Origin of the sequence: Pseudomonas eutrophicaquae, from assembly GCF_023544715.1 — a bacterium.
Lineage (GTDB): Bacteria > Pseudomonadota > Gammaproteobacteria > Pseudomonadales > Pseudomonadaceae > Geopseudomonas.
The window spans coordinates 1-55,345 of the sequence record NZ_JAMJEZ010000008.1; the positions used below are offsets into that span (position 1 = coordinate 1).

The window sequence follows — 55,345 nt, forward strand, 5'->3', positions numbered from 1 at the left end:
CGGGGAGTACTTGGTGGATTTCTTCATGGCTCCATCCTCTCAAAGGTTGGAGCCTCCGGGAAACTCGGGGCGGTTCAGGTGGCACAGCACCGTGCATTCAGTGCGTACGAAAGCAGGGTCCAATCGCTGCCAGGCATTGAACTGGGGCGCCTGAACGAAGGCGAAGACGAGATATGGTTGCGGCTAGAACGGCTCCACGAGTCCCGCCCACCGAGTGTGGAAGAGCCTCTTTTGAGTCTGTGGATCAGCTTGAGTGCCTCTCCGGACATTTCGCCCCGTCTGCTTGATCAGGTTCTGCGCGAAGACCTGATCGCAATAGTGATGCTGACAACCGAGGTTGAGCCTAATACGTCTGTTCCGGTCGAAACTGCCACCCAGGAAACTCCAGTCCCTGCGCAAATCGCGCTGAAAGAATATGAGCTGGCGGACATAGTGAATCGACAGCTGGAGACCTACCTCCGGGAGCAGTGGACGCCGTGGGCTGAGCAGGAGCGGCTGCGGCGCAAGAGCATTGCGCTGTACTCGGAGCTGTTCCTGCTTGCGCAGGAAGTGCAGGGGAATTTGGGGGATACCAAGCTCGAACTCGTGTGGGGCCTAGCGGTCGCTACCTGGCAGAATCCACAGGTTGGCAGAATCGAATATCCGCTGATCACAGTGGGTGTTGAGTTGAGTGTGAATGAAAAGACCATGGCCATTGAGATTCGGCCACGCACCAACGAACCACGCCTTGAAGTCGATGCGTACATGGCGGCCGATGTGTCTACAGTAGGGGCATGGAATACCAAGGCCAAGGAGTTCTTTAAATCGAGCGAACTGCCGATTAGTCCGTTCGAACCATCCACATTCGAGCCTGTCACCAGGATGGCGTCCACGCTGCTTGATGCAGAAGGCGTCTATGTGCCCGCCATGGCAAATCTGGAGGACCGGAGCGTACCCAAGGCCAGCGAACATCTTGCCGTGACTGACACTTGGGTGCTGTTCGCTCGCCCGCGCGACAGCAGTCTCTTTGTGAAAGACCTTGAGCGGTTCGAAGCGCGTATGCAGGACAGTCCGGAGCTGCCACCGGCGTTGAGCGCCATCCTCCATGAGCCGGCGGATGCCGTTGATGAAACGCCACTGCCAGCCTATCGCGGGCTGTCACCGGTTCCGAGCGGTAATGAGACTGGGCTGGTTAAGGAGTTGTACTTCCCGAAGCCTTACAATGACGAGCAGGTGCAGATTATCCAGCGACTGGAAGCCAGCGACGGTGTTGTTGTTCAGGGTCCCCCCGGGACTGGCAAGACTCATACGATTGCCAACGTGATCTGCCATTACTTGGCCAATGGCAAGCGTGTGCTTGTCACCTCTATGAAAGATCCGGCGCTGGCGGTGCTGCGCGACAAAATACCGGAAGACATCCGCCCGTTGGCGATCAGTCTGCTGAGTAGCGAAGCTGACGGCATGAGGCAGTTCCAGTTCTCGATCGAGCGTATCGCGGCCGAGGTGCAGCGCATCGACCGGGCGGCCTACACCCTAGAGATCGGGCAGATTGATGGTGACATAGACCAGCATCACGCCCAGTTGGCGGCCATCGACTATCAGATTCGAGACTGGGCGGCAAAGAACCTGTCGGATATCCGGTTGGAAGAGGAAGTCATTCGCCCCATAGAGGCGGCCCAGGCCGTGGCCGGTCAGCAGGAGGCCCTGCAGTTGATTCCAGACCGCCTCGGTATCGAAGCGGCGTTTCGCCCGCAATTCGATGCCCAGGATCTGCTGGCCCTGCGCGAAGCTCGCCAGCAAGTCGGTGAGGCTATCGCCTATGTCGGTCAAAGGTTACCCACGCTGGAAACCTTTCCGGAAGTCCAGCATGTTCTGCAATCCCACCTGGATTTGGCAGACGAAGCGCAGCTGCGGCAGAAAGAGTCGGCCGGTGAAGTGCCGCGCCTGAATGGGGAGGGCACGGCCGTCCTTGAGCGCCTTAACAATGTGCTGGCGCGAGTCGCACAGTTGCGTGACATGCAGTCGAAGCTGGCGGACGAGGCGCACTCTTGGATTCCTAAGATGCAGGCTTGCCTGCGAACCGGCGAGACTGCAGATATCTTGGGCATGTTGCGCGAGCTGCTGCCCGCGTTCGAGGAGCTTTCCGGCGAGCGCAAGGATTTTGTCGCTCGGCCGGTAGAGGTGCCTTTCGAGTGCGTGGACGGCGACGAGATTGGGCGGGCCATCGTGAATCTGGCTGAAGGCCGACGGCCGTTCGGGATCGCTGGATGGCTCGGTAAATCGGCGCAGAAAGACAGGCTCGACAGTATTCGCATTCTGGGATCCAAGCCGCAGTCGGCCGATGAGTGGGGCTTCGTGCTGCGCTTCCTGCGTTTCCAGGCGCGCTGCATTGTGCTGATCAAGCGCTGGAATGCCTTGGCGAGCGAATTGCCACTGCCGTCGTTTGCGATCCAGCCGCAGGCTTTGGTAGAGGCCGTGCGTGTGATCGATCTGTTCACGTTGCTTGAAGAGGCGATCATCTTGGCCAGGGAACTGGCCAGCGATCTGCAGGCGCTATTGCCGGGCTGGGCTGAAGCATGTCAGTTCGAGTCCGATCCGGTCGTCCAGGCACAGGCTGAACAGTACATTCGCCATCATCTGACCCGCTCACGCCTGGCCAACGCCTGGGCAATTAAAGAAAAACTGCATCACCAGCTCGAAGGGTGCGAGGGTGAGATTTCGGCGCGCCTGCGTGCCTTCATCAGTGAGTCCTTGGGCAATCCGGGCCTCACCAGACCCTCGTTCCAAGAGCGATGGACGCAGCTGCTCGACCAACTCCATCAGGTTCTGGCGCATCGCGATGCCTTGGGCACCATCGAGCGTGTCACCACGCAGATCAAGTCCTCGGGAGCCCCGCAGTGGGCCGCGCAATTGCGCCAAACGCCGAGCGCAGTGCATGTCGATCCGCTTGTGCCGGGTAATGCACTGCAGCTTTGGCGGTTGCAGCGCTTGGCCTGCCACCTTGATGCCATCGACGGCCGTCACGAGCTGAAACGTCTATATGCTTTGCGCCAAGAGCATGAGCGCGATCTGGCGCGGCTATATCAGGACGCGGTGGTGAAACGCACCTGGCTGCGTCTTGCCGAGAATGCCACGCCTAAGGTCAAGGCGGCGCTCGAATCCTATCGCGCTGCCATTCGCCGGATCGGCAAGGGAACCGGCGTGAGGGCTGGGCGCTACCGCAAGGATGCACAGGAAGCTGCTGAAACCGCCAACACTGCCATTCCCTGTTGGATCATGCCGCATCACCGCGTTTCGGAAAGCCTGCCGGTCGAGTTCGGCCTTTTCGATCTGGTCATCATCGATGAGGCCTCTCAGTCGGATCTGACAGCTTTACCATCCCTGCTGCGGGCGAAGAAGGTGCTGATTGTCGGCGACGACAAACAGGTTTCCCCGGATGGGATCGGTTTGGAAGAAGAGCGGATGAAGGGGATGATCAACCTGTACTTAGGCAACCAGGTCGCCCTGTACCGCCCGCAGATGACACCGGATCGCTCGATATACGATCTATTCAAGGTGGCCTTTGCCGAGAGCGCCGTCATGCTACGTGAGCATTTCCGATGTGTGGCCCCGATCATCGAGTATTCGCGACAGCAGTTCTACAAGGGCGAACTTAAGCCCCTGCGCCTGCCAACGTTATCCGAGCGGCTGGACCCACCACTGATCGATCTGCGTGTGCTTGATGGCGTGAAGCAGGGCAAGGTGAACAAACCAGAAGCCCATGCAATCGTCGATGAAGTCCGCCGGATCGTCGAGGCACCGGAGATGGCCGGTCGCACCATCGGCGTGGTGTCGCTGCTAGGTGCGGAGCAGGCGCGGCTAATCATGGAGTTGCTGTCCTTGGAGCTGGGGGAAGAGATCATTGCTCGCTTCCAGATCAATTGCGGCGATGCCCGCACCTTTCAGGGCAAGGAGCGGGACATCATGTTCCTGTCGATGGTCTCCTCCCGGGGAGATGTGCATGCGCAGACCCGGGAGAACATGCAGCAACGCTTCAACGTGGCAGCCTCGCGTGCCCGGGATCGCATGTACTTGGTGCGCAGTGTGGATCTTGACGACCTCAGTCAGGCTGACTCGCTACGGCGCGGTCTGATCCAGCATTTCGAAACGCCTTTCGCCCGTGACGAGGTGGAGGTGGCCGATCTTCGCGGACGCTGCGAGTCTGGCTTCGAGCGAGATCTATACGATGTGCTGACCGAACGCGGCTACCGGGTGACGCCGCAGGTGGTCGTCGGCGCCTACCGCATCGACCTAGTGGTTGAAGGCGACAACGATGGGCGATTGGCGATCGAATGCGACGGCGACCGTTATCATGGGCCGGATGTCTGGGATGCTGACATGCGTCGTCAGCGTATTCTGGAGCGAGCCGGCTGGCGGTTCTGGCGCTGCTTCGCCTCGGCCTATACCTTGCGACGACAGGCAGTGCTCCAAGACCTCTTCGACACACTGGAGTCTATGGGCATCGGCCCATCGCAAGGGCAGGATGCTGCACCTAGCATGCACGTCGAGCGCCGGAGCGTCTTCGGCTTTCCTTCCGCTAGGGAGCCCTACGATCTCATTGGCATGGCTGAAACTCAGACGTAGTTGTTGGAGGACAGTCCCGTGGAAGCTCATTCCGGCGCCGTCTGAGCGGCAATAGTGGCGTGCTGTGCCTGCAGTCCTATTGAGCAGGTGTTACAGCATCAACCCCATGTAGTGGTCAAGCCATCCCGGACAGTGGGTTAAGCTTTTTCTCGGCAACGGCAGGCGGCAGCCCCTCATTGGCCTGATGCGGTCTGAGCCAGTTGTATCGATGCATCAGATAATGGCTGATGTCCCGCTGCGCCTCTCTGGCAGTTATGTAGCCTGTCGACGGTATCCATTCTGTTTTCAGGCTGCGAAACAGCCGCTCCATTGGGGCGTTGTCCCAGCAGTTGCCGCGTCTACTCATGCTCTGCTGCATCCGGTAGCGCCACAGCCGCTGCCGGAACAGGCGGCTGGCGTATTGGCTGCCCTGATCCGAGTGGAACATCACCTGCTGCGGTCTGCCACGCTGTTCGTAGGCCATATCGAGCGCACGGACAGCCAGCTCTGCATCCGGCCTGTCGGAGAACGCCCAGCCGATAACGCGGCGAACGTGAAGATCCAGTACCACGGCTAGGTAATGCCAGCGGCCCTGGGCCCAGACGTAGGTGATGTCACCGCACCAGACCTGGTTGGGGTGTTCGACAGAGAACTCGCGGTTCAGCAGGTTCGGAATGTCGGGGCGCTCGACCGTCGCGTGCTTGTAGGCATGAGAGCCAGGCTGCTTGCTGACGAGCCCCAGCTCACGCATCAGGCTGCGCACCTGGAAACGTCCGATCACCACGCCATCCTCGCGCATCATGCCCAGGATGCTGCGGCTGCCCGCAGCCCCACGGCTCTCGCTGAACAGCTGGTAGACCTGGCTACGCAGCGCCACACGTCGCGCATCGACGCGGTGCCGTCGGGCACGATGGGCGTAGTAGCAGGAGCGTGCTACATCAAAAGCTGAACAGACCATTTCTACCGGCTCCTGCTCACTCAACTGGTCTATCAGCGCGTACGTTCGAACTCGTCTGACATCAAGAGAGCAGTAGCCTTTTTTAGAATCGCTTTCTCCCGCTCCAGCCGGTTGATCCGGGCTTCCAGCTCCTGGATCTTTTGCTGCTCGGGTGTGAGCGCTTTGCTCTGCGGGGTGATGCCGTTGCGCTCCTGCTGGAGCTGCTTGATCCACCGGCGCAGGGCGGAGTCCACCAGTCCCAATGATTGGCTGGCCTCGGCCACGGTGTAACCCTGATCCAGAACCAGGGTCGCGGCCTCGCGCTTGAACTCGGCGGAAAATGTACGTCGCTGCTTGCTCATCAGACACCTCTCTAACGGCGAGGATTTTCGCCTAAATCGGTGTCCGGGATCAGTAGACCACTACATCCCGAGTCTGCCGGTGTGGCGACAGGGCTGCATTGCTGTGTCTGCCAAGTGCTTGTCTGCCTGTGCCATGCGGTGGGTGATTGCCTCGGGGCCGGCTGTAGCTTTTGCCGCGATCCCCTAGGTATAGTCGCGTTTTTCCGGCGATATCCCTTCCCGTCATGACTTCCCTGACTCCCCTGGCCAACCTGATCGAGCGCTTTCAGGCGCAGACGCCCATCCGCGCCAGTTCGCTGATCGTTACCGTGTATGGTGACGCCATCGAGCCGCATGGCGGTGCGGTGTGGCTGGGCAGCCTGATCCAGCTGTTCGAGCCGATGGGCATCAACCAGCGGCTGATCCGCACCTCGGTGTTCCGTCTGACCAAGGACGGCTGGCTGAAGGCCGACAAGGTCGGCCGGCGCAGCTACTACAGCCTGACCGGCCCCGGCCGGCGGCGTTTCGAGAAGGCCTTCAAGCGCATCTACAGCAGCGCGATGCCGGCCTGGGACGGCACTTGGTGTCTGGCGGTGCTGTCCCAGCTGGAGGCCGACAAGCGCAAGCAGGTGCGCGAGGAGCTGGAGTGGCAGGGTTTTGCCGCCCTGGCGCCGACCGTGCTGGCCAGCCCGCGCTGTGACCGGGTCGATGTGACGGCCACCTTGCAGGAGCTGGAGGCGCTGGACGACACCATCCTGTTCGAGACCACCGCCCAGGAGGTGCTGGCCTCGCGGGCGCTGCGCCTGCAGGTGCGCGAGAGCTGGAAGATCGACGGCCTGGGCGCCCATTACCACGAGTTCATCCAGCTGTTTCGCCCGCTCTGGCAGGCGTTGCGCGAGCAGGCGTCGCTCGATCCGCAGGACTGCTTCCTCGCCCGCACCCTGCTGATCCACGAGTACCGCAAGCTGCTGCTGCGCGATCCACAGCTGCCCGACGAGCTGCTGCCCGGCGACTGGGAGGGCCGTGCGGCGCGCCAGCTGTGTCGCAACATCTACCGGCTGATCTACGCACCGGCCGAGCAGTGGCTTAATCAGGTGCTGGAAACCGCCGACGGACCGCTGCCGGAGGCGGGCGAGAGCTTCTACCAGCGCTTTGGCGGGCTGCGCTGATACGAATCGCCGGGTCCTAGCGGCTCACCCAGCGCTGGCGCAGTACGCCGCTCAGGGCATCCACGCCCAGCACCAGCAGCAGCATGGCGAGGATCACCGTGGCGGCCTGGGCTTCCTGGAACAGGCTCAGGCTCATGTAGAGCATCTGCCCAAGGCCTCCCGCGCCGACGAAGCCGAGCACGCTGGCCATGCGGATGTTGTTTTCCCAGCGATACAGCGAATAGGCCATCAGCTGCGGCCAGACGCCCGGCAGGGTGCCGTAGCAGAACGCCGCGATGCGCCCGCCCCCGGCCAGCCGGATCGCTTCGGCCGGTTCGGCCGGGGTGTTCTCCAGCGCCTCGGCAAACAACCGGCCGAGTACCCCGGCGGTGTGCAGGGCCAGCGCCAGGGTGCCGGCATTCGGGCCGAGCCCGGCAGCCAGCACCATCAAGGCCGCCCAGACCAGTTCGGGAATCGCCCGCAGCGCGTTGAGCAGCAGGCTCGCCGCCTGGCGGGCCAGTGCGCCGCAGCGCCCGCTGCCAGGCAGCGCGAGCAGCAGGCCGAGCAGCGCCGCCAGCAGGGTGCCGAGCGCCGACATGGCGAGGGTTTCCAGCGCGCCACGGCCGATGGCGCGCAGGTGCGCGGTGGAGAAGTCTGGACTCAGGAAGCGCCCGGCGTACTCGCCCATCAGCGCCAGGCCCTCGGCTCCGAACAGCCCGGCAAAATCCAGCTCCAAAAAGGCGAAGGACGCCACCACCGCCACGCCGATGAGCAGTAGCAGGAGCAGGCTGGCGGCGCGCTGGCGCAGCGACGGGGCAGGCATCAGGTAAGCCTCGCGCGCAGCAGGCGACTGAGCTGGTCAGCGAGCAGCACCAAGAGCAGGAAGGTCAGCAGCATGCTGGCCACCTCGCCACCGGCGAACATGCGCATCGACAGGTCGATCTGCTGGCCAAGACCACCGGCGCCAACAAAGCCCATCACCACCGAGGCGCGGATCGCGCACTCCCAGCGGTACACGCTGTAGGAGAGCATCTCGGCGCTGGCGTTGGGCAGGATGCCGTAGGCGAAGGCCGCCAGCCGGCCGCTGCCGGCACCGAGCAGGGCGCGCGCCGGGCGTTGATCGACCGATTCGAAGATTTCGGCATAGACCTTACCGAGCATGCCGCTATAGGTGATGGCGATCGCCAGCACCCCGGCGCTCGGGCCAAGGCCGACAGCGCGCACGAACAGCAGCGCCCAGACGATCTCCGGCACGCTGCGCAGGATGATCAGCAGGCCGCGCACCGGCCAGCGCAGCAGCCGTGCCCAAGGGGCTGGCACGCCGCCGCGGTGCAGCGCCGAGAGCGACAGGGCGCGGCTGGCCAGCAGCGCGGTAGGCACGGCGAGCAGCAGCGCCAGCGCCATGCCGGCGGTGGCGATGGCCAGGGTTTCCAGGGTGGCGCGAAGCAGCAGGGCGAGGAACTCGCCGTCGTGGGCGGGGGGCCAGAAGTCGGCGAGGAAGCCACCCATGGTCTGCAGGTTGCTGCGATCGAGCAGCACACCGGGGTTCAGCTCGCTGAGGGCAAGGCCGGGCCAGAGCAGCAGCACGGCGAGCATGCTCAGCAGCAGGCGCGGCAGGGCGGCGGGGTCACGGATTGGGGTATTCATCAGCAGCGCGGGATCTGCAGCATGGGCGCGGCCGGCGCCACGGCGGGCGCTGGCGTCTGCAGCTGTTCGTTGGTGTAGAGGGCATCCAGCTCGGCGCGGCCGACTTCGCTGGCCGGGCGGTCGAAGGCGATGCGCCCGTCGCGCACGCCGATGATGCGCTGGAAGTGGCCGAGGGCCAGCTCCACCGCATGCAGGCTGGCCAGCAGGGTGATGCCGCCCTCGGCCGCCTCGCGGTTGAGCAGCGCCAGGGTATGCCCGGCGAGTACCGGGTCCATCGCCGAGACCGGCTCGTCGGCGAGGATCAGCGCCGGCTCCTGGTAGAGCACCCGGGCGATGCCGACCCGTTGCAGCTGGCCGCCGGAGAGCTGGTCGCAGCGCGCAAACAGCTTGTCGGCCAGATCGAGGCGGGCCAGCGCATCGCGGGTGCCGTGGCGGTCCAGCGGGCAGACGAGGTTGAGCAGCGCCCGGCCCAGCGACCATTGACCGAGCCGGCCGGCGCCGACGGCGGTGATCACCCGCTGGCGCGGCGGCAGCGGCGGCGCCTGGTGGATCAGGCCGATGCGTGCGCGCAGGCGCTGGCGCGCACGCGGTGGCAGCGCCCAGGGCGTACTGCCGAGCAGCTCGAACTGGCCGCCGGTGGGACGCAGGGCGGTGGCCAGCAGGCGCAGCAGGGTGGTCTTGCCGGCGCCCGAAGGGCCGATGATCGCCACCCGCTCGCCGTGCGCGACGGCAAGGTCGATGTCGTGCAGGGCCGGTGCGCCGTTGGCGTGGGTCAGGCCCACGCCAGACAGGCGCAGGGTCACTTCAGCAGACCCGCCGAACGGGCGGCTTCCTCGATGCTGGCGTAGTTTTCCGCACGGGTCTCGATGAAGCGGCTGGCAGCCTGCAGGTCGAGGATCGCCTTGTGCTCCGGGTTGGCCGGATCGAGGGCCAGGAAGGCGGCCTGGATCTTCGCACTCAGCCCGGCGTCGAGGCCGCCGCGCACCGTCCAGTTGTAGTCGTAGTAGGTGGGGGTGGTGGCGAAGACCTTGACCTTGTCGGTATCGACCTTGCCGGCGGCGACCAGCTTGTCCCACACCGAGGCGTTGAGCACGCCGGCATCGGCCTTGCCGGCCTGCACCCAGGCGGCGGTGGCGTCATGGGCGCCGGAGTAGGCCACGCGGCTGAAGAATTCCTCGGGCTTGATGCCGTCCTTGAGCATGAAGAAGCGCGGCATCAGGCTGCCGGACGTGGACGACACCGAGCCGAAGGCGAAGGTCTTGCCCTTGAGGTCAGCCAGCGATTTCACTGCCGGATCGGCGCTGATGAACTTGCTGGTGAACACTTCGTCCTGCTCGCGCTGCACCAGCGGGCGGGCCTCGGCGTCCTTGAGGTGCAGCTGGACGAAGGTGAAGCCGCCCAGCCAGGCCAGGTCGATGCGGTCGCTGGCCATCGACTCGACCACGGCGGCGTAGTCGGAAACCGGCACGAACTTCACTTCCATGCCCAGTTGCTGCTCCAGGTAGGCACCCAGCGGCTTGAACTTGCGCAGCAGTTCGGTCGGCGCCTCGTCGGGGATCGCCGAGACGCGCAGCACGTCGGCGGCCTGGGCCATGAGGGCGGACAGGGACAGGGCGACGCCGGCAGCGACGGCCAGGGTTTTCTTGAGCATGGGGTTTCTCCGGTTCAATGGCGGAAAAAAGGGGAAGTCGTGTGCGGGAGCGGAGTATAGAGAGGTCGCGGCGGCACACCAAGGCTGGCGTGCCGCCGCGCCCCTCAGGCGTTGCGGCGGGCGTTGCGCTGGCGCAGGTAGTCGAGCACGGCGGCCTGATCGCCACTGAACTCGATGCGGGGCGCCTTGCTTTCGCGCTGGTAGACGTACATGGGGTCGTAGTATTCGACCAGCAGCCCCTCGATCCAGGCGCGGTGGCCATCCACCGCAGCGCTGCGCAGCTGCTCCTCCAGCGCCGCATCCATCAGCGCGGCCAGGCGCTGGTAGCGCTCGCCGCCGAGCCGCTTCTGGATGTTGCCAAGGCTTTGCCGCAGGCGCTCGGCGAAGGCCGGCAGCCCTGCCTCCTCGCCATGCAGGGCGACGAACTCGGCGGACAGATCGATCACATAGTCGCCCAGGATGCGCTCGATGCGCCCTTCCAGGCTGTCTTCCAGCCAGACCAGCGGATAGTCCTGCATGCCCAGATGCAGCGGCAGCGGCAGCGAGCAGCGACCGATCAGCCGGCTTTCGTCCTCCAGCACGAAGGCGCTGCGGCCGGCGGCACGCTGCTTGAGCAGGTCGATGGCCAGACGGTTCTCGAAGTCGATCTGCGCCGGCTGCTCGCTGGCATGCCGGCCAAAGCTTGAGCCGCGGTGGTTGGCGTGCCTTTCCAGATCGACGGCGTTGTCCAGCTGCGCCAGCACCTCGGTCTTGCCGGTGCCGGTCATGCCGCCGACGATCACGAAGTCGCATTCGGTCACGGCCGCTTCGAGGGTTTCGATCAGGAAATGGCGCATCGCCTTGTAGCCGCCGAGCACGCGCGGATAGTCGATGCCGGCTTCCTCGCGCAGCCACTGCTGGGTGATCTGCGAGCGCAGTCCGCCGCGGAAGCAGAACAGGTAGCCCTCGGGGTTGGCGCGGGCGAAGGCCGCCCAGGCGGCGATGCGCTCGGCTTTGAGCGTACCGCGCACCAGCTGGTGACCGAGGGCGATGGCCGCGTCCTGACCCTGCTGCTTGTAGCAGGTGCCGACCTTCTGCCGCTCGATGTCGTTCATCAGCGGCAGGTTGACGCTGTGGGGGAAGGCGCCCTTGCCGTGTTCGACCGGGGCGCGCACGTCCATCAGCGGGATATCGTTTAGGAAGATCGCGCGGTAGTCGGCGCTGTTGGCTCGCATCAGTACACCTCCACCGCGTGACGCTGTCGGGCGACCAGTTCGCCGATCGGCGCCAGCTGCAGGCCCAGCTCGGCGGCCACGGCGAGGAGCTCGGCCTCGCCCTCCGGGGTGACGGCAATCAGCAGGCCGCCGCTGGTCTGCGGGTCGCAAAGCAGCAGCTTCTGCGTCTCGTCGAGAGGGGCGATACGCTCGCCGTAGCTGTCGAAGTTGCGCAGGGTGCCGCCCGGTACACAGCCCTCGGCCAGATAGTGCTCGACGCCGGCGATGCGCGGCACGGCAGCGGCCTTAAGGCGCGCGGTCAGGCCGCTGCCGTCAGCCATTTCCACTAAATGGCCGAGCAGGCCGAAGCCGGTGACATCGGTCATCGCCGTCACGCCGGCCAGCTTGCCAAAGCGCGCGCCGGGCTTGTTCAGGGTGCACATCCAGTCACGGGCGAGATTCGCATCCTCGGCGCGCAACTTGCCCTTCTTCTCGGCGGTGGTGAGGATGCCGATGCCCAGCGGCTTGGTCAGGTACAGGCGGCAGCCTTCGCTGGCGGTGTCATTACGCTTCATGAAGCGCTTTTCGACGATGCCGGTGACCGCCAGGCCGAAGATCGGCTCGGGGGCATCGATCGAGTGACCGCCGGCCAGCGGGATGCCGGCGGCATCGCACACCGCGCGCCCGCCACGGATCACCTCGCGGGCCACTTCCGGAGCCAGCACATTGACCGGCCAGCCGAGGATGGCGATGGCCATCAGCGGGTCGCCACCCATGGCGTAGATGTCGCTGATCGCGTTGGTCGCGGCAATGCGGCCGAAATCGAAGGGGTCGTCGACGATCGGCATGAAGAAGTCGGTGGTAGACACCACGCCACGCTCCTCGTCGATGGCGTAGACCGCCGCATCATCACGCGAGGCATTGCCGACCCAGAGCTTCGGGTCGAGGTGCTGCGCCCCGCTGCCGGCGAGGATCACCTCCAGCACCTTGGGGGAAATCTTGCAGCCGCAGCCGGCGCCGTGGCTGTACTGGGTGAGGCGGATCGGTTCGCTCATGGAGGCACTCCGGGGTGGGTCGCGATAGGTGGCGATTCTAGCAAAGCCTCCCGGGTGGCTGGCGGCGTGCGGCGGGATAGGCCATATGTCCAATGGGCGGGCGATGCTTGCGCTCAATCATGTATCGCTTTTTGGGGATTTGGTGTGCCAGGAGCAGACAAGGTTTGCAGTATTTGGCGATATTGGCCCAATTATTGGCTGTTTTTGCCGAACAAGGTGCCTAGTGTGTGCAGCCTGTTAGGGCTTTAAAGGGATACTGGAACAGAAATATTTTTTCTTGAACTGTATCCCTTTTTGGGTATGCTCGAGGCGTTGGCTCGTCCCCGCGATGCCCGCGTGCTGATCAGAGCCGAAGAGCCCTAAAGCCGTTACAAGAATAATTCGGGAGCACCCCTATGAAACGCCTCAAGCTGGCCGCGCTGGTCGCCGCCATTGGTTGCGCCTCCTCCCTGCAGGCTGCCGAGACCTACACCCTCAAGTTCGGCCACTTCCTGCCGTCCACCTCGTATCAGCATACCCAGATGTTCGAGCCGTGGTGCGCCAAGCTCAAGGACGAGTCGGCCGGTCGCCTGCAGTGCCAGATCTACCCGTCGATGCAGCTGGGCGGTACACCGGCCAAGCTGGCCGACATGGTGCGCAACGGCGTGGCGGACATTGTCTGGACCGCACCGTCCTACTCGCCGGGCAAGTTCCCGCGCATCGAGGTGCTTGAGCAGCCGTTCCTGATGCCCTATGGCTCGCGCAACAGCGATCCGATCATCTGGAACTTCTACCAGCAGTACGCCAAGGATGACTTCAAGGGCTACAAGGTGCTGTCCATGCACGGCGATGGCGGCATGGGCTTCCATACCCGCAGCAAGGCGGTCACCAGTCTGGATGACCTCAAGGGCATGAAGCTGCGCGCGTCCAACCGCGCCTCCTCGCTGCTGGTCGAATCGCTGGGTGCCGCGCCGGTGAGCATGCCGCCGCCGCAGATGACCGAGTCGCTGTCCAAGGGCGTGATCGACGGCGTGCTGTTCACCTGGAGCACCATCCGCGATGTGAAGATCGACGAGGTCACCCGCTACCACAGCGCCTCGCCGGAAGGCGCTCCGGCGCTGAGCAATACCGTCCTGACCATGCTGATGAACCCGAAGAAGTTCGACAGCCTGCCCAAGGATCTGCAGGAAATCATCGAGCGTAACAGCGGTGATGCCCTCAACGACCTGATCAGCGGCGTGTGGGACCAGCAGATGGACGCCTCGATCAAGGCCACCCCGGCCGAGCAGATCGTGCCGATCAGTGCGGACAACTACGCCGCCATGCAGAAGGCTGCCGAGCCGGTGGCGCAGAACTGGGTCAAGGAAGTCTCCGCCAAGGGAATCGACGGCGCGGCCCTGCTGCAGGGCGCGCGTGATCTGGCGACTGCCCAAGCCCAAAACCGGTAATTCATCATGGCCGAATCGCTTTCCTTCGAAGGCGGCCAGGAACTGCAACGCGGCCCCCTGGGCCGCGTTCTGTATCAGGCCTGCCGAATCTGGGCACTGGCTGGAGGCGGCGTACTGCTGGCGCTGATCGGCATGTCGCTGGTGTCGATCATCGGCCGCAAGCTGTATGCCGCCCCGGTGCGCGGCGACATCGAGCTGATGGAGATGGGCGCGGCAATCGCGATTGCCAGCTTCCTGCCGATCTGCGAGATGCGCGGGCTGCACCTCAAGGTCGATACCTTCACCCTGCGCGCCCCGCAGTGGATGCAGACCGGGCTGGATGTGATCGGCCATGGCCTGTGCCTGCTGGCGGCGCTGGTCCTCGCCTGGCGGACCGCCCTGCAACTGGGCGACACCCTGACCTATGGCGATGTCTCCACCCTCTTGACCATCCCGCTGTGGATTCCGCTGGCACTGATCGTGCCCAGCCTGTTGCTGCTGGCGCTGGCCAGCGCCTGGCGCATCACCCACTGTCTGGCACCCGGAGGTCGTCCATGAGCGGTCTGACACTTGGCCTGATCGGTCTGGCCATCACCCTGACCCTGCTGGCGCTGCGCGTACACATCGGGGTGACCATGCTGATCGGTGGGACGGCCTGTTTCCTAGCCGTGAATGCCGGCGACTGGAATGCGCTGCTCTACACCCTCAACAATCTGGCCTACTCGCGTCTGTCCAACTACGACCTGGCGGTGATTCCGCTGTTCGTGCTGATGGGTCAGTTTGCCACCCATGGCGGCCTGTCGCGGGCGATCTTCCGCTGCGCGGCGGCGTTCATCGGCCACCTCAAGGGCGGCATCGGCATGGCGGCGATCGGTGCCTGTGCAGGCTTCGGGGCGATCTGCGGCTCCTCGCTGGCCACTTCGGCGACCATGAGCCATGTGGCGCTGCCGGAGCTGCGCCGCCACAACTATTCCGGCCGTCTGGCCACCGCCACCGTGGCGGCCGGCGGCACCCTGGGCATCCTGATTCCGCCGTCGGTGCCGCTGATCATCTACGCGGTGCTGACCCAGGAGTCGATCGCCAAGCTGTTCGTTGCGGCGGTGATTCCCGGCATCCTCGCGGTACTTGGCTACATGGTCGTGCTGCGCATCATGGTGGCCCGCGAGGGCGGCCATGATCACGAGCTGGAAAAGGCCAGCGCCGGTGAGCGCCTGCGCGCCACGCTGAATGTGCTGCCGGTGGTCGGGGTCTTTCTGGTGGTGATCGTCGGCATCTACGGCGGCTGGTCCAACCCCACCGAGGCAGCGTCGATCGGCGCGGCGGCCTGCGGCATCCTCGCGGTCCTGCAGGGTGGCATGCGCTGGGAGGGGATCAGCAAGAGCCTCCTGGGCACCGCCGAGACCACCGCGATGATCTTCCTGGTGCTGCTCGGTGCCGATCTGCTCAATTCGGGGCTGGCGCTGACCCAGATGCCCAACGAGCTGGCTGAGTGGGTGAAGAACAGCGGCATGGCGCCGATGCTGGTGCTGGCGGCGATCCTGATTACCTACCTGCTGCTTGGCTGCGTGATGGATTCGCTGGCGATGATCCTGCTGACCATCCCGATCTTCTACCCGATGATCATGGGTCTGGACTTCTTCGGCATGGATGCGACCGAGAAGTCGATCTGGTTCGGCATTCTCGCGCTGATGGTGGTGGAAATCGGTCTGGTGACGCCGCCTTTGGGCATGAACCTGTTCATCGTCCAGCGCGCCGCCGGCAACGTGCCGCTGGCCGAGACCGCCCGTGGTGTACTGCCGTTCATCACCTCGGATCTGCTGCGCATCGCGCTGCTGGCGCTATTCCCGGGCATCAGCCTGTGGCTGCTGTCCTTCTGATCCGCAGCGCCTGAAACGCCAAGGCCCCGCCGGTGCTGCCGTGCGGGGCCTTGTTTTTTGCCGGGCGGTGCTGAGATTCAGACCGCGACATCCGCCTTGATGTGCGGGTGGGCCTGGTAATTCAGTAGCTCGAAGTCCTCGAAGCGGAAGGCGAACAGATCCTTCACCGCAGGATTCAGGCGCATCTGCGGCAGCGGCAGCGGCTCGCGGGACAGCTGCAGATCGGCCTGCTCCAGGTGGTTGCTGTACAGGTGGCAGTCGCCGCCGGTCCAAATGAACTCACCGGGTGCGAGGTCGCAGACCTGCGCCACCATCAGGGTCAGCAGCGCGTAGCTGGCGATGTTGAATGGCACGCCAAGGAAGATGTCCGCCGAGCGCTGGTAGAGCTGGCAGGAGAGCTTGCCGTCGGCGACATAGAACTGGAACAGCGCATGGCAGGGCGGCAGGGCCATCTGCTCGACCAGCGCCGGATTCCAGGCCGAGACCATCAGCCGCCGCGAGTCGGGATTCTGCTTGATCATCGCGATCAGGTTGGCGATCTGATCGATCGACTCGCCATTGGGCGCTGGCCAGCTGCGCCACTGGTAGCCGTATACCGGGCCTAGCTCGCCGTGCTCGTCGGCCCACTCGTCCCAGATGCGCACGCCGTTGTCCTTCAGGTAGCGGATGTTGGTGTCACCCTTCAGGAACCACAGCAGCTCATGGATGATGGATTTGAGGTGGCATTTCTTGGTGGTGACCAGCGGGAAGCCGGCGGCCAGATCAAAGCGCATCTGGTGACCGAACACGCTCAGGGTGCCGGTGCCGGTCCGGTCGCTCTTGAAGGTGCCGGTCTCGCGCACGCGGCGCATCAGCTCAAGGTACGGTTGCATCGAAGGCTCCTCAGGAACGCGCAGCGCGCTGGTAGGCAAACACGATCAGGCCGATACCGCCGAGGATCATCGGCAGGCTGAGCAGCTGGCCCATGGTCAGCCAGCCGAAGGCCAGGTAGCCAAGTTGGGCATCGGGCACGCGGACGAACTCGACTAGGAAGCGGAACAGCCCGTAGCAGGCGGCGAACAGCCCGGACACCGCCATGGTCGGGCGCGGTTTGCTGGAATACAGCCAGAGGATGGCGAACAGCGCCACGCCTTCCAGGGCGAACTGGTAGAGCTGCGAGGGGTGGCGGGCGAGCTGCGCGGGGTCGCTCCAGGCCGGGAACAGCATCGCCCACGGCAGATCGGTCGGCTTGCCCCACAGCTCGGCATTGATGAAGTTGCCGATCCGCCCGGCACCCAGACCCAGCGGCACCAGCGGGGCGATGAAGTCGAGCAGCTGGAACAGGCTCTTGCCGTTGCGCTTGCCGAACCACCAGGTGGCCAGCATCACGCCGAGAAAGCCGCCATGGAACGACATGCCGCCTTCCCAGAGGCGCAGCAGCGACAGCGGATCGGCGAGAAACTGCGCGAAGTTGTAGAGCAGCACATAGCCAAAGCGTCCGCCGAGGATCACCCCGCAGGCCACCCAGAACACCAGGTCAGAGAGCTTGTCACGGCTCCAGGCCGGGTCGAACTGCGCCTGCCGGCGGGTCGCCAGCCACCAGGCGCCACCGATACCGACCAGGTACATCAGGCCGTACCAGTGGATCTTCAGCGGGCCGAGGGCGAGGGCCACCGGGTCGATCTGCGGGAACAGCAGCATGGTCACTCCTCGGGAATCAGAGCAGGAAGTTCAGGCCAACGCCGAGCAGCAGCAGGGCGAACAGGCGCTTGAGCAGGCGCGCCGACAGCTTGTGGGCCAGCTGGGCGCCAAAGCGGGCGAAGATCATTGAGGTGGCGGCGATGCCGAGCAGTGCCGGCAGGTAGACAAAGCCGACGCTCCACTCCGGCAGCGCGCTGGCATCACGGCCCAGCCACATAAAGCTCAGCGCGCTGGTCACGGCAATCGGCAGGCCGCAGGCCGCCGAGGTGGCCACTGCCTGCTGCATTGGTACGCTGCGCCAGGTCAGGAACGGCACGGTCAGCGAACCGCCGCCGATGCCGATGATCGCCGAGGCCCAGCCGATCACCCCACCGGCCGCGCCCAGCGTGGCTTGGCCTGGCACCGTATGGCTGGCCTTGGGTTTGAGATCCAGCGCCATCTGCGCAGCCATGACCAGGGCGAACACGCCGATGATCTTCTGCAGCAGCGGGCCTTGCAGCAGGGTGGCGGTAAAGCCGCCCAGCACGCTGCCGGCGAGGATGCCGACGGTCAAGGAGCGGAAGATCGGCCACTGCACCGCGCCACGTTTGTGGTGGGCGAGCACCGAATTGATCGAGGTGAAGGCGATCGTGGCCAGCGAGGTGCCGACTGCCAGGTGTGTCAGCACCTCCGGGGCGACGCCCTGGGCCTGGAAGCTGAACACCAGCACCGGGACGATGATCATCCCGCCACCGACCCCGAACAATCCAGCCAGTACGCCGGCGGCGGCCCCCAGCAGCAGGTAGAGAAGAAATTCCATGAAGCCTCCATCACAAAGGCGGCATGGTAGCGGATGGCTCGGGGGTGCTCCAGTTGCGCGCGCCCGTCACGCGTCCGGCAGATCAGCCCGGCAGGCTGCCGCTGGGGTTCAGCATGCGCGCCAGACCCTGCTCGCGCAGGGTCTGCAGCAGCAGGGCATGAATGGCCTGCGGATGATCCAGAGCGAGGATCTGCTTCAGCAGGTCGCGGGTCTGGGCGAGCGACAGCTGGCGCAGCAGCCACTTCACCTTGGGCAGGTTGGTGGCGTTCATCGACAGCGAATCAAAGCCCATGGCCATCAGCAGCGCGGCCGCCGCCGGATCGCCTGCCATCTCGCCACAGATGCTCACCGGCGTGCCGACACCGTGGGCATCATCGACCACCCGCTTCAGCGCCTGCAGCACCGAGGGGTGCAGGTAGTCGTAGAGGCTGGCGACTCGTGGGTTGTTGCGATCGACCGCCAGCAGGTATTGGGTCAGGTCGTTGGAGCCGACCGAGAGAAAATCGACCCGGCGGGCCAGCTCGCGGATCTGGAACACCGCGGCAGGGATCTCGATCATCACCCCGACCGGCGGCATCGGCACATCGACGCCTTCCTCGCGGACCTCGTTCCAGGCCCGCGCCAGCAGGCGCTGCGCCTCTTCCAGTTCTCCCAGACCGCTGATCATCGGCAGCAGGATGCGCAGGTTCTCAAGGCCGACGCTGGCCTTGAGCATGGCGCGCGCCTGCACCAGGAAGATCTCCGGGTGATCGAGGGTGACACGGATGCCGCGCCAGCCGAGGAACGGGTTGTCTTCCTTGATCGGGAAGTAGGGCAGCGCCTTGTCGCCGCCGATGTCCAGGGTGCGCATGGTCACCGGCAGCGGGTGGAAGGCCTCGAGCTGCTGGCGATAGATCGCCGCCTGCTCCTTTTCGCTCGGGAAGCGCTCGTTGGTCATGAACGGCACTTCGCTGCGGTACAGCCCGACGCCCTCGGCGCCGCGCTCCTGGGCGCGGGCGACATCGGCAAACAGTCCGGTGTTGACCCACAGCGGCATGTGATGACCGTCGAGCGTCTCGCAGGGCAGGGCGCGCAGCGCGTCCAGGCCCTGATTGAGCTGGCGCTCCTCCTCGGCGATTTCGGCGAACTGCCGGCGCAGGCCGGCCGAGGGGTTGGTGAACACATCCCCGCGGTAGCCATCGACGATCAGCTCAAGGCCATCGACCATGTTGTAGGGCAGATCGACCGCGCCCATCACCGTCGGCACGCCCATGGCGCGGGCGAGGATCGCCACGTGGGAGTTGCTGGAGCCGGTGACCGAAACCAGGCCGATCAGCTTGCCGGGCGGCACCTCGCCAAGCATCGCCGGCGACAGCTCCTCGCTGACCAGAATGGTGTTGTCCGGGTAAACCAGCGCCTGCTGGCGGGCTTCCTGCAGGTAAGCGAGAATGCGCCGGCCGATGTCCTTGATGTCCGAGGCGCGCTCGCGCAGGTACTCGTCATCCATCAGCTCGAAACGCTGCACATGGCCGTTGACCACCTGGCGCAGCGCGCCCTGGGCCCACTGGCCGGTTTCAATCACCCGCACCACTTCGCCGGCGATCGAGGCGTCATCCAGCATCATCAGGTAGACATCGAACAGGGCGCGCTCTTCCTGACGCAGCTGGCTGGCCAGGCGCGCCGACAGGGCGCGCATGTCGCTGCGCACCGCCTCGATGGCGTTATAGAAGAAGGCGATTTCGCCGTCGATGTCCTCGACGGCCCGATCCGGCACCACTTCAAGATCGGCCGGCGGCAGCACCACCACGGCGGTGCCCAGCGCCACGCCGGGCGAGCCTGGCACCCCGACGAAGCGGGTGTCAGGGGTGGCCTTGCCCTGCTTGCCGAGACCGCGGATCGAGCCGGTGGCCTCGGCATGGGCGATCACCCCGGCGAGCTGGGCGCTCATGGTCACCAGGAAGGCTTCCTCGCCTTCATCGAACTGGCGGCGCTCTTTTTGCTGCACCACCAGCACGCCCATCACCCGGCGGTGGTGGATGATCGGCGCACCGAGGAACGAGGCGTAGCGCTCCTCGCCGGTTTCGGCAAAGTAGCGGTAGCGCGGGTGGCTGGAGGCATCTTCGAGGTTGAGCGGCTCCTCGCGGCTGCCGACCAGGCCGACCAGCCCTTCATCGGGGGCCATGCTGACCCGGCCGATGGCGGCCTTGTTCAGGCCCTCGGTGGCCATCAGCACGAAGCGCTGGCTGGCCGGATCGCACAGGTACACCGAGCAGACCTGAGTGCTCATGGCGGCGCGCACCCGCTCGACGATGATCGTCAGGGCGGTGGTGAGATCCTGGGCCGAATTGACCTCCTGGATGATCTTGCGCAGCGTGTTGAGCATGGTCAAAGGGCGGCGCTCCTGTGCGTCGTGCGGTCAGTCAGTCACGGTTGGGCAGGCGTGGGGCCAGTTCGCGCAGCGCGCGGCGGTAGACCTCGCGCTTGAAGGACACCACCTGGCCCAGCGGGTACCAGTAGCTGACCCAGCGCCAGCCATCGAACTCGGGCTTGCCGGTGACATCCATGCGCACCCGCCGCTCATCGCCGGTCAGCTGCAGCAGGAACCACTTCTGCTTCTGGCCGATGCACAGCGGCTGGCTGTGGGTGCGTACCAGACGCTGCGGCAGGCGGTAGCGCAGCCAGCCGCGGGTGCAGGCGAGGATGCGCACATCGGCCGGCAGCAGGCCGACTTCCTCGTTCAGTTCGCGAAACAGCGCCTCTTCCGGCGACTCCTTCGGGTGGATGCCGCCCTGGGGGAACTGCCAGGCATCCTGATTGATGCGCCGTGCCCACAGCACCTGGCCGACCTCATTGGCGAGGATGATGCCGACATTGGGTCGGAAGCCATCGGAATCGATCACGGCGGGGTACCTCGGATACAGATATCCCCGGATTGTTCCACAAAGCCGGCGACAGCGGCAACGCGAACGGCGCGCCCGCCGGGCAGGCTGGCACGCCTGTTGCGTGTGGGTGCGCCTCAGCGCGCCTGGCCGGCGAAGCGGCCGAGGAACAGCTGGTAGGCCGGATCGCTGCTCTCGTCCCAGTAGGGGTAGCCGATCGCATCCAGCGCCTGGATCAGGCCCGGCAGCTCGCTGTCGGTCACCTGCAGGCCGACCAGCACGCGGCCGTCGGCGGCGCCGTGGTTGCGGTAGTGGAACATCGAGATATTCCAGCGCCCGCCGAGCTTATTAAGGAAGTTGAACAGCGCCCCGGGCCGCTCGGGGAACTCGAAGCGGAACACCCGCTCGTTCTCCGCCCCCGGCGCATGGCCGCCGACCATGTGGCGGATGTGCAGCTTGGCCAGCTCGCTGTCGGTCAGATCCAGCACCGGGAAGCCCTGCTCGCGCAGCGACTCGACCAGCAGCTCGCGTGGGTCGTTCTCCGGGTGGGTCTGCACGCCGACGAAGATCTGCGCCTCATCGGGGGTGTTGTAGCGGTAGTTGAACTCGGTGATCGAGCGCTTGCCGAGCGCCTGGCAGAACGCCTTGAAGCTGCCGGGCTTCTCGGGGATGGTCACCGCGATGATCGCCTCGCGCTTCTCGCCGAGCTCCGCGCGCTCGGCCACATAGCGCAGCCGGTCGAAATTGATGTTGGCGCCCGAGTCGATCGCCACCAGAGTCTGCCCGCTGATGCCCTCGCGCTCGACGTAGCGCTTGATCCCCGCCACACCCAAGGCGCCCGCCGGCTCGGTGATCGAACGGGTGTCGTCGTAGATGTCCTTGATCGCCGCGCAGATCTCGTCGGTGCTGACGGTGATCACCTCATCGACATAACGGCGGCAGACCTCGAAGGTGTGCTGGCCGATCTGTGCCACGGCCACGCCATCGGCAAACAGCCCGACCTGGCTGAGCACCACCCGCTCGTCAGCGGCCATCGCCGCGCGCAGGCAGTCGGACTCCTCGGGCTCGACACCTATCACCTTGATGTCCGGGCGCAGGTATTTGACGTAGGCGGCGATGCCGGCGATCAGCCCGCCGCCGCCAACCGGGACGAAGATCGCATCCAGACGCCCCGGATGCTGGCGGAGGATCTCCATGGCCACGGTGCCCTGCCCGGCGATCACATCCGGGTCATCATAGGGATGGACGAAGGTGTAGCCCTTCTCCTCAACCAGCTTCAGGCAGTGGGCCAGCGCCTCGGGGAAGGCCTCGCCATGCAGCACCACCCGAGCGCCGCGGGCGCGCACGGCCTGCACCTTGATCTCCGGGGTGCTGCGCGGCATGACGATGATCGCCTTGATGCCGAGTTTCTTGGCTGCCAGTGCCAGCCCCTGGGCGTGGTTGCCGGCTGAGGCGGCAATCACCCCGCGGGCTTTCTCCTCCTCGCTGAGGCCTGCGGCCTTCTGGTAGGCACCGCGGATCTTGAAGGAGAACACCGGTTGCAGATCCTCGCGCTTGAGCAGGATCTGGTTGCCGAGCCGCTCGGACAGGCTGCGCGCGCTGTCCAGTGGGGTTTCCACCGCCACATCGTAGACGGGCGAGGTGAGCATCTTCTTGACGTACTGTTCGAGCATTGGGGCAGCCGCAGGCGGGGTGGGGCAGGGTGCGGCGAGTCTACTCCGCTGCCTGCGCCCGGCCAACCACTGCGCCGAATTGCCGGGGGCAGGCGGTATAATGCCAGCCAACTTTCACCCAACCTTGCGCGGAATACCCATGAACCAGGATCAGCTCAAACAGGCCGTGGCCCAGGCTGCTGTCGATCACATCGCCCCGCGGCTGGAGCGGCGCAGCATCATCGGCGTCGGCACCGGCTCCACCGCCAACTGCTTCATTGATGCACTGGCCAAGATCCGCGATGACTTCGATGGCGCGGTGGCCAGCTCCGAAGCCACCGCCGCGCGGCTGAAAGCCCACGGTATCCCGGTCTATGACCTCAACAGCGTGGTGGATCTGGAGTTCTACGTGGATGGCGCCGACGAGGCCGATGCGCACCTGCAGCTGGTCAAGGGCGGTGGCGGAGCGCTGACACGCGAGAAGATCGTTGCCGCGGTGGCGCGCACCTTCATCTGCATTGCCGACCAGAGCAAGCTGGTCGAGCGCCTCGGCACCTTCCCGCTGCCTGTCGAAGTGCTGCCGATGGCGCGCAGCTTCGTGGCCCGCGAGCTGGTCAAGCTGGGCGGCGATCCGGTGTATCGCGAGGGCGTGATCACCGACAACGGCAACGTGATTCTCGATGTGCATAACCTGCAGATCGGTGATGCCGTGGCGCTGGAGCAGGCGATCAACAACATCGTCGGCGTGGTCACCAATGGTCTGTTTGCTGCGCGGCCGGCGGATCTCTTGCTGCTGGGCACCGCCGAGGGCGTGCAGCGGCTGAGCCGCTGAGTGCGCCATCCGCAGGCTGCCTGCGCCAGGCGGCCTGCGGTCGCGGTCAGTTCGACGCCTTGCTGAACACGTAGAAGCGGTTGGGCTCACCGACCAGATAGATGTTGCCGTCCAGATCCATGGTCACCCCCTCGGCCTGCTCGATGCTCTGGCTCAGGCCATTGAGACCCTTCCACAGACTGAGGAAGCTGAACGGACGGCCCTGACGATCCAGCTCCAGCAGCAGGCGCGACTCATCGGAGAGTAACAGGGTATGCCCGCTGCGCGGATCGATGGCTACCGAGGACAGATCGCGCAGTGGCAGGTGCTGCAGATTCAGCGTAGCCAGTGCGCCTGGCGCACCGTCCTCGCCGGGGAACGGCAGGCTGAACAGATCGTAAGGGTCGCGCTCCTTGGCCAGCAGCAGGCTCTGGGTCAGGGAGTTCCAGGCCAGCCCCTCAAAGCCTTTATTGCCGGCCTCGGCAAAGCCCAGCTCGTAGACGGGCAGCAGGGCTAGATCAATGATAGTGGTGTCGGGCGTGAGGCTGAAGACGGTCAACAAGTGACGCCGCTCATCGACGATCACCAGCCGGCCATCATCCAGCGCTTCGACCGCTTCCGGATCACTGAAGCCTTGCAGGCGGATCCGGCGCAGCACCACGCCGCGGGTGGTGAATTCCACCAGGTGCGGATTCTGGCCGGTGACGGTGAACAGCGTGCCGGTCAGCGGATTCCAGGTCAGCCCGGAGGTTTCATCCTCCTCAAGGCCCGGCAGGCGGGTTTCCAGTGCCAGCCGGTAGTCCGGCAGCCAGATCCCGGCAGCGCGCTGCGGCGCCTCGACCTGGCGCTCCTGCCAGAGCAGACGCAGCTGGTCATCCCAGTGCAGAAGATGCCCGGCAACCAGCACGCCCCCGCTCAGGATCAGCAGCAGAGCGAGCAGCAGGCGACGGTACGGAAAGCGGCGGGTAGGCATGGGCAGACTCGGGCAACGGGAAGGGATGCACCGTACCCGTGCCGCCTTAACGGCAGATGAAGACACCGGGTGGGCAGGGCGCCCACCCGGTCAGGCTCAGGCGAAGATCTTGCCCGGGTTCATGATGCCGTTCGGGTCGAACACCGCCTTGACCGCTTTCATATAAGCGATTTCGGCCTCCGAGCGGCTGTAGCCCAGGTAATCGCGCTTGGTCATGCCCACGCCGTGCTCGGCGCTGATCGAGCCGTTGTACTTCTCGACGGTCTCGAACACCCAGGTGTTGACCGTGGCGCACTTGGCGAAGAACTCTTCCTTGGCCATGGCATCGGGCTTGAGGATGTTCAGGTGCAGGTTGCCGTCGCCAATGTGGCCGAACCAGATGATCTCGAAGTCCGGGTAATGTTCGCCGACGATGGCGTCGATTTCCTTCAGGAACGCCGGCACCTTGGATACGGTGACCGAGATGTCGTTCTTGTACGGGGTCCAGTGGCTGATGGTCTCGGAGATGTACTCGCGCAGCTTCCACAGGTTCTGCAGCTGCTGCTCGCTCTGGCTCATCACCCCGTCCAGCACCCAGCCCTGCTCGACGCAGTGCTCGAAGACTTCCAGCGCGGCGTTGGTCAGCTCCTCGTTGGCGGCCTCGAACTCCAGCAGCGCGTAGTACGGGCAATCGGTTTCGAACGGGGCCGGCACATCACCACGTGCCAGCACCTTGGCCAGTGCCTTGTCGGAGAAGAACTCGAAGGCGGTCAGATCGACCTTGCCCTGGAAGGCGTGCAGCACCGGCATGATCGAGTCGAGATCCGGGGCGCCGAGCACCATCGCGGTGAGGTTCTTCGGCGCGCGCTCCAGACGCATGGTCGCCTCGACCACAAAGCCCAGGGTGCCCTCGGCGCCGATGAACAGCTGGCGCAGGTCGTAGCCGGTGGCGTTCTTGATCAGGTCGCGGTTCAGCTCGAGGATGTCGCCTTTGCCGGTGACCACCTTCATGCCGGCCACCCAGTTGCGGGTCATGCCGTAGCGAATCACCTTGATACCGCCGGCATTGGTGCCGATGTTGCCACCGATCTGGCTGGAGCCGGCCGAGGCAAAATCGACCGGATAGTACAGGCCCTGCTCCTCGGCGAAGTTCTGCAGCTGCTCGGTGATCACCCCGGCCTGGCAGACCACGGTGCGGTCGAAGGCATTGAACTCGACAATCTTGTTCATGTAGTCGAAGGCCACCACCACCTCGCCGTTGGCGGCAACGGCGCCGGCGGACAGGCCGGTGCGCCCGCCCGAGGGCACCAGCGCGACCTTGCGCTGATTGGCCCAGCGCACGATGGCCTGCACTTCCTCGATGGACTTGGGGAAGGCGATGGCCAGCGGCGCCGGGGCGAACTGCTTGGTCCAGTCCTTGCCGTAGGCATCCAGGGAGGCGGCGTCGGTCAGCACCTTGCCGGGCTCGACCAGGGTCTTGAGTTCTTCGATCAGGGCAGCTTGGGTCATCTGCGGAAATCTCGGGCGGTTCATGGTCACCCTGAGCAGGCTTCATGCTCGGGGATGGGGCGTTTCGCGGGGGCGCTATGTTAGCATATGCCCCCCCGCGAAGCGCCCGCCGCCGACCTGCGGGTCGCTACCGCCCGCGCTGCCCAGCGCCCAGACAACCCCCGGGACAACAGGTTTACGCAGATGAGCAAGACGACCTCTCTCGACAAGAGCAAGATCAAGTTCCTTCTTCTCGAAGGTGTGCACCAGAATGCCGTGGATACCCTCAAGGCCGCCGGCTACACCAATATCGAGTACCTGAAGGGCGCCCTGTCCGGTGAGGAGCTCAAGGAGAAGATCGCCGATGTGCACTTCATCGGTATCCGCTCGCGCACCCAGCTGACCGAAGAGGTCTTTGACTGCGCCAAGAAGCTGGTCGCGGTCGGCTGCTTCTGCATCGGTACCAACCAGGTTGACCTGAATGCCGCCCGCGAGCGCGGCATCGCGGTGTTCAACGCCCCTTACTCCAACACCCGCTCGGTGGCCGAGCTGGTGCTGGCCGAGGCGATCCTGCTGCTGCGCGGCATCCCCGAGAAGAACGCCTCCTGCCACCGCGGCGGCTGGATCAAGTCGGCGGCCAACTCCTTCGAGATCCGTGGCAAGAAGCTCGGCATCGTCGGCTACGGCTCGATCGGCACCCAGCTCTCGGTGCTCGCTGAGGCGATGGGCATGCAGGTGTACTTCTACGACGTGGTGACCAAGCTGCCGCTCGGCAACGCTACCCAAGTGGGCGATCTGCACGAGCTGCTCGGCATGGCCGACATCGTTTCCCTGCACGTGCCGGAGCTGCCGTCCACCCAGTGGATGATCGGCGAGAAGGAAATCCGTGCGATGAAGAAGGGCGGCATCCTGATCAACGCCGCGCGCGGCACCGTGGTCGAGCTGGATCACCTGGCCGAGGCGATCAAGGACGAGCACCTGATCGGCGCCGCCATCGACGTGTTCCCGGTCGAGCCCAAGTCCAACGACGAGGAGTTCGAGAGCCCGCTGCGCGGTCTGGACCGGGTGATCCTCACCCCGCACATCGGTGGCTCCACCGCCGAGGCGCAGGCCAACATCGGTCTGGAAGTGGCCGAGAAGCTGGTCAAGTACAGCGACAACGGCACCTCGGTGTCCTCGGTCAACTTCCCGGAAGTGGCGCTGCCTGCCCATGCCGGCAACCACCGCCTGCTGCACATCCACCAGAACATTCCGGGTGTGATGAGCGAGATCAACAAGGTGTTTGCCGACAATGGCATCAACATCGCCGGCCAGTTCCTGCAGACCAACGAGAAGGTCGGCTACGTGGTGGTCGATGTCGACAAGGAATACTCCGACCTCGCGCTGGAGAAGCTGCAGGAAGTCAAAGGCACCATTCGCTGCCGCGTACTGTTCTGAGTGAGCGCATTGCGCTGACGGAAAAGGGGGAGGCCAGTAGCCTCCCCCTTTTGCATGGTGTATCCCATTGAGTGGCCGCGCGCGGCCCCTTAACCCAGCATCCCGACGCCGCGGCGACGGAACCAGCCGGTGATCGACAGCCGCTCACGCTGGGCCAGCAGCACCTCATGGGGAAAGTCGCCGGCCATGAACACCACCAGGGTGCCGGCCTCGGGCAGGATCCGTGTGCTGCGCCCCTCGCCCAGCTCCAGCTGCAGTGCGCCACCGTCCTCGGCGCGCCAGTCCTCGTTCAGGTAGAGGATGGTGGTGACCATGCGCCGGTCATCATCGCGAAAGCGATCCAGATGGCGGTGGTAGAAGCTGCCCGGCGGGTACAGGGCAAAGTGGCTCTCGTAGTCCTCAAGGCCCAGGTACAGCGTGCGGTTGAGGGTTTCGCGCAGGTTATCCAGCACCTCCAGGTACGCATCGGTCACCGTGCTCCTGCCGCGCTCCAGCCACTGGATATGATCCCCGCGCACTTGGGCATCGAGGGTCTGGGTCGCGGCGCGGCCGATCGTGGCATGTTGCAGCTCGCCCCGCGCGTGGCGGGCGCGGCACTCGTCGGCCAGTGCCGCGATCTGTGCGGCGCTCAGGGCATGGCGCTGCTGCGACCAGCCCTGACGGGCCAGATCGTCGATCAGGGCATCGAGCAGGTCGGGAGAAAAGGCGGCAGGCATGGTGGCTCCGGGCAAGGTCGGCGGGGCGGCAGGGCAGAACAGCGCGCTGCGGGCCTGCAGTGTACTGCGCCGGTGGCAGGCTGCCGAGCACCCCGGCGCCTCGACAAGCGCCTGCAGCGCCGCCGACAATAGCCGCCTGTTTTGTGGGAGTTGCCATGCGTGTCCTGATTGCCCTGCTGCTGAGTCTGACCAGCCTGTCTGCCATGGCCGACGAGCACGCCGCGCTCTATCGTCTGGCGGGCTGGCCGCAGCAGCGTGCGCACTTCAGTGCCGCGCTGGAGGCAGCGCAGCAGCGCTATCAGGGCAGTCTGCCGCCGGCGCTGTATCAGGCGTTGCTGGACAACAGCAACCGCCGCTTTGCCGCGATGGCGATGGATCAGCGCGCGCTGGCGGCGCTGCGTGAGCAGCTGCCCGACCCGCAGCCGGCGCTGCATTTTTTTGACAGCCCGCTCGGCCGGGCGGTGATGCTGCGCGAGGTAGAGTCTACCGCCCCCGGGCATCTGGCCCAGCATGCCGATGGCCTGCCGCGGCTCAGCGCCTCGGCGCCCCGGCAGGCGCTGATCACCCGGCTGGCCCAGGCGCTGCCGGCCCGCGAGGCGGGCGCCGAGGTCAGTCTGGCGCTGGCGGGTGTGGCGGCGCAGAGCCTCAGCCAGATGATGCCGGGGCTCGATGAGCTGTTCGGCGCCCGCTCGCAGCAACTGCTCGGCGGTCAGCGCGCGCGGCTGATGAGCCAGATCGAGGCCGATCTGCACAACACCCTGCTCTACGTCTATCGCGATCTGGACGACGCCCAGCTGGCCAATTTTGTCGCGTTTGCCGAGTCCGCCGATGGGCAGCGCTATTACCAGGCGGCGCTGCAGGCGCTGCGTGCCGGGCTGCTCAGTACGCCCTGACGCCGGCGGCTGCCGGCTCAGTCGAGCCCGGCCAGTAGCGTCTCGCTCAGGGTCTCGATGGCTTGAGCACGCCCGGCGGCGACCGGATTGCCCGGATGCTCCAGCCGCGACCAGCGTGGATGGGCACGGGCCTGCTCCAGTACCGCCGGCAACGGGCCGTCGCGCCACTGCGGGGCCTGCGGGTCCTGCAGGCGGATCGGCGCCTGGGCGGCATGTCCGCGGCCCTCCAGCGCGGCCAGCAGCTGGCGCTGGCGCAGGGCCAGCAGGCGCAGGATGGCGTCATCGACGGTCAGCTCGCGCTGGCCGGTGAGCTTGCCGCGCAGCCGCTCGCCGTAGTTGCGCAGGGTCTGCCAGGTGCCGCCGGCCACCGCGCCGAGCGCCGCCGCGGCGCCCAGCGTCAATCCGCCGACCAGCAGGTCGATCCCCAGCCCCGCAGCGGCCCCGGCCGCCATGCCGCCACCGAGCTGCACGCCCAGCTGGCGCAGGGTGTGGGGATTGAACAGATCATCACCCCAGCGCCCCTCGCTCAGCGGCAGTGCCGCGGTCTCGGCGGTGCCCGGCTCGAAGGCGTACAACGCAAGCAACGCCTCGACGCAGCGCTGCTCGCGCTGGCGCAGGTCAGCGCGCAATTGGCTCAGCGCCTGCTCCAGCGCGGCGGGCGCGCTGTCGACCAGCCGGCGGCAGGCGGCGGCATCCACCAGCAATTCCGCGATCAGGCGGCTGGCCGCCTGGCGCCGCTGCTGACGCTGCCGGGCGTGCTCATCCAGCAGACGCTGCAGGCGCGCTGCGGCGGCTTCGAGCAGCAGTGCCAGGCTGGCGTACAGGCGCTGCTCGCCATCCTGCGGCGGGGCCACGCTGTCAAAGCGCACCAGCGCATGCAGGCCAAGGCGGGCCAGCGCCTCGCGCCATTCCTCGCTGCGCTGATCCGGTTGGGCGACAAAGTTGAGCACCGGCAGCAGCGGCTTGCCGGCGTCCGCGAGGATCGCCAGCTCGTCCCGGTACTTGGCCAGCACCGGCTCGCGGGCGTCGACCACATAGAGGCCGGCATCGGAGTCCAGCAGCTGGCGCAGCACCCGCGCCTCCTGCTCGAAGCGCCCGCGCGCTTCCGGCCCGGCCAGCAAGCGCTGCAGACGGGTCGGGCCTTCGAGGCGCTCACCCGGTGCGTTCAGGCCATCGAGGTAGTCGCGCAGGGCGATGGCATCCTCAAGGCCCGGGGTGTCGTAGAGCACCAGCAGCGGTTCACCGTCCACCGACAGCCGGGCGCCCTCGACATGCCGGGTGGTGCCGGGGCGGTGGGAGACTTCGCCAAAGCCGGCATCGCGGGTCAGGGTGCGCAGCAGCGAGGTCTTGCCGACGTTGGTGTGGCCGACCACGGCCAGTTTCAGCGGTGCGGACATGCAGGGCTCCCGGGGGCGGTGGGCCTGAGGGTGACGGTGGGGCGCGTCATGGCTGCTCGGCCTGGCGCGGGCCGGCCAGCCAGTCCCAGGGAGCCTCGGCGCTGAACGGCAGCGGCAGTTGCTGCAGGGCGTGGTGCCAGTCGTCGAGCCGCTCGGGGTCGAGGCGGCCGCCGGACGGCGCCGGCAGCAGCCAGACCCGGGTTTCGCCGGCGTAGCGCGACAGCTCGGCCAGCAGCGCCAGGGTGCCGCGATCCGGCGAGCGGCGCGGGTCGCAGGCGATCAGCAGCCGTGCCACGGGCGTTGCGCTCAGCTGCTCGAGCAGGGCGCGGCGCTGCAGGCTGTCTTCCAGCACGCCGCCATCGCGCACTCCGGGCGGGCAGGCGGGCGGCCAGGGATCGCGTGGGTCAAGCTCGATGGCCACCAGCAGGCTGCCCGCTGCGCTGCTCACGGCCTGACCGGTGTGGCTCTGGAACAGCCGCTCAGGGGCCGCGTGCTGCACGCTCAGGCGCTCGCTGGACGGTAGCAGGCGCTCGCGCAGCCGGGCATAGCCGGGCAGGGCCGGATCCGGCCCGAGGCGCGCCTGGCCACGGCGCCACTGAACGAAGCACAGCAGCAGCAACAGCAGGCGCGGCAGCAGGCCGTAGACCAGCAGCAGGCCGAGCAGCCAGCTGGCCCAGGTCTGGCGCGCCGCCTCGCCTCCGACCACCGCCTCGCCACTGGCGCGCAGCAGTTCGGCATCCGGCTGAGCAAAGCCGAGCAGTGCCGGCAGGGCGCCCAGGGTCTCGACCAGCGCGGCGAGGCTGGCGCTGGGCAGCAGGGTGGTCTCCCAGACAAAACCGTAGCGGCGCGTGCTGAGCAAGGCCAGCAGGGTCAGCAGTGCGCTGCCCAGCATCAGCAGCCACAGGCCATGACTGAGCAGACCGAGCGCCCAGCGTCCGAGCCGTGCACGCTCCAGCAGGCTGAGCAGCGCCGGCAGCAGCAGCGTGCTGCGCCGCTCGCGAGCCAGCAGGCGCCCCAGATGCAGCCACAGGTTGCCGAGCAGCTGGCCGCGGGTGTGCCCGGCGGCCAGCAACCAGAGCAGCAGGGTCAGCAGATGCGCGCCCAGCAGGCTGCCCAGCGCCCAGAGCAGATTGACCGGACGACTGCCATCCCCCAGCGCGCTGAGCGCCAGCCCTGCACCACCGGCCACCGCCAGCAGGGCGAGCAGCAGCAGGGCCAGGGCACCGCCCTGGCGGACATGCTGCAGGGCTTCCAGCAGGCCATCACGCTGCGCCAGATGCGTGGCCCGCTGCAGCAGGCGCTGCGTCAGATCGCCCCCCTGGGCGCGGGCCAGACGGCAGGCTTCGCTGTCCTCCAGCGGGGTCTGCTCCTCGCTCAGGCGGATCGCCTCGGCCAGCCAGCCGGCCTGCAGCAAAGAAAGGGGCGGTGTACTCACGGCAGTTCTCAATCGGTGGGACATGCACAGAGGATAACCGCTGGCCACGATTGCGGGGCAGGGCCAGTGCCGGCGCCGGGGGCTCTGTTAGACTGCCGGCGCCCTATTGCGGCGGCCGGGCTATGGCCCCGGCCTTGTTCATCTGTCTGGAGTTCGCCGTGAAAGACCTGTTCCTGCTCGACAGCATGCTGACCCCGAAGATCATCACCGTGGTCTACTGGTTCGGCCTGATCGGTGTGCTGATCGGGGCCGTCAACCAGCTGTTCGACCCGGCCGAGAGCCTGCTGAGCGCACTGGGCCTGCTGCTGTTTGGCCTTCTGGGCGTGCGTATCTGGTGTGAGCTGATGATCGTGCTGTTCAAGATCAACGCCAACCTGCAGACGCTCGCCGAGCGCGAGGAGACCAAACCGTGACTGCGCCGTTCTCCACCTCCGCGTTGCCGCTGGCGCTGATTGCCGCACTGGCCGACAACCGCGTGATCGGTATCGACAACCGCCTGCCCTGGCACCTGCCGGCCGATCTCAAGCATTTCAAGGCGCTGACCCTCGGCAAGCCGGTGATCATGGGGCGCAAGACCTGGGATTCGCTGGGCCGCCCGCTGCCGGGGCGGTTGAATCTGGTGGTCAGCCGTCAAAGTGGCCTGGTGCTCGACGGCGCCGAGGTATTCACCTCGCTGGAGGCGGCGCTCGCCCGTGCCGAGGCTTGGGCACACGAGCAGGGCGCCCGTGAGCTGATGCTGATCGGCGGCGGCGAGCTGTACGCCCAGGGGCTTGCGCAGGCGCAGCGTCTGTACCTGACGCGCGTGCATCTGGCGCCGCCGGGCGACGCCTTTTTCCCGGCCTTCGAGGCGGGCGACTGGCAGTGCATCGCCAGCGAAACGCACGCCGCAGAGGGCACGGCGCCGGCGCATACCTACGAGGTGTGGGCGCGCGGCTGAGGCGGTGTGCGCGCCAGGCGACCCCCAGACAGCAGAACGCCCCGCACGGGCGGGGCGCTCTGTACCGCAGGCGTAAGGCGTCAGACGGATCAGTCGTCCAGCAGCGCCTTGTTGCGCACCGCACCCTTGTCGGCGCTGGTAGCGAGCAGGGCGTAGGCCTTCAGCGCGGTGCTGACCTTGCGTGCGCGCGGTGCGGCCGGCTTCCAGCCCTTGTGGTCCTGGTGCAGGCGGCGGGCCTTCAGCTCGTCGTCACCGACCAGCAGGCTGATGCTGCGGTTGGGGATGTCGATGAGGATCTTGTCGCCGTCCTCGACCAGACCGATGGCACCGCCCGAGGCGGCTTCCGGCGAGACGTGGCCGATGGAGAGACCCGAGGTGCCGCCGGAGAAGCGGCCGTCAGTGAGCAGAGCGCACTGCTTGCCCAGGCCTTTGGACTTCAGGTAGCTGGTCGGATAGAGCATTTCCTGCATGCCCGGGCCACCTTTCGGGCCTTCGTAGCGGATCACCACGATATCGCCCGGCTGGATCTCATCAGCGAGGATGCCCTTCACCGCGGCGTCCTGGCTTTCGAAGATCCGTGCGCGGCCCTCGAACACATGGATCGACTCATCCACGCCGGCGGTCTTCACCACGCAGCCGCCCTCGGCGATGTTGCCGTACAGCACGGCCAGGCCACCTTCCTGGGAGTAGGCGTTCTCGACGCTGCGGATGCAGCCCTCGAAGCGGTCGGTATCAAGTGTCGGCCAGCGGGTGCTCTGGCTGAAGGCGGTCTGGGTCGGAATGCCGGCAGGACCGGCCTTGAAGAAGGTGTGCACCGCCTCGTCCGTGGTCTGGGTGATGTCCCAGGCGGCGATGGCCTCGGCCATGCTCTGGCTGTGCACGGTTGGCACGTCGGTGTGCAGCAGGCCGCCGCGCGCCAGCTCGCCGAGGATCGAGAAGATCCCACCAGCGCGGTGCACGTCTTCCATGTGGTACTTCTGGATGTTCGGCGCCACCTTGCACAGCTGCGGCACACGGCGCGACAGGCGGTCGATGTCGCGCAGGTCGAAGTCGACCTCGCCTTCCTGGGCGGCAGCCAACAGGTGCAGGATGGTGTTGGTCGAGCCGCCCATGGCGATGTCCAGGGTCATGGCGTTCTCGAACGCCTTGAAGCTGGCGACATTGCGCGGCAGCACCGACTCATCGCCCGCGCCGTAGTAGCGCTGGCACAGCTCGACGATCAGCCGGCCAGCGCGCAGGAACAGCTGCTCGCGATCACTGTGGGTGGCCAGGGTGGTGCCGTTGCCCGGCAGGGCGAGGCCGAGTGCTTCGGTCAGGCAGTTCATCGAGTTGGCGGTGAACATGCCCGAGCAGCTGCCGCAGGTCGGGCAGGCGCTGCGCTCGTACTCGGCGACGGTCTCGTCAGAGCAGGAGTCGTCAGCCGCGGCGACCATCGCATCGACCAGGTCGAGGCCGTGGCTGGCCAGCTTGGTCTTGCCGGCTTCCATCGGTCCGCCGGAGACGAATACCACCGGGATGTTCAGGCGCAGCGCGGCCATCAGCATGCCGGGGGTGATCTTGTCGCAGTTGGAGATGCACACCAGCGCGTCGGCGCAGTGGGCGTTGACCATATACTCCACCGAGTCAGCGATGATCTCGCGGCTCGGCAGCGAATAGAGCATGCCGTCGTGGCCCATGGCGATGCCGTCGTCGACGGCAATGGTGTTGAATTCCTTGGCCACGCCGCCGGCCTTCTCGATCTCGCGGGCGACCAGCTGGCCCATGTCCTTGAGGTGGACGTGGCCGGGCACGAACTGGGTGAAGGAGTTGGCGACGGCGATGATCGGCTTCTTGAAGTCCTCGTCCTTCATCCCGGTGGCGCGCCACAGCGCGCGGGCGCCGGCCATGTTGCGGCCGAAGGTGGAGGTTTTCGAGCGATAGTCAGGCATGGCGGAAGTCCCGGAATGCAGCGGAGGTAAAGGGTTTCAGAATACCAGCGATTGACGTTACTGAGACTGTGCACTGGTGGGGAGTTGCGCGAGCATGGTTTGCAGATGGCAAACCCTGGAAGGGTTGTCCGTCGCATCTGCCAGCGTCTTCAGCAAGCGTGCGCGCTCACTGGCGGTGTCGCCACCGGTCAGCACGGGCTTGCCGTCCATCCAGGTCACGGCATATTGGCCAAGGCGCTGTTTGCGTTCCAGGGCGGCGGTCGCGGCGGCTTGCAAGGCGGCCAGGGTGCGCTGGGCGGCAGCTGACAGCGGTGCAGACTCACTCATGGCGAGACTCCTTCAGAAGATGCTGATACCAGGATGGATTGAGGATGCTCAGCTGCCCGGCCTGCCACTCTGCCACAGGCTCGGGGAGTGCGCCGGTGTTGATGAAGCACTGACAGCTGTCCACGCAGGGCGCGAACGCATTGAGCAGATTATGCAGGCTGCGCGGAAAACGGCGCTCGATATCCTGCGGTGCGATGCTGTGGCCACCGTGGGAGACCCGTTCGGCCACCCGCAGGCGTGACATCTCGACACTCGGCAGGGCGAGGTAGATCAGCTCGACCCGCCAGCCTGCATCACGCAGGCGGCGGACCAGTTTCAGGTAGCTGCGGCCGGCCAGTGTCGTTTCGAAGGAGAAGCTCTCGCCAGCGCCGATGCAGTTGTCGATCTCGCGCAGGAACAGCCGACTGGCCGCCAGCACTTCCCGCTCCGGCGCGAGGGGCGAGAGGCCGGCGGCGATCAGGTCGGCATTCACGAAGCGCGAGCAGTGCACCACATGCGGCAGATACTCCAGCGCAAAGGTGGTTTTGCCCGCACCGTTGGGGCCGGCGATGATCCAGCAGGTCGGCATGGCTGCTGTGTTCCTCAGGCGTTGGGCATGACCCGGCAGGTCAGGCTCTTGATGTAGCGGGTTTCGTGGATCGCCGGATGCACTGGGTGATCCGGACCCTGGCCGCCGCGCTCAAGGAGCTGCAGGTTGCGATCCAGGTGACGGGCGCTTTGCAGCAGGATGTTCTGCAGATCGTCCTCTGGCAGGTGCATCGAGCAGCTGGCGCTGACCAGGATGCCGTCCTTGTTGAGCAGGCGCATGGCCGCTTCATTGAGGCGGCGGTAGGCGGCCTCGCCGTTTTTCAGATCCTTCTTGCGCTTGATGAAGGCCGGTGGGTCGGCAACGATCACGTCAAAGCGCTCCTCGGCGGCCTTGAGCTCCTTGAGCACCTCGAACACATCGCCCTCGCCGCAGATCAGCTTCTCGGCCACGCCGTTGAGGGTGGCGTTACGCTCGACGCCATCCAGCGCCAGCGCCGAGCCGTCGATGCACATCACCTCGCTGGCACCGAACACCGCGGCCTGCACGCCCCAGCCGCCGATGTAGCTGAACAGGTCCAGCACCCGCTTGCCCTTGACGTAGGGCGCCAGGCGCGCGCGGTTCATGCGGTGATCGTAGAACCAGCCGGTCTTCTGCCCGCCGTGTACCGGCGCCTCGAATTTCACGCCGTTCTCCTCCAGCGCGACCCACTCCGGCACCTGACCATAGGCCTGGTCGATGTAGCGCGGTAGGCCTTCGGCATCGCGGGCGTTGGAATCATTCTTGAGCAGGATGCCGGCCGGCTTGACCACCTTGATCAGCGCCTCGATCAGATCGTGCTTGTGGTGCTCCATGGTCGCCGAGGCCATCTGGACCACCAGGTAATCCCCGAAGCGATCGACCACCAGTCCCGGCAGGAAGTCGGAGTCACCGTAGACCAGACGGTAGAACGGCTGGTCGAACAGCTGCTCGCGCAGGCTGAGCGCCACGTTCAGGCGATGCACCAGCAGCGACTTGTCGAGCTTGTGCTTGACGTCACGGGACACTAGTCGCGCGCAGATCAGGTTCTGCGGGCTGACCGCGACGATGCCCAGCGCCTTGCCGTTGGCCATCTCGAGGATCGCCTGATCGCCCGGCTGGAACAGGCTGAGCGGGGTGGCGGCAACGTCGATTTCATTGCTGTAGACCCACAGATGACCGGCGCGCAGGCGGCGCTCGGCGTTGGCTTTCAGTCGCAGGCTGGGCAGGGACATGGCGCACTCTCGCAAAAAGCCGCGAGTATAACGGAAGGCGGGTGACCGGCGGTCAGGACGCCGCGCCACGCGTGGGCGCTGGATGAGGGGCGCGGACATTTTTGCTATGGTGGCGCCCCTTTCGCTGTGGTGCCCTGCCATGCCCGAATTGCCCGAAGTCGAAACCACCCGCCGCGGCATCGCCCCCCATCTGGAAGGGCGGCAGGTGACCCGCGTGATCGTGCGCGAGCGCCGGCTGCGTTGGCCGGTTCCCGAGGATCTGGATGTGCGCTTGTCCGGGCAGCGGGTCCTGCGGGTGATGCGCCGCGCCAAGTACCTGCTGCTGGAGGCCGAAACTGGCACGCTGATCGCGCATCTGGGCATGTCCGGCAGCCTGCGGCTGGTCGAGGCCGGGACAGCGGCGAAAAAGCACGCGCATGTCGATATCGAGCTTGATTCGGGGCTGGCGCTGCGCTACCACGACCCGCGCCGCTTCGGGGCACTGCTGTGGAGCACCGCGCCGCTGGAGCATGCGTTGCTGCGCCGGCTGGGGCCGGAGCCTCTGGGCGAGGCGTTTGATGGCGAGCGGCTGCATCAGTGCGCGCGCGGCAAGCGTGTGGCGGTCAAGCCGTTCATCATGGACAACGCTGTGGTGGTCGGGGTCGGCAACATTTACGCCAGCGAGGCGCTGTTTGCCGCCGGAATCGATCCGCGCCGCGAGGCCGGCGCGGTATCGCGTGAGGAGTATCAGCGGCTGGCCGGCGAGATCCGCGCGGTGCTGGCGCGGGCCATCGAGTCGGGCGGCACCACCTTGCGGGATTTTGTCGGCGGTGATGGCAAGCCCGGCTACTTCCAGCAGACCCTGCAGGTGTACGGGCGCGGCGGGCAGTTCTGCCGGATCTGCGGCACCACCCTCAGCGAGATCCGTCTCGGCCAGCGCGCCAGCGTGTACTGCCCGCACTGCCAGCGCTGAATCCCCCTTCTGATCCTGAGTATTCCCTGCGGCGCCCGCTTGGGTGCGCCGCCCTGACCTGCGAGTGACTCCCTTGGCTGCATCGGCTCCCCGTCCCCTGGTTATCTGGCTATTGATGGCGGCACTGGCCATCTCGTTCTGGTTCAGCGAGGGCTGGACCGCGCTGGCCGGTGGCCTGGCGCTGTTCCTGTTTGGCATGCAGTGCCTGGAGGAGGGGCTGCGTCAGCTGGCCGGCGGTGAGCTGGAGCGTTTTCTCGGGCGCGCCACCGACCGCACCTGGAAGAGCCTGAGCTTTGGCGTGCTGGCCACGGTCAGCGTTCAGTCGAGCACCCTGGTGTCGCTGCTGACCATCGCGTTTCTGGGTACCGGGCTGATCAGCCTGGCGGCCGGGCTGTGCATCGTGTTCGGTGCCAATCTGGGCACCACCAGCGGCATCTGGCTGCTGGCGCTGGCCGGGCAAAGTGCGAGCTTGGGGGACATGGCCCTGCCGCTGGCGGTGTTCGGCATTCTTCTTGGTTTCAGTGGGCCGAAGAGCCGGGGCGCCGGGCGGGTGCTGCTGGGGATCTGCTTTCTGTTCTTTGGTATCGATCTGATCAAGGGCGGCTTCAGCGAGGCCACCGCGATGTTCGATCCGGCGCAGTTCAAGGTGCCGGGGCTGCTGGGCATCCTGCTGTTTGTCGGCATCGGTGCGCTGGTGACCGCGGTGGTGCAGTCCAGTCATGCCAGCCTGATGCTGGTGCTGACGGCACTGAGTTCCGGGCAGATCGATGTCGATCAGGGCTTTGCGCTGGCGATCGGTACTAATGTCGGCGGTGTGGTCACTGCGCTGGTCGGCTCGCTCAGTGGCGGGCGGGCCGGCAAGCGGCTGGCGCTGGCCAATGTGCTGTTCAACAGCACGGTGGCGCTGCTGGCGCTGCTGGCCCTGCAGCCGCTGACCGCGCTGGTGCTGTGGCTGGCGGCCCTGCTGGGCTTTGCCCAAGATGAGCTGCTCAAGCTGGCGCTGTTCCACACCTTGTTCAATGGTCTGGGGGTGCTGCTGTTCACCCCCTGGCATCGCAATCTCGCGGCGGCGCTGGAGCGCTGGCTGCCGGAGGCGAGCGAGCCCAGCGTGCTGATCACCCCGGTGCAGGGCAGCGATGCCAGCGCCGCCCGCGCAGCGGCCGTGGCAGCCTCCACCCGAGCGCGCTATCTGGATGAGGATGCGCTGGAATCGGCAGATGCCGCGGTGCAGGCGGTGGCCCGCGAGCTGCAGCATCTGGCGCGCCTGAGCTTCGAGGTGATCTGCCATGCGCTGTACCTGCCGATCGATCAGCTGCGCAGCCCGCAGGTGGACGAGCAGGCCCTGCACGAGCGCAGCCGGCATCCTGGGCACGGCCTGGATGCCGAGCAGCTCTACCAGCAGCACATCAAGGGCGTGTACAGCGATCTGGTCGATTACATGGGCCGTCTGCAGGTGCAGATCGAGGAGCGGCACAGCTCGGCGTGGATCGCCAGTCAGGTGGTGGCGCTGCAACTGGTCGATGCGGTGAAGGACGCCAAGCACCTGCAGAAGAACCTCGCCCGCCAGCTGGACAGCCCGGAAACCTCGGTGCGTCAGGCCTACCTTGAGCTGCGCCGCCATCTACTCTGGGTACTGCGCGAGATGCGCACGATCGGCCTCTTGGAGCTGCCGGCCGAAGCCCTGCTGGCCCGCCTGCAGCTGTTCGATGAGCAGGCCGCGCAGTTCGATGCACAGTTTCGCGAGCGGCTGTTTGCCGCGGTGCGTGAGCGGCAATTCGATGGCCAGCGGGCCAGTTCGCTGCTCAATGACCTGGGCTATGCCAGCCGCATCACCCAGAGCCTGCGCAATGTGCTCAAGCTCGGCCTGAGCGATGCCCGGCTGCTGCTGAGCGAGCGACTGTTCCGCGCTGAAGAGGCCCCGCTGATCCGCCTGTAATAGCCGCTGCGGCGGCCCCGGAGAGATGAAGATGCGCCGACGTGATCTGCATAACGCCGTACTGGGGCTGCTGCTGGCCGCCCTGTTGGTCTCGTTCTGGTTCAGCGCCGGCTGGACCGCCCTGGCCGGCGGTCTGGCGCTGTTCCTGTTTGGCATGCAGTGCCTGGAGGAGGGCCTGCATCAGCTGGCCGGCGGCGGGCTGGAGCGCCTGATGGCGCGGGTCACTGATCGTCCGCTCAAGAGCCTGAGTTTCGGGGTGCTGGCCACTGCGCTGGTGCAGTCGAGTTCGCTGGTTTCGCTGCTGACCATTGCGTTTCTGGGCACCGGGCTGATTAGCCTGGCGGCCGGGCTGTGCATCATCTTTGGGGCCAACCTCGGCACCACCACCGGGATCTGGCTGCTGGCGCTGGCCGGCCAGACCGCCAGCCTCAGTGATTTGGCGCTGCCGATGGCGGTGTGTGGCGTGCTGCTGGGCTTCAACGGGCCGCGCAGCAAGGGCTTTGGCCGGCTGCTGTTGGGCATCTGCCTGCTGTTCTTTGGCATCGAACTGATGCAGGAAGGCTTTGCCGGGGCCACCGCCTGGCTGGAGCCCGCGCGCATGGCGGTGCCGGGACTGGCTGGCGTGCTGCTGTTTGTCGGGGTGGGGCTGGCAGCGACCGTACTGCTGCAGTCCAGCCATGCTTCGCTGATGCTGACCCTGACCGCGCTGGCCGGTGGGCAGATCGACCTGGCGCAGGCATTTGCGCTGGCGATCGGCGCCAACCTCGGCACCACCATCACCGCGGTGCTCGGCGCTCTGGGCGGTGCGCGGGCCGGCAAGCGTCTGGCGCTGGGGCATGTGCTGTTCAATCTGGGCGCGGCACTGCTCACCGTGCTGCTGCTGGCACCACTGACCCACCTGACCGAGCAGCTGGCCGAGTGGCTTGGGCTCAGTGGCAACGCACTGCTCAAGCTGGCGCTGTTCCATACCCTGTTCAACACCTTGGGGGTGCTGCTGTTCATGCCCTGGCATGCACGCCTGGCCACGCAGCTCGAGCGCTGGCTGCCCGAGCCGGATGAGCCGCCGGTGCTGATCACCGAGCTCAAGGGCGTCAGCGAGGCACCGGCCCCGGTGACCCGGGCGCGTTATCTGGACGAGCAGGCGCTCGGCTCGGCGGATGCTGCGGTGCAGGCGGTGGCCCGTGAGCTGCAGCATCTGGCGCGCCTCAGCCTTGAGGTGATCGCCCATGCGCTGTACCTGCCGGTCGCTCAGCTGGGCAGTGAGCGCATCGATGAGCAGCAGCTTGACAACGCCGCCCGCGCCGCCCGGCATGGTCTGGAGGCCGAACAGCTCTATCAGCGGCATATCAAGGGGGTCTACAGCGACCTCTTGAGCTACATGAGCCGTCTGGAGGCGACGCTGGATGCCGAGCATCGTCAGGCCTGGGTGACCAGTCAGGTGCTGGCCCTGCAGCTGGTCGATGCGGTGAAGGATGCCAAGCACCTGCAGAAGAACCTCGGCCGGCTGCTGCTGGAAGGCGAGCCAGCGGTGCGCGAGGCCTATGCCGAGCTGCGCCGGCATCTGCTCTGGGTGCTGCGTGAGATGCGCACCATCAGCCGTCTGGAACTGCCGGCCGATGCCCTGCGCATGCGCCTGCAGCTGTTCGACGAGCAGGCTGCGCAGTTCGATGTGACGTTTCGTGAGCGGCTGTTCGCCGCGGTGCGCGAGCGGCGGCTGGACGGCGGGCGCGCCAGCTCGCTGATGAACGATCTGGGCTATGCCAGCCGCATCACCCAGAGCCTGCGTAACGTGCTGATGCTGGGGCTGGGCGAGGCCCATGAACTGCTGACGCAGCTGCCGTTCCAGAGTGACGACAGCGGCCCGCTGATCTCAGTATGAAAAAAGCCCCGGGCTGTGCCGGGGCCTTTGTTCGTTACAGGGTAGAGCTTGGCTGCTGCCAGGCTCAGGCCTTGCCGGTGATGATCTGGTACTTCTGCATCAGCTCGTCACGGCTTTCGGCGTGGTTGGGGTCGAGCGGAATGCAGTCAACCGGGCAGACCTGCTGGCACTGCGGCTCGTCGTAGTGGCCGACGCACTCGGTGCACAGGTTGGGGTCGATCTCGTAGATCTCCTCACCCTGGGAGATGGCGCCGTTGGGGCATTCGGGTTCGCAGACATCGCAGTTGATGCAGTCGTCGGTGATCATCAGGGCCATGGGCAATTCCTCATGCAGAGCCTTCGTTGAACGCATTGTGCCGCAGGTGGCGGGCGGCTGAATACTGACGCCGCTCAACCATGCAGACGTTGGTAGAGCGCCTCTGCCACCGCCGGGTGAACGAACTTGCCGATATCGCCCTTGAGCGCCGCCACCTCGCGCACCAGCGTCGAGGAGATGTAGGAATAATTCTCCGACGGGGTGAGGAACAGGCTCTCGACCTGCGGTGCCAGCTGGCGGTTCATGTTGGCCAGCTGGAACTCGTATTCAAAATCCGACACCGCGCGCAAGCCGCGGATCAGCACGTTGGCCCGCTGCTCGTGGGCGAAGTGCGCCAGCAGGTTGGAGAAGCCGACCACCCGCACATTGGGCAGGTGCGCGCTGACCGCGCGGGCCAGTTCGACGCGCTGCTCGAGGCTGAACAGTGGGTTCTTCTTCGGATTGGCGGCTACGGCGATGACCACTTCATCGAACAGGCGGGCGGCCCGTTCGATCAGGTCGCCGTGGCCCTTGGTGATCGGGTCGAAGGTGCCCGGATACAGCGCTCGGTTCATCCTGGGGTCCTTGGGGGCTGCGCACGAAAGGCGCGATGGTAGCGCAGCCGCCCGGCGGCGGCCAAGGTTGGCGGCCTTGCGCGGATTGGGGTTCAGGCCTGTGGCGGTCGGCGCTGCCAGAGCGCGTAATGCACTTGGCCGGCATGCTTTTCCCGGTGCAGGTGCCAGTGGGCGGGTAGCCCGAGGCTGGAGGGCGCGCGCTCGCTTTCGGTGTAGATCCAGGCATCACTGGTCAGCCAGCCGCGCTGCTCCAGGAGCTGGCAGGCCGGCAGCAGCAGGTCGCGGTGGAAGGGCGGATCAAGGAACACCAGATCGAACGGCTCGGCGCTGGCCTGTACCAGATGCTGCAGGGCATCGACCTGACGCACTTCGGCGTCCTCGGCGCGTAGCAGGGCGAGGTTGTCGCGCAGCGCGCTGGCTGCTTGCGGGCTGAGTTCCAGCGCCAGTGCGTGTCCGGCGCCGCGCGACAGGGCTTCGAGCAGCAGCGCGCCGCTGCCGGCAAACGGATCGAGCACCCGCGCCGCCGGTACCTGGGCAGCGAGCCAGTTGAACAGGGTTTCGCGGACCCGGTCGGGGGTCGGACGCAGGCCCGGCACCTCGGGGAACTGCAGGCGCCGCGAACGCCAGGTGCCGCCGATGATGCGCAGCTGGCCGGTGGCGCTCGCCGTGGCGGGGCGACGGGAGCGGGAAGCAGAAGAACTCATCGGGACTCCGAAGGGGCGAGCGGCTGATCGAGTGGGGCTTCCAGCGGCGGCAGCGGCTGCTGGGGCAGGGTAGGCCCGGTGCTGACCACCACGAAGGCGTCCTCACGCAGGTGGCGGGCCATCGCGGCACGCACGGTTTCAACATCCAGCGCCTGCACGTCGCGCATGAAGCGCTCCAGGTGATCGGTGGGTAGGCCATAGAAGCCGATGGCACCCAGCTGGGCGACGATGTCGGCGTTGCTGGCGGTGGACAGCGGGAAGCTGCCGGCCAGCTGGCGCTGGGCGCGCTGCAGCTCGGCGGCGCTCGGGCCTTGGGTAAGGAACTCGCGCACCAGCTGGCGGACCAGCGCCAGGGTCGCCTCGCTCTGCTCGGCACGGGTCTGCACGCTGATCATGAAGGGACCAGCGACCTGCATCGGCGTGAACGCCGAATAGATGCCATAGGTCAGGCCACGCTTCTCGCGCAGCTCCTCCATCAGCCGGGTACCGAAGCCGCCACCGCCGAGGATCTGGTTGCCGACGTGCAGCGCCGCGTAGTCCGGGTGGCGGCGGTCGATGCCGAGCTGGGCCAGCAGCAGGTGGGTTTGCTGGGAGGGAAATTCGATATGCGCGCGGTTCGCTGCCGGCGCCGTCGGCGCGGGTGGCGCCGGCAGGGCCGGGCCTTCCGGCAGCGCGGCGGACAGCTGGGCGGCGATGGCCTCGGCCTCGCTGCGCGACAGATCGCCAACCAGTGCAATCACCGCGTTGCCGGCGCTGTAGGCGCGGCGGTGGAAGGCCGCCAGCTGCTCGCGGGTCAGGGCCTTGAGGCTGGTTTCGGTGCCCTCGCTGGGCGAGGCATAGGGGTGTTCGCCGTACAGTTGGCGGAACAGTTCGCGGCTGCCCAGGTGGCCCGGATTCTGCTTCTGCAGCTCCAGTCCGGTCAGCAGCTGGTTCTGCAGGCGCGTCATCGCCGCCTGCGGAAAGTGCGGTGCGCCGACCACCTGGGCGAACAGCGCCAGCGCCGGTTCGCGCTGCTCGGCCGCCGACAGGCTGCGCAGCGAGGCGATCGCCATGTCCCGATACGCCCCGTTGCCAAACTGCGCGCCCAGCCGCTCGAAGCCGGCGGCGATCGCGGTGGTGTCCAGGCCTTGCACACCTTCATTGAGCATGGCGTTGGTCATCAGGGCGAGGCCCGGATGGGCGCCATCCTGGCTGCTGCCGGCGGCAAAGGTCAGGCGCAGGTCGAACATCGGCAGGCTGCGCGCCTCGACGAACAGCACCCGCGCGCCTTCGGCGGTCTGCCAGTGCTGGATGTCGAGGGCGCGGCGCGGCAGGGGTTGATCACCGAGGCTGGCCAGCGCCTGCAGGGTGGGGCGGCGGCTGGCGTCGGTCTCGGGCGTGGTGCGCTCGCCGGTTTCTGGGGCGGCGGCCGGCTGCGGCTCAGCGGCAGGCCGGCTGGCCAAGAGGGCCAGTGCACCGAGCGCCAGCACGATCAGCAGGGCCCACAGGTGACGTCGATTCATGACTGCTCCTCAGGCAGGATCTGCGCCAGGGTCAGGCGCTCGCGCTGGAACAGGCGCCGCGCGGCGCTCTGGATGTCTTCAGCGCTGACGGCGCGCAGGGCGTCGAGTTCTTCATCGAGCAGCGTCCAGGGCAGGCCAACGCTTTCCAGACGACCGATGCCGGTGGCCTGCTCGGTGATCGAGTCGCGGGCATAGACCAGCTGGGCGATCACCTGGGCCTGCACGCGGGCCAGCTCTTCGGCGCTGGGCGGCTCGTGCTTGAGGCGCTCAAGTTCTGCCCAGAGCGCCGCCTCGACCGTGGCCAGATCGTGGCCGCCCTGCATGTTGGGCCGGGCGCTGAGCACGAACAGGCTGTCGCCGCGGGTGAAGGGGTCGTACCAGGCGCTGGCGCTGCTGACCTTCTGCTGCTTGCGCTCAAGCTCACTGGCCAGACGGGCGCTGTAGCCGCCATCGAGCAGCGCGGCGATCAAGCGCAGGGCGTGTACTTCGCGGGGGTTGTCGCTGCTGGCCAGCCCCGGGGCATTGAAGCCCATCAACAGGCTGGGCACCTGGGTGCGCACCGCGAGGCTCAGGCGCCGCTCACCGAGGTTCGCCAGCTCCAGCGGCGGACGGCTGGCCGGCAGCGGCCGGGCCGGGATGGCGGCAAAGTGGCGCTCGACCAGTGGGCGCACCTCCTCGAGGCTGACCGCCCCGGCCACCACCAGCGTGGCGTTGCCCGGGTTGTACCAGTCCTGATGCCAGCGGCGCAGGTCATCGACCTGCAGGCGCTCCAGATCATGCATCCAACCGATGGTCGGGGTGCGGTAGCCGCTGGCCGGGAAAGCGGTGGTCTTGAAGCGCTCGAAGGCCAGCGCGCTGGGATTGTCGTCGGTGCGCAGCCGGCGCTCTTCCTTGATCACCTCGATCTCGCGGCTGAACTCGTCGGCCGGCAGCGCCGGGCGTGCCAGACGGTCGGCTTCCATCTCCAGCGCCACCTCCAGGCGGTCGCGCGCCAGCACCTGGTAATAGGCGGTGTAGTCGGCGCTGGTGAAGGCGTTTTCTTCCGCCCCCAGCTCACGGAGGATGCGCGAGGCCTCGCCCGGGCCGAGCTTGCTGCTGCCCTTGAACATCATGTGCTCGAGGGCATGGGAGAGGCCGGAGAGCCCGGCGGGTTCGTAGCTGGAGCCGACCTTGTACCAGAGCTGCGAGACCACCACCGGGGCGCGGTGATCCTCGCGGACGATGACCTTGAGGCCGTTGTCGAGGCGGAAGCTGTGGGTCGGCTGGGGCGTGGCGGCCTGTGCGGCCAGGGGCGTGCTGGCGATCAGCAGAGCCAGGATGCCGCGTGCGAAGACATTCATGCTTGTGGGTCCTGTGGCGTGCTGCCCGGCTTAACGCCGGCGGGCGCGGAGGTGCTAGGATACCCAACCGCATTCCCGGCGGCCACGCCCGTGCGCAGCCGCCCAGCCGAGAAGCACGCCGCACATGTTTGGTTCCAAAGACGACAAGAAAAACCCGGACAGCGCCGAGAAAAAAGGCCTGTTTGGCTGGTTCCGCCGCAAGGCGGCCCCTGAGCCGACGCCCCGTGAGCCGGAGCTCGAATCCCCGTCTGCACCGGTCAGCGAGCCGGCGGCGGAGGTCGCTGCTTTGCCTGCCGAGGCAGCCACCCTGCCGACGCCCAGCCTGCCCGGTGAATCCACCGGCGCCCCCGCTGCTAACAGCCCGGCGCCCGCCGCCGTTTCGCCCAGTGAGCCGGTTGCCCCGCTGCCGGTCATCACGGCTCCCGTAGCCCCTGAGGCGCTGCAGAGCGAGCCGGTATCGGCGGTGCCACCGAGCGAGCCGCCGATGGCACCGCTTACCAGCACCGTCGTGGCAGAAGTACCGGCACCGCAGAGCGAGCCCCTGGCCATCGTCCCCGCCGCGCCACAGCCCGCGCCGTCTGCTGATGAGGTGAGCCGCGCCAGCGAGCCGCCGGCCGTAGCGGCGCCGGTGTCTGCACCGGCACCTGCGCCCGCCGAGGCCAAGCCCGCCAAGCTGGGCTTCTTTGCCCGCCTCAAGCAGGGGCTGGCTAAGACCAGCGCCAGCATCGGCGAGGGCATGGCCAGCCTGTTCCTCGGCAAGAAGGCCATCGACGATGACCTGCTCGACGAGCTGGAAACCCGCCTGCTGACCGCCGATGTCGGCGTCGAGGCGACCACGGCCATCATGCAGAACCTCACCAAGCGGGTGTCGCGCAAGGAGCTGGCCGATAGCGATGCGCTGTACAAGGCCTTGCAGGAAGAACTCGCCGCCATCTTGCGCCCGGTCGAGCAGCCGCTGGTGATCGGGGCCGCTCAGCAGCCCTACGTGATCCTGGTGGTCGGCGTGAACGGCGCCGGCAAGACCACCACCATCGGCAAGCTGGCCAAGAAGCTGCAGGATGAGGGCAAGAAGGTCATGCTCGCCGCCGGTGATACCTTCCGCGCTGCGGCGGTCGAACAGCTGCAGGTCTGGGGTGAGCGCAACAACATCCCGGTGATCGCCCAGCACACCGGCGCCGACTCCGCCTCGGTGATTTTCGATGCGGTGCAGGCCGCCAAGGCCCGCGGCATCGACGTGCTGATCGCCGATACCGCCGGGCGCCTGCACACCAAGGACAACCTGATGGAGGAGCTGAAGAAGGTGCGCCGGGTGATCGGCAAGCTGGATGAGTCGGCCCCCCATGAAACGCTGCTGGTGCTGGACGCCGGCACCGGGCAGAACGCCCTGAGTCAGGCGCGGCTGTTCCACCAGGCAGTGAGCCTGAGCGGCCTGGCGCTGACCAAGCTGGATGGCACCGCCAAGGGCGGGGTGATCTTCGCCCTGGCCAAACAGATGAGCCTGCCGATCCGCTATATCGGGGTCGGTGAGGGGATCGAGGATCTGCGCCCGTTCGAGGCCGAGGCCTTCGTCAAGGCGCTGTTTGCGGAGCAGGAGAGCCCATGATCCGTTTCGAGCAGGTGGGCAAGCGCTACCCCAACGGCCATGTCGGCCTGCACGAGCTGAGCTTCGAGGCCCGGCGTGGCGAGTTTCTGTTTGTCACCGGGCATTCGGGCGCCGGCAAGAGCACCCTGCTGCGCCTGCTGCTGGCGCTGGAGCGCCCGACCAGTGGCCGGCTGCTGCTGGCGGGGCAGGATATTGGCTCGATCAGCAATGCCGAGATCCCCTTCCTGCGCCGGCAGATCGGCGTGGTGTTCCAGAATCACCATCTGCTGTTTGATCGCACGGTATTCGCCAACGTCGCCCTGCCGCTGCAGATCCTTGGCCTGCGCCGCGAGGACATCGAGCAGCGGGTCAGCGAGGCACTGGAGAGGGTCTCGCTCAAGGACAAGGGCGAGCTGTACCCGTCGGATCTGTCCAGCGGTCAGCAGCAGCGCGTCGGCATCGCCCGGGCGGTGGTGCATCAGCCGGCCCTGCTGCTGGCCGATGAGCCGACCGGCAACCTCGACCCGCGCCTGGCCGCCGAGATCATGGGGGTGTTCGAGGACATCAACCGCCTCGGTACCACCGTACTGATTGCCAGCCATGATCTGGCGCTGATTGCCCGCATGGGCCACCGCCTGCTGACCCTGCAGCGCGGTCGCCTGATCAGTGATGGAGTACCGGCCCGATGAGCAGCACCAAGATTCCCCGCGGCGCCGAGGAAGGCGCCCGTGAGACGCGCCAGCGGCACCTCGAGGCGGTGGAAAGCACCGACTGGGGTACGCAGCTGGCGGCCTATCTGGAAAGTCACCGGGCCAGCCTGGTCGATGCGCTGCGCCGATTGTTCGTGCAGCCGTTCGGTAGCTTTCTGACTTGCCTGGTGATGGGCATTGCCCTGGCCCTGCCGATGGGGCTGGCGCTGCTGCTGGAGAATGTCGAGCGCCTCGGTGGCTCCTGGCAGCGCGCGGCGCAGATTTCCGTATTCCTTGAATTGACGGTGCCGGAGGCCGAGGGGCTGGCGCTGCGCGAGCGTATCGCGGCGCTGGAATCGGTGCAGGGCGCCGAGTGGATCGGCCCGGAGCAGGCGCTGGCGCAGTTGCAGGGCTACTCGGGCCTTGGGGATGCGCTGCAGGCGCTGCCGGAGAATCCGCTGCCGGCGGTGGTGCTGGTCACCCCGCAGGCGATCGAGCGTGAGGCGCTGGAGGGGCTGCGCGCAGAGCTGGCTGCCCTGCCGGGGGTCGAGCAGGCGCAGCTCGATCTGCAATGGATCGAGCGTCTCGGCGCAATTCTGCGCCTCGGTGAGCGCTTTATCTTCGGGCTGGCGGTGGTGCTGGTGGCCGGGCTGCTCTTGGTGATCGGCAACACCATCCGTCTGCATATCGAGAACCGCCGGGCAGAGATCGAGGTGATCAAGCTGGTCGGTGGCACCGATGGTTATGTACGCCGGCCCTTCCTGTATGCCGGCGCCTTTTATGGCGTGGGCGCCGGGCTGCTGGCCTGGGGGCTATTGCACTTTGGCCTCGACTGGCTGAACGAGGCAGTCGTCGGTCTGGCCGGGCTCTATGGCAGCGACTTTGCCCTGGCCGGTGTGCCGCTGGAGGATGCCCTGCTGCTGCTGGCGGCGGCGGTACTGCTCGGCTGGATCGGCGCCTGGCTGGCCGTGGCCCGCCACCTGCGTCAGCTGGCGCCCCGCTAGCGGCCGGCGGAACTTGCCGGCCTGATTCACGGTCGCAACAGCGCAGTGCTATAGTGCTGCGCTGATTCGCAACCTCGGAGGGTGTCCATGTCCACGTCTCTGCAACCTGTCCAAGCCCTGGTCCCCGGTGCAAACCTTGAGGCCTATGTGCAGTCGGTCAACAGCATTGCCCTGCTGTCGGTCGAGCAGGAGCGCGAGCTGGCCGGGCGTCTCTACTACGAGCAGGACCTTGAAGCGGCCCGCCAACTGGTACTGGCCCACCTGCGCTTCGTGGTGCACATCGCCCGCAGCTACTCCGGCTACGGCCTGGCCCAGGCGGATCTGATCCAGGAAGGCAACGTCGGCCTGATGAAGGCAGTCAAGCGCTTCAATCCAGAGATGGGCGTGCGCCTGGTGTCATTTGCCGTGCACTGGATCCGTGCCGAAATCCACGAGTTCATCCTGCGTAACTGGCGGATCGTCAAGGTCGCCACCACCAAGGCGCAGCGCAAGCTGTTCTTCAACCTGCGCAGTCAGAAGAAGCGTCTGGCCTGGTTGAACAACGATGAAGTCCACGCGGTGGCCGAAAGCCTTGGCGTCGAGCCGCGTGAGGTGCGCGAGATGGAGAGCCGCCTGACCGGTCAGGACATGGCGTTCGATCCGGCCAGCGATGCCGACGACGACACCGCCTTCCAGGCCCCCGCGCATTATCTGGAAGACAACCGTTACGATCCGGCACGCCAGCTGGAGGAGGCCGACTGGAGCGACAGCGCCAATGCCAGCCTGCACGAGGCGCTCGGCCATCTGGATGAGCGCAGCCGCGACATTCTCTACCAACGCTGGCTGGCCGAAGAAAAGGCCACCCTGCACGAGCTGGCCGCCAAGTACGGCGTTTCCGCCGAGCGCATTCGCCAGCTGGAGAAGAACGCGATGGGCAAGCTCAAGGGCTCGCTGCTGGCCTGACTTGCCGCATGCTCACACCGTCAGGGCCGCCTTTGGGCGGCCTTGTCGTTTCCGGGCATTGGTACCGCTGCCCGATACGCACCTTCAGAGATTTGCCAGCGGCGTGACCGGCAGGGATGATCGGCAGCCTCATTACGCGCTCGGAGTGCTTGCCATGCCACGTCTCTTTGTCCTGCTCGCCGCTCTGCTGGGCCTCACCGGGGTGGCGCTCGGTGCCTTTGCCGCTCACGGCCTGCGTGCCCGGCTGAGTGCCGAGTATCTGGCGGTGTTCCAGACCGGCGTGCTGTACCAGCTGATCCATGCCCTGGCGCTGCTCGGCGTCGCTGCACTGGCCCTGCACTGGCGCTCGCGGCTGCTGGGTGCTGCGGGTGCGCTGTTTGTGCTCGGCACGCTGCTGTTCTCCGGCAGCTTGTACCTCTTGACCCTGAGCAGCCTGCCGCTCGGCCTGGTCACCCCGCTCGGCGGGCTGTGCTTCATGCTCGGCTGGTCGTGCCTGGCGCTGGCCGCCTGGCGCGCCGTGCCGCGCGGCTGAGCAGTGGACGGGCGCCTTGGTCATCCTCCGCCAAGGGCGCTAGAATGCCGCCTTTCCCCGAGTTTGCGAGCGGATTCCCATGCACATTCAGCTCAATGGCGAAGCCCATGATCTGCCCGAGGGCCTGAGCGTTGCCGACCTGCTGGCGCGCCTGGACCTGACCGGCAAGCGCGTGGCGGTCGAACTCAACCTCGACATCGTGCCGCGCAGCCAGCATGCCAGTACCCGGCTGCAGGACGGCGACCGGGTCGAGGTGGTACACGCCATCGGCGGCGGCTAGTGGCCGCTCTGCCGTATCCCTTCGCCCCGTCCGTGCCCGTCCGCTGAGGAGCCCTTGATGACCCCGTCTACCCCGATCGACAAACCGCTGGTTCTGGCCGGCCGCACCTACCAGTCGCGCCTGCTGGTCGGTACCGGCAAGTACAAGGACCTCGACGAGACCCGCCTGGCCATTGAAGCCTCCGGTGCCGAGATCGTCACCGTCGCGGTGCGCCGCACCAACCTCGGCCAGAACCCCGGCGAGCCGAACCTGCTCGATGTGATCAGCCCGGACAAGTACACCATCCTGCCCAACACCGCCGGCTGCTACGACGCCGAAGAGGCGGTGCGCACCTGCCGGTTGGCCCGCGAGCTGCTCGACGGTCACAACCTGGTCAAGCTGGAAGTGCTGGCCGACCAGAAGACCCTGTTCCCCAACGTGATCGAGACCCTCAAGGCCGCCGAGACGCTGGTCAAGGACGGCTTCGACGTGATGGTCTACACCAGTGATGATCCGATCGTCGCCCGCCAGCTGGCCGAGATCGGCTGCATTGCGGTGATGCCACTGGCCGGGCTGATCGGCACCGGCCTTGGGATCTGCAACCCCTACAACCTGCGGATCATTCTCGAAGAGGCCAAGGTGCCGGTGCTGGTGGATGCCGGTGTCGGCACCGCGTCGGATGCCGCCATCGCTATGGAGCTCGGCTGCGAGGCGGTGCTGATGAACAGCGCGATTGCCCACGCCCAGCACCCGGTGCTGATGGCCGAGGCGATGAAGCACGCTATCGTGGCCGGCCGTCTGGCGTATCTGGCCGGGCGCATGCCGAAGAAGCTCTACGCCAGCGCCTCCTCGCCGCTGGATGGGCTGATCCGCTGATCTGTCCGGGCGGCGCAGGCGTCGCCCGTCCCCTTTGCGAGCCCTGCCTGTGAGCCGGGCTTGCCTGTCTTTCAGGAAGCAGCATGACCGACGAAACCCAACACGCGCCGGAAACTGCCGGCGATGCGCCGCGGATGCGCACCATCAAGAGTTTTGTGATGCGCGCCGGGCGCATGACCGACGGCCAGCAGCGCGGCCTGGATCTGGGCTGGCCGCAGTTTGGTCTTGAGCTGGAAGATGGCCTGCGCGACTTCGATCAGGTATTTGGCCGCACTGCGCCGCGCACCTTCGAGATCGGCTTTGGCATGGGCCACTCGACCCTGGAGATGGCCGCCGCCGCGCCCGAGCAGGACTTCATCGGCGTTGAGGTACACAAGCCGGGCGTCGGTGCGCTGCTCAGTGGTGCGCTGGCGCAGAACCTGACCAACCTGCGCGTCTACAGCTGCGATGCGCTGGATGTGCTGCGCCAGTGCGTGGCCGACGCCAGCCTGGATCGCGTGCTGCTGTTCTTCCCCGATCCCTGGCACAAGGCGCGCCACAACAAGCGGCGCATTGTCCAGCCGGCGTTTGCCGAGTTGGTGCGCCAGAAACTCAAGGTCGGCGGCGTGCTGCACATGGCCACCGACTGGCAGCCCTACGCCGAGCACATGCTTGAGGTGATGAGCGCCGCGCCGGGCTACCGCAACCTGGCCGAGGACGGCACCTATGTGCCGCGCCCCGCCGAGCGCCCGGTGACCAAGTTCGAGCGTCGCGGTGAGCGTCTGGGGCATGGGGTGTGGGATCTGAAGTTCCAGCGCACCGAGTAAGGCGCTGCGACGGAGCGAGGCCGGGCATTGCCCGGCCTCGTTGTTTTTGCGCGGTGTCAGGAGCTGGCGGCTCAGTCGAGAAAGCGTTGCAGCAGGTCGTTGAGGAACAGCTGGCCGCGCACCGTGGGCTTGAGGCGCGCCGGGTCGGCATCCAGCAGGCCTGCGGCGCGGGCTTCGCTGCAGGCCGTGGCGATGCTGGCCAGCGGCAGGCCGGTGCGCTGCGCGAACTGCTCTGCCGGCACCCCGTCGGTCAGGCGCAGGGCGTTCATCATGAACTCGAAGGGCAGCTCCGCCGCTTCCAACTGCCGCTCGCCGGCCTGAAAGGTCTTGGCCGGGTCGAGGTAGTCCTTGGGCAGGCGGGTCTTCCAGCTACGGCGGATCGTGCCGTCCGGGTCGCTGAGCTTGGCGTGGGCACCGGCGCCGATGCCGAGAAAATCGCCGAAGCTCCAGTAATTGAGGTTATGCCGGGCGCGGCGGCCGGCACGCGCATAGGCCGAGGTCTCATACTGGGCGAAGCCCTCGGCGGCGAGCAGCGCCTGGCCGGCTTCCTGGATGTCCCAGAGGATGTCGTCCTCGGGAATCTCTGGCGGCTGACTCCAGAACAGCGTGTTCGGCTCGACGGTCAGCTGGTACCAGGACAGGTGGGGCGGCGCCAGGGCGATGGCCTGGCGCAGGTCGGCCAGCGCGCCTTCGACGTCCTGTTCCGGCAGGCCGTGCATCAGGTCAAGATTGAAGTTGTCGAAGCCGGCCGCGCGGGCCATCTCAGCGGCGCGCACCGCCTCGCTGCCATCGTGGATGCGCCCCAGCGCCTTGAGCTGCGCGCTCTGAAAACTCTGCACGCCGATCGACAGACGATTGATGCCCAGCTGGCGGTAGTCGCGGAACTTGGCCTGCTCGAAGGTGCCGGGGTTGGCCTCGAGGGTGATCTCGATGTCGCTGGCGAAGGCGAGGCGCTGGTTTACGCCCTGCAGCAGGCGATCCAGCGCCCGGGCCGAGAACAGGCTCGGCGTGCCGCCGCCGAAGAAGATCGAGGTCAGTGCGCGGCCGTGGGCGGCGGGCAGGTCGATGTCGAGGTCAGCGAGCAGCGCCTCGACATAGGCTTGCTCGGGCAGTTCGGGGCCGGCGGCATGCGAGTTGAAGTCGCAGTACGGGCACTTGCGCACGCACCAGGGGATGTGGATGTATAGCGCCAGCGGCGGCAGCTGGAACAGCCCCGGCGTGGCCGGGGCGGGTGCGGCGAGGCTCAAGCGAGACCCAGCCGCTGCTTGAGCTGGGCCATGGCGCGGGCGCGGTGGCTCAGGCGGTTCTTCAGCTCGGCGGGCAGTTCCGCGCTGGCGCAGCCCTGCTCCTCGACCCAGAACAGCGGGTCGTAACCAAAGCCGCCGTCGCCGCGCGCCTCATGGAGGATGCGCCCGTGCCAGAGCCCTTCGCAGAGGATCGGCAGCGGGTCTTCAGCATGGCGCACCAGCGCCAGCGCGCAGACGAACTGCGCACTGCGCTCGGCATCCGGTACCTCGCGCAGCACTTCAAGGAGCTTGGCGTTGTTGACGGCATCATCCTTGACCCCGGCATAGCGCGCCGAGTAGATGCCCGGCGCACCGCCGAGAGCATCCACCGCCAGCCCCGAATCATCGGCCAGCGCCGGCAGCCCGGACACCTGGGAGGCATGCCGGGCCTTGATCAGGGCGTTTTCGATGAAGGAGAGGCCGGTTTCCTCAGGTTCGTGGTCGCTGAACTCGGCAACCGAGCGCACCTTGATGCAGTCGCCCAGCATGGCCTGCAGTTCCTTGAGCTTGCCGGCGTTATGGCTGGCCAGCACCAGTTCGGTCAGAGCTTTCATCAGTCGGGGAACACTTCCTGGTTGAAATCGAGGCGATGGGTGGTGCCGCCTTCCTGAATCTTCAGGTTGAAGGTCAGCGTCTCGCGGCTGCTCATCTTGAACTGGCCAAGGTGATAGACCGCCTCACCCTCGGTGACGCGGCGGAAGGTGATCGGCTGCACCTGCCCCAGCAGGTTCTTCACCTCGCCGCTGACGCTGGCCGCCGGTACGGCCTTGCCGCCGCGCAGCACCGCGACATTCAGCACGCCCTGGGTCTTGCTGCGTACCAGGCCCGAGGCCGCGGCGATGTCCGGTTGCAGGAAGCTTGAGTTGAACACGTTGTAGTGCACGTCAAGGTCACCAAAGCGCTGCAGGCGCTCGGCGGCCGCTGGCAGGGCCAGGCACAGGGTCAGCAGGAACAGGCCAAGACGACGCATGATGCTCTCTCCTCGGTGATGGAACAGGTCAGCGGGTGACGCGGTAGATACCGATTTCACCCAGAAGATTAGGCCACAAACGGGTCAGGCTGTGCAGCCGGTGATCGCGATCCACCGCCAGGCGATCGAGCACCCGCAGGCGCTGCTCGCGGCACAGCGCCTCGAAGTCGCGGAAGGTGCAGAAGTGGATGTTCGGCGTGTTGTACCAGGTGTAGGGCAGAAAGTCCGAACGGGGCATCTCGCCACGGGTGGCCAGGTACCAGCGGCAGCGCCAGTGGCCGAAGTTGGGGA

At 66.6% G+C, this 55,345-nt stretch carries 52 protein-coding genes (1 of these 52 cut by a window edge); 21 read left to right on the top strand and 31 right to left on the bottom strand.

All coding sequences use genetic code 11. The annotated features are described in order from the left end of the window. Window positions 1-231: 231 nt before the first annotated feature. A complete protein-coding gene (locus tag MXC11_RS05290) occupies window positions 232-4,602 on the top strand; it encodes an AAA domain-containing protein (RefSeq protein WP_250006256.1) in 4,371 nt (1,456 codons plus the stop codon). Between the two features lie 115 nt (window positions 4,603-4,717). Here the strand turns inward: MXC11_RS05290 and MXC11_RS05295 are convergent. Beyond that, a protein-coding gene (locus tag MXC11_RS05295) for an IS3 family transposase (RefSeq protein WP_250006258.1) occupies window positions 4,718-5,880 on the bottom strand; the annotation gives its coding sequence in 2 pieces (ribosomal slippage) (window positions 4,718-5,625 and window positions 5,625-5,880; 1,164 coding nt in all). Window positions 5,881-6,104: 224 nt separating this feature from the next. On the opposite strand from MXC11_RS05295, the gene paaX reads away from it, so the two are divergent. Then, window positions 6,105-7,028, top strand: coding sequence for a phenylacetic acid degradation operon negative regulatory protein PaaX (gene paaX, locus MXC11_RS05300; RefSeq protein ID WP_250006260.1), 924 nt, complete (start codon window positions 6,105-6,107; stop codon window positions 7,026-7,028). Between the two features lie 16 nt (window positions 7,029-7,044). Here paaX and phnE read toward each other — a convergent pair whose 3' ends face one another. The 6 genes from phnE to selD all read right to left on the bottom strand — a co-directional run bounded on the left by phnE (window position 7,045) and on the right by selD (window position 12,553). Continuing rightward, entirely contained in the window at window positions 7,045-7,830 is a 786-nt protein-coding gene (gene phnE / locus MXC11_RS05305) for a phosphonate ABC transporter, permease protein PhnE (protein ID WP_250006262.1), read from the bottom strand. Next, window positions 7,830-8,654, bottom strand: a complete 825-nt coding sequence (locus MXC11_RS05310; protein WP_462938102.1) for a PhnE/PtxC family ABC transporter permease — start codon at window positions 8,652-8,654, stop codon at window positions 7,830-7,832. The genes phnE and MXC11_RS05310 overlap by 1 nt, the downstream gene beginning before the upstream one ends. Further along, the gene (locus tag MXC11_RS05315) at window positions 8,654-9,457 is read right to left on the bottom strand and encodes a phosphonate ABC transporter ATP-binding protein (protein WP_250006264.1); all 804 of its coding nucleotides are present in this window, start codon (window positions 9,455-9,457) and stop codon (window positions 8,654-8,656) included. The genes MXC11_RS05310 and MXC11_RS05315 overlap by 1 nt, the downstream gene beginning before the upstream one ends. Further along, window positions 9,454-10,305 carry a putative selenate ABC transporter substrate-binding protein gene (locus tag MXC11_RS05320; protein ID WP_250006266.1) on the bottom strand — a complete coding sequence of 284 codons (852 nt, stop codon included), beginning with the start codon at window positions 10,303-10,305 and terminating at the stop codon, window positions 9,454-9,456. The genes MXC11_RS05315 and MXC11_RS05320 overlap by 4 nt, the downstream gene beginning before the upstream one ends. Before the next feature lie 104 nt (window positions 10,306-10,409). Continuing rightward, window positions 10,410-11,519 carry a tRNA 2-selenouridine(34) synthase MnmH gene (mnmH, locus tag MXC11_RS05325; RefSeq protein WP_250006268.1) on the bottom strand — a complete coding sequence of 370 codons (1,110 nt, stop codon included), beginning with the start codon at window positions 11,517-11,519 and terminating at the stop codon, window positions 10,410-10,412. Next, the gene (gene selD, locus MXC11_RS05330; protein WP_250006270.1) at window positions 11,519-12,553 is read right to left on the bottom strand and encodes a selenide, water dikinase SelD; all 1,035 of its coding nucleotides are present in this window, start codon (window positions 12,551-12,553) and stop codon (window positions 11,519-11,521) included. Before selD ends, mnmH begins: the two co-directional genes overlap by 1 nt. A gap of 395 nt (window positions 12,554-12,948) precedes the next feature. Here selD and MXC11_RS05335 point away from each other — a divergent pair, with 395 nt between their 5' ends. From MXC11_RS05335 to MXC11_RS05345, 3 genes are read left to right on the top strand one after another with little or no spacing between them, the layout of a single operon-like run. Further along, on the top strand, window positions 12,949-13,980 hold the full coding sequence (locus MXC11_RS05335; RefSeq protein ID WP_250006272.1) for a TRAP transporter substrate-binding protein: 1,032 nt from the start codon (window positions 12,949-12,951) through the stop codon (window positions 13,978-13,980). A gap of 6 nt (window positions 13,981-13,986) precedes the next feature. Beyond that, window positions 13,987-14,517: a TRAP transporter small permease gene (locus MXC11_RS05340; RefSeq protein ID WP_250006274.1), complete on the top strand. Its 531-nt coding sequence runs from the start codon at window positions 13,987-13,989 to the stop codon at window positions 14,515-14,517. Next, window positions 14,514-15,836, top strand: a complete 1,323-nt coding sequence (locus MXC11_RS05345; RefSeq protein ID WP_250006276.1) for a TRAP transporter large permease — start codon at window positions 14,514-14,516, stop codon at window positions 15,834-15,836. The genes MXC11_RS05340 and MXC11_RS05345 overlap by 4 nt, the downstream gene beginning before the upstream one ends. A 77-nt stretch (window positions 15,837-15,913) precedes the next feature. Here the strand turns inward: MXC11_RS05345 and MXC11_RS05350 are convergent, their stop codons facing one another. From MXC11_RS05350 to ilvA, 6 genes are all read right to left on the bottom strand, one after another. Continuing rightward, window positions 15,914-16,708 (bottom strand): thymidylate synthase, encoded by a 795-nt coding sequence (locus MXC11_RS05350; RefSeq protein WP_250006278.1) that lies wholly within the window; start codon window positions 16,706-16,708, stop codon window positions 15,914-15,916. A gap of 10 nt (window positions 16,709-16,718) precedes the next feature. Continuing rightward, on the bottom strand, window positions 16,719-17,516 hold the full coding sequence (gene lgt, locus MXC11_RS05355) for a prolipoprotein diacylglyceryl transferase (protein ID WP_250006280.1): 798 nt from the start codon (window positions 17,514-17,516) through the stop codon (window positions 16,719-16,721). 16 nt (window positions 17,517-17,532) lie between these two features. After that, entirely contained in the window at window positions 17,533-18,315 is a 783-nt protein-coding gene (locus MXC11_RS05360) for a sulfite exporter TauE/SafE family protein (protein ID WP_250006282.1), read from the bottom strand. Between the two features lie 82 nt (window positions 18,316-18,397). After that, window positions 18,398-20,677 carry a phosphoenolpyruvate--protein phosphotransferase gene (ptsP, locus tag MXC11_RS05365; RefSeq protein ID WP_250006515.1) on the bottom strand — a complete coding sequence of 760 codons (2,280 nt, stop codon included), beginning with the start codon at window positions 20,675-20,677 and terminating at the stop codon, window positions 18,398-18,400. Window positions 20,678-20,714: 37 nt separating this feature from the next. Further along, the gene (locus tag MXC11_RS05370; RefSeq protein WP_250006284.1) at window positions 20,715-21,194 is read right to left on the bottom strand and encodes an RNA pyrophosphohydrolase; all 480 of its coding nucleotides are present in this window, start codon (window positions 21,192-21,194) and stop codon (window positions 20,715-20,717) included. Between the two features lie 116 nt (window positions 21,195-21,310). Beyond that, window positions 21,311-22,846 (bottom strand): threonine ammonia-lyase, biosynthetic, encoded by a 1,536-nt coding sequence (gene ilvA / locus MXC11_RS05375; protein WP_250006286.1) that lies wholly within the window; start codon window positions 22,844-22,846, stop codon window positions 21,311-21,313. Window positions 22,847-22,985: 139 nt separating this feature from the next. Here ilvA and rpiA point away from each other — a divergent pair, with 139 nt between their 5' ends. Continuing rightward, entirely contained in the window at window positions 22,986-23,657 is a 672-nt protein-coding gene (gene rpiA / locus MXC11_RS05380; protein ID WP_250006288.1) for a ribose-5-phosphate isomerase RpiA, read from the top strand. Between the two features lie 46 nt (window positions 23,658-23,703). Here the strand turns inward: rpiA and MXC11_RS05385 are convergent, their stop codons facing one another. Together MXC11_RS05385 and MXC11_RS05390 are read right to left on the bottom strand one after the other, a co-directional pair. Beyond that, the gene (locus tag MXC11_RS05385) at window positions 23,704-24,609 is read right to left on the bottom strand and encodes an SdiA-regulated domain-containing protein (RefSeq protein WP_250006290.1); all 906 of its coding nucleotides are present in this window, start codon (window positions 24,607-24,609) and stop codon (window positions 23,704-23,706) included. Window positions 24,610-24,705: 96 nt separating this feature from the next. Next, window positions 24,706-26,097 (bottom strand): FAD-binding oxidoreductase, encoded by a 1,392-nt coding sequence (locus tag MXC11_RS05390; protein WP_250006292.1) that lies wholly within the window; start codon window positions 26,095-26,097, stop codon window positions 24,706-24,708. 183 nt (window positions 26,098-26,280) lie between these two features. Here MXC11_RS05390 and serA point away from each other — a divergent pair, with 183 nt between their 5' ends. After that, entirely contained in the window at window positions 26,281-27,513 is a 1,233-nt protein-coding gene (gene serA, locus MXC11_RS05395; protein WP_250006294.1) for a phosphoglycerate dehydrogenase, read from the top strand. An 89-nt stretch (window positions 27,514-27,602) separates the two neighbouring features. On the opposite strand, the gene MXC11_RS05400 is transcribed toward serA, so the two are convergent. Beyond that, window positions 27,603-28,229 carry a 2OG-Fe(II) oxygenase gene (locus MXC11_RS05400; RefSeq protein WP_250006295.1) on the bottom strand — a complete coding sequence of 209 codons (627 nt, stop codon included), beginning with the start codon at window positions 28,227-28,229 and terminating at the stop codon, window positions 27,603-27,605. A gap of 155 nt (window positions 28,230-28,384) precedes the next feature. Here MXC11_RS05400 and MXC11_RS05405 point away from each other — a divergent pair, with 155 nt between their 5' ends. Continuing rightward, a complete protein-coding gene (locus MXC11_RS05405; RefSeq protein WP_250006297.1) occupies window positions 28,385-29,122 on the top strand; it encodes a hypothetical protein in 738 nt (245 codons plus the stop codon). A 17-nt stretch (window positions 29,123-29,139) separates the two neighbouring features. Here MXC11_RS05405 and MXC11_RS05410 read toward each other — a convergent pair whose 3' ends face one another. After that, window positions 29,140-30,519: a DUF3482 domain-containing protein gene (locus MXC11_RS05410; RefSeq protein ID WP_250006299.1), complete on the bottom strand. Its 1,380-nt coding sequence runs from the start codon at window positions 30,517-30,519 to the stop codon at window positions 29,140-29,142. Window positions 30,520-30,565: 46 nt separating this feature from the next. Beyond that, window positions 30,566-31,978 (bottom strand): DUF2868 domain-containing protein, encoded by a 1,413-nt coding sequence (locus MXC11_RS05415; RefSeq protein WP_250006301.1) that lies wholly within the window; start codon window positions 31,976-31,978, stop codon window positions 30,566-30,568. 134 nt (window positions 31,979-32,112) lie between these two features. Here MXC11_RS05415 and MXC11_RS05420 point away from each other — a divergent pair, with 134 nt between their 5' ends. Beyond that, window positions 32,113-32,367: a DUF4282 domain-containing protein gene (locus MXC11_RS05420; RefSeq protein ID WP_250006303.1), complete on the top strand. Its 255-nt coding sequence runs from the start codon at window positions 32,113-32,115 to the stop codon at window positions 32,365-32,367. Next, a complete protein-coding gene (locus MXC11_RS05425) occupies window positions 32,364-32,891 on the top strand; it encodes a dihydrofolate reductase (protein WP_250006305.1) in 528 nt (175 codons plus the stop codon). Before MXC11_RS05420 ends, MXC11_RS05425 begins: the two co-directional genes overlap by 4 nt. Before the next feature lie 89 nt (window positions 32,892-32,980). Here MXC11_RS05425 and ilvD read toward each other — a convergent pair whose 3' ends face one another. Genes ilvD through MXC11_RS05445 form a run of 4 tightly spaced genes read right to left on the bottom strand, consistent with a single transcriptional unit; the run spans window position 32,981 to window position 36,925 of the window. Then, a complete protein-coding gene (gene ilvD, locus MXC11_RS05430) occupies window positions 32,981-34,819 on the bottom strand; it encodes a dihydroxy-acid dehydratase (protein ID WP_250006306.1) in 1,839 nt (612 codons plus the stop codon). Between the two features lie 57 nt (window positions 34,820-34,876). Next, window positions 34,877-35,146 carry a hypothetical protein gene (locus MXC11_RS05435; RefSeq protein WP_250006308.1) on the bottom strand — a complete coding sequence of 90 codons (270 nt, stop codon included), beginning with the start codon at window positions 35,144-35,146 and terminating at the stop codon, window positions 34,877-34,879. Continuing rightward, a complete protein-coding gene (locus tag MXC11_RS05440) occupies window positions 35,139-35,714 on the bottom strand; it encodes a zeta toxin family protein (RefSeq protein ID WP_250006310.1) in 576 nt (191 codons plus the stop codon). Before MXC11_RS05440 ends, MXC11_RS05435 begins: the two co-directional genes overlap by 8 nt. Before the next feature lie 14 nt (window positions 35,715-35,728). Beyond that, on the bottom strand, window positions 35,729-36,925 hold the full coding sequence (locus MXC11_RS05445) for a class I SAM-dependent rRNA methyltransferase (RefSeq protein ID WP_250006312.1): 1,197 nt from the start codon (window positions 36,923-36,925) through the stop codon (window positions 35,729-35,731). 139 nt (window positions 36,926-37,064) lie between these two features. Here MXC11_RS05445 and mutM point away from each other — a divergent pair, with 139 nt between their 5' ends. The 3 genes from mutM (at window position 37,065) to MXC11_RS05460 (ending at window position 41,692) form a co-directional block, all read left to right on the top strand. Continuing rightward, complete coding sequence (gene mutM / locus MXC11_RS05450; RefSeq protein ID WP_250006314.1) at window positions 37,065-37,877, top strand: bifunctional DNA-formamidopyrimidine glycosylase/DNA-(apurinic or apyrimidinic site) lyase; 813 nt, start codon at window positions 37,065-37,067, stop codon at window positions 37,875-37,877. A 115-nt stretch (window positions 37,878-37,992) separates the two neighbouring features. Next, window positions 37,993-39,813, top strand: coding sequence for a Na/Pi cotransporter family protein (locus MXC11_RS05455; RefSeq protein ID WP_250006316.1), 1,821 nt, complete (start codon window positions 37,993-37,995; stop codon window positions 39,811-39,813). Window positions 39,814-39,844: 31 nt separating this feature from the next. Continuing rightward, on the top strand, window positions 39,845-41,692 hold the full coding sequence (locus MXC11_RS05460) for a Na/Pi cotransporter family protein (RefSeq protein ID WP_250006318.1): 1,848 nt from the start codon (window positions 39,845-39,847) through the stop codon (window positions 41,690-41,692). Between the two features lie 64 nt (window positions 41,693-41,756). On the opposite strand, the gene MXC11_RS05465 is transcribed toward MXC11_RS05460, so the two are convergent. The 5 genes from MXC11_RS05465 to MXC11_RS05485 all read right to left on the bottom strand — a co-directional run bounded on the left by MXC11_RS05465 (window position 41,757) and on the right by MXC11_RS05485 (window position 46,108). Then, window positions 41,757-42,008, bottom strand: a complete 252-nt coding sequence (locus MXC11_RS05465; RefSeq protein WP_250006320.1) for a YfhL family 4Fe-4S dicluster ferredoxin — start codon at window positions 42,006-42,008, stop codon at window positions 41,757-41,759. A gap of 74 nt (window positions 42,009-42,082) precedes the next feature. Further along, a complete protein-coding gene (gene coaD, locus MXC11_RS05470; RefSeq protein WP_250006322.1) occupies window positions 42,083-42,562 on the bottom strand; it encodes a pantetheine-phosphate adenylyltransferase in 480 nt (159 codons plus the stop codon). 92 nt (window positions 42,563-42,654) lie between these two features. Then, window positions 42,655-43,266, bottom strand: a complete 612-nt coding sequence (rsmD, locus tag MXC11_RS05475; RefSeq protein ID WP_250006324.1) for a 16S rRNA (guanine(966)-N(2))-methyltransferase RsmD — start codon at window positions 43,264-43,266, stop codon at window positions 42,655-42,657. Then, window positions 43,263-44,768, bottom strand: coding sequence for a M16 family metallopeptidase (locus MXC11_RS05480; RefSeq protein WP_250006326.1), 1,506 nt, complete (start codon window positions 44,766-44,768; stop codon window positions 43,263-43,265). The genes rsmD and MXC11_RS05480 overlap by 4 nt, the downstream gene beginning before the upstream one ends. Then, window positions 44,765-46,108, bottom strand: coding sequence for a M16 family metallopeptidase (locus tag MXC11_RS05485; RefSeq protein WP_250006328.1), 1,344 nt, complete (start codon window positions 46,106-46,108; stop codon window positions 44,765-44,767). The genes MXC11_RS05480 and MXC11_RS05485 overlap by 4 nt, the downstream gene beginning before the upstream one ends. A gap of 124 nt (window positions 46,109-46,232) precedes the next feature. Between MXC11_RS05485 and ftsY the strand changes: the two genes are divergently transcribed. The 8 genes from ftsY to trmB all read left to right on the top strand — a co-directional run bounded on the left by ftsY (window position 46,233) and on the right by trmB (window position 52,798). Beyond that, window positions 46,233-47,711, top strand: a complete 1,479-nt coding sequence (gene ftsY, locus MXC11_RS05490; RefSeq protein ID WP_250006330.1) for a signal recognition particle-docking protein FtsY — start codon at window positions 46,233-46,235, stop codon at window positions 47,709-47,711. After that, window positions 47,708-48,379 (top strand): cell division ATP-binding protein FtsE, encoded by a 672-nt coding sequence (gene ftsE / locus MXC11_RS05495; protein WP_250006332.1) that lies wholly within the window; start codon window positions 47,708-47,710, stop codon window positions 48,377-48,379. Before ftsY ends, ftsE begins: the two co-directional genes overlap by 4 nt. Then, on the top strand, window positions 48,376-49,383 hold the full coding sequence (gene ftsX / locus MXC11_RS05500; RefSeq protein WP_250006334.1) for a permease-like cell division protein FtsX: 1,008 nt from the start codon (window positions 48,376-48,378) through the stop codon (window positions 49,381-49,383). Before ftsE ends, ftsX begins: the two co-directional genes overlap by 4 nt. Window positions 49,384-49,470: 87 nt before the next feature. Next, a complete protein-coding gene (rpoH, locus tag MXC11_RS05505; RefSeq protein WP_250006336.1) occupies window positions 49,471-50,325 on the top strand; it encodes an RNA polymerase sigma factor RpoH in 855 nt (284 codons plus the stop codon). Window positions 50,326-50,479: 154 nt separating this feature from the next. Further along, on the top strand, window positions 50,480-50,857 hold the full coding sequence (locus tag MXC11_RS05510) for a DUF423 domain-containing protein (protein ID WP_250006338.1): 378 nt from the start codon (window positions 50,480-50,482) through the stop codon (window positions 50,855-50,857). A gap of 79 nt (window positions 50,858-50,936) precedes the next feature. Next, window positions 50,937-51,137 (top strand): sulfur carrier protein ThiS, encoded by a 201-nt coding sequence (thiS, locus tag MXC11_RS05515; protein WP_250006340.1) that lies wholly within the window; start codon window positions 50,937-50,939, stop codon window positions 51,135-51,137. A 57-nt stretch (window positions 51,138-51,194) separates the two neighbouring features. Then, a complete protein-coding gene (locus MXC11_RS05520) occupies window positions 51,195-51,992 on the top strand; it encodes a thiazole synthase (protein ID WP_250006342.1) in 798 nt (265 codons plus the stop codon). Between the two features lie 134 nt (window positions 51,993-52,126). Continuing rightward, entirely contained in the window at window positions 52,127-52,798 is a 672-nt protein-coding gene (gene trmB, locus MXC11_RS05525) for a tRNA (guanosine(46)-N7)-methyltransferase TrmB (RefSeq protein WP_250006516.1), read from the top strand. 71 nt (window positions 52,799-52,869) lie between these two features. Here the strand turns inward: trmB and hemW are convergent, their stop codons facing one another. The 4 genes in view from hemW to metW are tightly spaced (at most 28 nt apart) and all read right to left on the bottom strand, a layout consistent with a single transcriptional unit that may run on beyond the window. Beyond that, window positions 52,870-54,045 carry a radical SAM family heme chaperone HemW gene (hemW, locus tag MXC11_RS05530; protein WP_250006344.1) on the bottom strand — a complete coding sequence of 392 codons (1,176 nt, stop codon included), beginning with the start codon at window positions 54,043-54,045 and terminating at the stop codon, window positions 52,870-52,872. Beyond that, complete coding sequence (gene rdgB / locus MXC11_RS05535) at window positions 54,042-54,638, bottom strand: RdgB/HAM1 family non-canonical purine NTP pyrophosphatase (protein ID WP_250006346.1); 597 nt, start codon at window positions 54,636-54,638, stop codon at window positions 54,042-54,044. Before rdgB ends, hemW begins: the two co-directional genes overlap by 4 nt. After that, on the bottom strand, window positions 54,638-55,054 hold the full coding sequence (locus MXC11_RS05540; protein ID WP_250006348.1) for a DUF4426 domain-containing protein: 417 nt from the start codon (window positions 55,052-55,054) through the stop codon (window positions 54,638-54,640). Before MXC11_RS05540 ends, rdgB begins: the two co-directional genes overlap by 1 nt. 28 nt (window positions 55,055-55,082) lie before the next feature. Then, window positions 55,083-55,345, bottom strand: the end of a protein-coding gene (gene metW, locus MXC11_RS05545; RefSeq protein WP_250006350.1) for a methionine biosynthesis protein MetW. It continues 328 nt past the right edge of the window; only the last 263 of its 591 coding nucleotides appear in the window; its start codon lies off the right edge, out of view — the gene reads right to left on this strand; it ends in the stop codon at window positions 55,083-55,085.

What these genes read in the sequence shown, in the direction of transcription:
- paaX (WP_250006260.1), top strand. Translation starts at nt 6,105, where the DNA reads ATGACTTCCCTGACTCCCCTGGCCAACCTGATCGAGCGCTTTCAGGCG.
- phnE (WP_250006262.1), bottom strand. Translation starts at nt 7,830, where the DNA reads ATGCCTGCCCCGTCGCTGCGCCAGCGCGCCGCCAGCCTGCTCCTGCTA.
- MXC11_RS05310 (WP_462938102.1), bottom strand. Translation starts at nt 8,654, where the DNA reads ATGAATACCCCAATCCGTGACCCCGCCGCCCTGCCGCGCCTGCTGCTG.
- MXC11_RS05320 (WP_250006266.1), bottom strand. Translation starts at nt 10,305, where the DNA reads ATGCTCAAGAAAACCCTGGCCGTCGCTGCCGGCGTCGCCCTGTCCCTG.
- mnmH (WP_250006268.1), bottom strand. Translation starts at nt 11,519, where the DNA reads ATGCGAGCCAACAGCGCCGACTACCGCGCGATCTTCCTAAACGATATC.
- selD (WP_250006270.1), bottom strand. Translation starts at nt 12,553, where the DNA reads ATGAGCGAACCGATCCGCCTCACCCAGTACAGCCACGGCGCCGGCTGC.
- MXC11_RS05335 (WP_250006272.1), top strand. Translation starts at nt 12,949, where the DNA reads ATGAAACGCCTCAAGCTGGCCGCGCTGGTCGCCGCCATTGGTTGCGCC.
- MXC11_RS05340 (WP_250006274.1), top strand. Translation starts at nt 13,987, where the DNA reads ATGGCCGAATCGCTTTCCTTCGAAGGCGGCCAGGAACTGCAACGCGGC.
- MXC11_RS05345 (WP_250006276.1), top strand. Translation starts at nt 14,514, where the DNA reads ATGAGCGGTCTGACACTTGGCCTGATCGGTCTGGCCATCACCCTGACC.
- MXC11_RS05350 (WP_250006278.1), bottom strand. Translation starts at nt 16,708, where the DNA reads ATGCAACCGTACCTTGAGCTGATGCGCCGCGTGCGCGAGACCGGCACC.
- lgt (WP_250006280.1), bottom strand. Translation starts at nt 17,516, where the DNA reads ATGCTGCTGTTCCCGCAGATCGACCCGGTGGCCCTCGCCCTCGGCCCG.
- MXC11_RS05360 (WP_250006282.1), bottom strand. Translation starts at nt 18,315, where the DNA reads ATGGAATTTCTTCTCTACCTGCTGCTGGGGGCCGCCGCCGGCGTACTG.
- ptsP (WP_250006515.1), bottom strand. Translation starts at nt 20,677, where the DNA reads ATGCTCAACACGCTGCGCAAGATCATCCAGGAGGTCAATTCGGCCCAG.
- ilvA (WP_250006286.1), bottom strand. Translation starts at nt 22,846, where the DNA reads ATGCTCGAACAGTACGTCAAGAAGATGCTCACCTCGCCCGTCTACGAT.
- rpiA (WP_250006288.1), top strand. Translation starts at nt 22,986, where the DNA reads ATGAACCAGGATCAGCTCAAACAGGCCGTGGCCCAGGCTGCTGTCGAT.
- MXC11_RS05385 (WP_250006290.1), bottom strand. Translation starts at nt 24,609, where the DNA reads ATGCCTACCCGCCGCTTTCCGTACCGTCGCCTGCTGCTCGCTCTGCTG.
- MXC11_RS05390 (WP_250006292.1), bottom strand. Translation starts at nt 26,097, where the DNA reads ATGACCCAAGCTGCCCTGATCGAAGAACTCAAGACCCTGGTCGAGCCC.
- serA (WP_250006294.1), top strand. Translation starts at nt 26,281, where the DNA reads ATGAGCAAGACGACCTCTCTCGACAAGAGCAAGATCAAGTTCCTTCTT.
- MXC11_RS05400 (WP_250006295.1), bottom strand. Translation starts at nt 28,229, where the DNA reads ATGCCTGCCGCCTTTTCTCCCGACCTGCTCGATGCCCTGATCGACGAT.
- MXC11_RS05405 (WP_250006297.1), top strand. Translation starts at nt 28,385, where the DNA reads ATGCGTGTCCTGATTGCCCTGCTGCTGAGTCTGACCAGCCTGTCTGCC.
- MXC11_RS05410 (WP_250006299.1), bottom strand. Translation starts at nt 30,519, where the DNA reads ATGTCCGCACCGCTGAAACTGGCCGTGGTCGGCCACACCAACGTCGGC.
- MXC11_RS05415 (WP_250006301.1), bottom strand. Translation starts at nt 31,978, where the DNA reads ATGTCCCACCGATTGAGAACTGCCGTGAGTACACCGCCCCTTTCTTTG.
- ilvD (WP_250006306.1), bottom strand. Translation starts at nt 34,819, where the DNA reads ATGCCTGACTATCGCTCGAAAACCTCCACCTTCGGCCGCAACATGGCC.
- MXC11_RS05435 (WP_250006308.1), bottom strand. Translation starts at nt 35,146, where the DNA reads ATGAGTGAGTCTGCACCGCTGTCAGCTGCCGCCCAGCGCACCCTGGCC.
- MXC11_RS05440 (WP_250006310.1), bottom strand. Translation starts at nt 35,714, where the DNA reads ATGCCGACCTGCTGGATCATCGCCGGCCCCAACGGTGCGGGCAAAACC.
- MXC11_RS05445 (WP_250006312.1), bottom strand. Translation starts at nt 36,925, where the DNA reads ATGTCCCTGCCCAGCCTGCGACTGAAAGCCAACGCCGAGCGCCGCCTG.
- mutM (WP_250006314.1), top strand. Translation starts at nt 37,065, where the DNA reads ATGCCCGAATTGCCCGAAGTCGAAACCACCCGCCGCGGCATCGCCCCC.
- MXC11_RS05455 (WP_250006316.1), top strand. Translation starts at nt 37,993, where the DNA reads ATGGCGGCACTGGCCATCTCGTTCTGGTTCAGCGAGGGCTGGACCGCG.
- MXC11_RS05460 (WP_250006318.1), top strand. Translation starts at nt 39,845, where the DNA reads ATGCGCCGACGTGATCTGCATAACGCCGTACTGGGGCTGCTGCTGGCC.
- MXC11_RS05465 (WP_250006320.1), bottom strand. Translation starts at nt 42,008, where the DNA reads ATGGCCCTGATGATCACCGACGACTGCATCAACTGCGATGTCTGCGAA.
- coaD (WP_250006322.1), bottom strand. Translation starts at nt 42,562, where the DNA reads ATGAACCGAGCGCTGTATCCGGGCACCTTCGACCCGATCACCAAGGGC.
- rsmD (WP_250006324.1), bottom strand. Translation starts at nt 43,266, where the DNA reads ATGAGTTCTTCTGCTTCCCGCTCCCGTCGCCCCGCCACGGCGAGCGCC.
- MXC11_RS05480 (WP_250006326.1), bottom strand. Translation starts at nt 44,768, where the DNA reads ATGAATCGACGTCACCTGTGGGCCCTGCTGATCGTGCTGGCGCTCGGT.
- MXC11_RS05485 (WP_250006328.1), bottom strand. Translation starts at nt 46,108, where the DNA reads ATGAATGTCTTCGCACGCGGCATCCTGGCTCTGCTGATCGCCAGCACG.
- ftsY (WP_250006330.1), top strand. Translation starts at nt 46,233, where the DNA reads ATGTTTGGTTCCAAAGACGACAAGAAAAACCCGGACAGCGCCGAGAAA.
- ftsE (WP_250006332.1), top strand. Translation starts at nt 47,708, where the DNA reads ATGATCCGTTTCGAGCAGGTGGGCAAGCGCTACCCCAACGGCCATGTC.
- ftsX (WP_250006334.1), top strand. Translation starts at nt 48,376, where the DNA reads ATGAGCAGCACCAAGATTCCCCGCGGCGCCGAGGAAGGCGCCCGTGAG.
- rpoH (WP_250006336.1), top strand. Translation starts at nt 49,471, where the DNA reads ATGTCCACGTCTCTGCAACCTGTCCAAGCCCTGGTCCCCGGTGCAAAC.
- MXC11_RS05510 (WP_250006338.1), top strand. Translation starts at nt 50,480, where the DNA reads ATGCCACGTCTCTTTGTCCTGCTCGCCGCTCTGCTGGGCCTCACCGGG.
- thiS (WP_250006340.1), top strand. Translation starts at nt 50,937, where the DNA reads ATGCACATTCAGCTCAATGGCGAAGCCCATGATCTGCCCGAGGGCCTG.
- MXC11_RS05520 (WP_250006342.1), top strand. Translation starts at nt 51,195, where the DNA reads ATGACCCCGTCTACCCCGATCGACAAACCGCTGGTTCTGGCCGGCCGC.
- trmB (WP_250006516.1), top strand. Translation starts at nt 52,127, where the DNA reads ATGCGCACCATCAAGAGTTTTGTGATGCGCGCCGGGCGCATGACCGAC.
- rdgB (WP_250006346.1), bottom strand. Translation starts at nt 54,638, where the DNA reads ATGAAAGCTCTGACCGAACTGGTGCTGGCCAGCCATAACGCCGGCAAG.
- MXC11_RS05540 (WP_250006348.1), bottom strand. Translation starts at nt 55,054, where the DNA reads ATGCGTCGTCTTGGCCTGTTCCTGCTGACCCTGTGCCTGGCCCTGCCA.